Source organism: Klebsiella sp. M5al (assembly GCF_002090195.1).
Classification (GTDB): domain Bacteria; phylum Pseudomonadota; class Gammaproteobacteria; order Enterobacterales; family Enterobacteriaceae; genus Klebsiella; species Klebsiella grimontii.
In genome coordinates this window covers 1728843-1786513 of sequence record NZ_CP020657.1, presented here as the reverse complement: position 1 = coordinate 1786513, position 57671 = coordinate 1728843, and the positions used below count along the sequence as shown (strand labels likewise).

Annotated in this window: 50 protein-coding genes (1 of these 50 only partly in view); 24 read left to right on the top strand and 26 right to left on the bottom strand. The window is 56.2% G+C overall.

The genetic code is table 11. The features are described 5' to 3' along the window. Positions 1-163: 163 nt before the first annotated feature. From BWI76_RS08435 to sdhC, 9 genes are all read right to left on the bottom strand, one after another. On the bottom strand, positions 164-856 hold the full coding sequence (locus tag BWI76_RS08435; protein ID WP_004133433.1) for a helix-turn-helix transcriptional regulator: 693 nt from the start codon (positions 854-856) through the stop codon (positions 164-166). A 252-nt stretch (positions 857-1108) separates the two neighbouring features. After that, complete coding sequence (gene sucD / locus BWI76_RS08430) at positions 1109-1978, bottom strand: succinate--CoA ligase subunit alpha (protein ID WP_004100288.1); 870 nt, start codon at positions 1976-1978, stop codon at positions 1109-1111. Then, complete coding sequence (gene sucC, locus BWI76_RS08425) at positions 1978-3144, bottom strand: ADP-forming succinate--CoA ligase subunit beta (RefSeq protein ID WP_004130532.1); 1167 nt, start codon at positions 3142-3144, stop codon at positions 1978-1980. The genes sucD and sucC overlap by 1 nt, the downstream gene beginning before the upstream one ends. Positions 3145-3243: 99 nt before the next feature. Continuing rightward, positions 3244-4467, bottom strand: a complete 1224-nt coding sequence (gene odhB, locus BWI76_RS08420) for a 2-oxoglutarate dehydrogenase complex dihydrolipoyllysine-residue succinyltransferase (RefSeq protein ID WP_004130530.1) — start codon at positions 4465-4467, stop codon at positions 3244-3246. 14 nt (positions 4468-4481) lie between these two features. Beyond that, positions 4482-7289 (bottom strand): 2-oxoglutarate dehydrogenase E1 component, encoded by a 2808-nt coding sequence (gene sucA / locus BWI76_RS08415; protein ID WP_004130528.1) that lies wholly within the window; start codon positions 7287-7289, stop codon positions 4482-4484. 380 nt (positions 7290-7669) lie between these two features. After that, positions 7670-8386: a succinate dehydrogenase iron-sulfur subunit SdhB gene (sdhB, locus tag BWI76_RS08410; protein ID WP_004130526.1), complete on the bottom strand. Its 717-nt coding sequence runs from the start codon at positions 8384-8386 to the stop codon at positions 7670-7672. 15 nt (positions 8387-8401) lie between these two features. Then, complete coding sequence (gene sdhA / locus BWI76_RS08405; protein ID WP_009651647.1) at positions 8402-10168, bottom strand: succinate dehydrogenase flavoprotein subunit; 1767 nt, start codon at positions 10166-10168, stop codon at positions 8402-8404. Further along, positions 10168-10515 (bottom strand): succinate dehydrogenase membrane anchor subunit, encoded by a 348-nt coding sequence (gene sdhD, locus BWI76_RS08400; RefSeq protein ID WP_004100278.1) that lies wholly within the window; start codon positions 10513-10515, stop codon positions 10168-10170. The genes sdhA and sdhD overlap by 1 nt, the downstream gene beginning before the upstream one ends. After that, the gene (gene sdhC, locus BWI76_RS08395; RefSeq protein WP_004130523.1) at positions 10509-10913 is read right to left on the bottom strand and encodes a succinate dehydrogenase cytochrome b556 subunit; all 405 of its coding nucleotides are present in this window, start codon (positions 10911-10913) and stop codon (positions 10509-10511) included. Before sdhC ends, sdhD begins: the two co-directional genes overlap by 7 nt. Before the next feature lie 639 nt (positions 10914-11552). Here sdhC and gltA point away from each other — a divergent pair. Next, on the top strand, positions 11553-12836 hold the full coding sequence (gene gltA / locus BWI76_RS08385; RefSeq protein WP_004100276.1) for a citrate synthase: 1284 nt from the start codon (positions 11553-11555) through the stop codon (positions 12834-12836). 45 nt (positions 12837-12881) lie between these two features. Here the strand turns inward: gltA and nei are convergent, their stop codons facing one another. From nei to BWI76_RS08345, 8 genes are all read right to left on the bottom strand, one after another. Further along, a complete protein-coding gene (nei, locus tag BWI76_RS08380; RefSeq protein ID WP_004133438.1) occupies positions 12882-13673 on the bottom strand; it encodes an endonuclease VIII in 792 nt (263 codons plus the stop codon). A 15-nt stretch (positions 13674-13688) separates the two neighbouring features. Beyond that, positions 13689-14333: a pyroglutamyl-peptidase I gene (gene pcp / locus BWI76_RS08375; RefSeq protein WP_024358784.1), complete on the bottom strand. Its 645-nt coding sequence runs from the start codon at positions 14331-14333 to the stop codon at positions 13689-13691. A 9-nt stretch (positions 14334-14342) separates the two neighbouring features. Next, positions 14343-15338, bottom strand: a complete 996-nt coding sequence (locus BWI76_RS08370; RefSeq protein ID WP_049086579.1) for a DUF979 domain-containing protein — start codon at positions 15336-15338, stop codon at positions 14343-14345. Then, the gene (locus BWI76_RS08365; RefSeq protein ID WP_024358785.1) at positions 15335-16060 is read right to left on the bottom strand and encodes a DUF969 domain-containing protein; all 726 of its coding nucleotides are present in this window, start codon (positions 16058-16060) and stop codon (positions 15335-15337) included. The genes BWI76_RS08370 and BWI76_RS08365 overlap by 4 nt, the downstream gene beginning before the upstream one ends. Before the next feature lie 62 nt (positions 16061-16122). After that, entirely contained in the window at positions 16123-16869 is a 747-nt protein-coding gene (pxpA, locus tag BWI76_RS08360; RefSeq protein WP_004132170.1) for a 5-oxoprolinase subunit PxpA, read from the bottom strand. Then, positions 16859-17791: a 5-oxoprolinase subunit PxpC gene (gene pxpC, locus BWI76_RS08355; RefSeq protein ID WP_024358786.1), complete on the bottom strand. Its 933-nt coding sequence runs from the start codon at positions 17789-17791 to the stop codon at positions 16859-16861. Before pxpC ends, pxpA begins: the two co-directional genes overlap by 11 nt. Next, positions 17785-18441: a 5-oxoprolinase subunit PxpB gene (pxpB, locus tag BWI76_RS08350; RefSeq protein ID WP_004132173.1), complete on the bottom strand. Its 657-nt coding sequence runs from the start codon at positions 18439-18441 to the stop codon at positions 17785-17787. The genes pxpC and pxpB overlap by 7 nt, the downstream gene beginning before the upstream one ends. Positions 18442-18456: 15 nt before the next feature. After that, positions 18457-19200: a type 2 GTP cyclohydrolase I gene (locus BWI76_RS08345; protein WP_064371444.1), complete on the bottom strand. Its 744-nt coding sequence runs from the start codon at positions 19198-19200 to the stop codon at positions 18457-18459. A 270-nt stretch (positions 19201-19470) separates the two neighbouring features. On the opposite strand from BWI76_RS08345, the gene dtpD reads away from it, so the two are divergent. Further along, the gene (gene dtpD, locus BWI76_RS08340; protein ID WP_004132624.1) at positions 19471-20952 is read left to right on the top strand and encodes a dipeptide permease DtpD; all 1482 of its coding nucleotides are present in this window, start codon (positions 19471-19473) and stop codon (positions 20950-20952) included. Here the strand turns inward: dtpD and phrB are convergent. Further along, entirely contained in the window at positions 20921-22363 is a 1443-nt protein-coding gene (phrB, locus tag BWI76_RS08335) for a deoxyribodipyrimidine photo-lyase (protein WP_049088757.1), read from the bottom strand. The two genes, dtpD and phrB, sit on opposite strands and share 32 nt — an antisense overlap. Before the next feature lie 202 nt (positions 22364-22565). Further along, on the bottom strand, positions 22566-22775 hold the full coding sequence (locus BWI76_RS08330) for a YbfA family protein (RefSeq protein ID WP_162626030.1): 210 nt from the start codon (positions 22773-22775) through the stop codon (positions 22566-22568). Between the two features lie 306 nt (positions 22776-23081). Between BWI76_RS08330 and kdpF the strand changes: the two genes are divergently transcribed. From kdpF to kdpE, 6 genes are read left to right on the top strand one after another with little or no spacing between them, the layout of a single operon-like run. Then, complete coding sequence (gene kdpF / locus BWI76_RS08325; RefSeq protein ID WP_049250631.1) at positions 23082-23171, top strand: K(+)-transporting ATPase subunit F; 90 nt, start codon at positions 23082-23084, stop codon at positions 23169-23171. After that, entirely contained in the window at positions 23171-24850 is a 1680-nt protein-coding gene (gene kdpA, locus BWI76_RS08320) for a potassium-transporting ATPase subunit KdpA (RefSeq protein WP_024358789.1), read from the top strand. The genes kdpF and kdpA overlap by 1 nt, the downstream gene beginning before the upstream one ends. A gap of 21 nt (positions 24851-24871) precedes the next feature. Next, positions 24872-26920, top strand: coding sequence for a potassium-transporting ATPase subunit KdpB (gene kdpB, locus BWI76_RS08315; protein ID WP_024358790.1), 2049 nt, complete (start codon positions 24872-24874; stop codon positions 26918-26920). 10 nt (positions 26921-26930) lie between these two features. Beyond that, on the top strand, positions 26931-27506 hold the full coding sequence (gene kdpC / locus BWI76_RS08310; protein WP_004132632.1) for a potassium-transporting ATPase subunit KdpC: 576 nt from the start codon (positions 26931-26933) through the stop codon (positions 27504-27506). A 1-nt stretch (position 27507) separates the two neighbouring features. Beyond that, entirely contained in the window at positions 27508-30195 is a 2688-nt protein-coding gene (gene kdpD, locus BWI76_RS08305) for a two-component system sensor histidine kinase KdpD (RefSeq protein ID WP_004132634.1), read from the top strand. Next, positions 30192-30869 (top strand): two-component system response regulator KdpE, encoded by a 678-nt coding sequence (gene kdpE / locus BWI76_RS08300; protein WP_004132635.1) that lies wholly within the window; start codon positions 30192-30194, stop codon positions 30867-30869. Before kdpD ends, kdpE begins: the two co-directional genes overlap by 4 nt. Before the next feature lie 3 nt (positions 30870-30872). On the opposite strand, the gene BWI76_RS08295 is transcribed toward kdpE, so the two are convergent. Genes BWI76_RS08295 through seqA form a run of 3 tightly spaced genes read right to left on the bottom strand, consistent with a single transcriptional unit; the run spans position 30873 to position 33570 of the window. After that, the gene (locus BWI76_RS08295; RefSeq protein ID WP_004132637.1) at positions 30873-31292 is read right to left on the bottom strand and encodes a hypothetical protein; all 420 of its coding nucleotides are present in this window, start codon (positions 31290-31292) and stop codon (positions 30873-30875) included. 56 nt (positions 31293-31348) lie between these two features. Then, entirely contained in the window at positions 31349-32989 is a 1641-nt protein-coding gene (pgm, locus tag BWI76_RS08290) for a phosphoglucomutase (alpha-D-glucose-1,6-bisphosphate-dependent) (protein ID WP_049088753.1), read from the bottom strand. 32 nt (positions 32990-33021) lie between these two features. After that, the gene (gene seqA / locus BWI76_RS08285; protein WP_004132642.1) at positions 33022-33570 is read right to left on the bottom strand and encodes a replication initiation negative regulator SeqA; all 549 of its coding nucleotides are present in this window, start codon (positions 33568-33570) and stop codon (positions 33022-33024) included. 184 nt (positions 33571-33754) lie between these two features. On the opposite strand from seqA, the gene ybfF reads away from it, so the two are divergent. The 8 genes from ybfF to BWI76_RS08245 all read left to right on the top strand — a co-directional run bounded on the left by ybfF (position 33755) and on the right by BWI76_RS08245 (position 41410). After that, positions 33755-34528, top strand: coding sequence for an esterase (gene ybfF, locus BWI76_RS08280; protein ID WP_064371445.1), 774 nt, complete (start codon positions 33755-33757; stop codon positions 34526-34528). Between the two features lie 133 nt (positions 34529-34661). Next, positions 34662-34955 carry a LexA regulated protein gene (gene ybfE / locus BWI76_RS08275; RefSeq protein ID WP_004130480.1) on the top strand — a complete coding sequence of 98 codons (294 nt, stop codon included), beginning with the start codon at positions 34662-34664 and terminating at the stop codon, positions 34953-34955. Positions 34956-35104: 149 nt separating this feature from the next. After that, positions 35105-35635, top strand: a complete 531-nt coding sequence (gene fldA, locus BWI76_RS08270) for a flavodoxin FldA (RefSeq protein ID WP_004130478.1) — start codon at positions 35105-35107, stop codon at positions 35633-35635. 291 nt (positions 35636-35926) lie between these two features. After that, positions 35927-36379, top strand: coding sequence for a ferric iron uptake transcriptional regulator (gene fur / locus BWI76_RS08265; RefSeq protein ID WP_004130476.1), 453 nt, complete (start codon positions 35927-35929; stop codon positions 36377-36379). A gap of 129 nt (positions 36380-36508) precedes the next feature. Then, complete coding sequence (gene tcuR, locus BWI76_RS08260; RefSeq protein ID WP_004134132.1) at positions 36509-37435, top strand: tricarballylate utilization LysR family transcriptional regulator TcuR; 927 nt, start codon at positions 36509-36511, stop codon at positions 37433-37435. A 97-nt stretch (positions 37436-37532) separates the two neighbouring features. Continuing rightward, positions 37533-38936, top strand: a complete 1404-nt coding sequence (gene tcuA, locus BWI76_RS08255; protein ID WP_004134134.1) for an FAD-dependent tricarballylate dehydrogenase TcuA — start codon at positions 37533-37535, stop codon at positions 38934-38936. Continuing rightward, positions 38923-40062: a tricarballylate utilization 4Fe-4S protein TcuB gene (gene tcuB, locus BWI76_RS08250; protein WP_004134136.1), complete on the top strand. Its 1140-nt coding sequence runs from the start codon at positions 38923-38925 to the stop codon at positions 40060-40062. The genes tcuA and tcuB overlap by 14 nt, the downstream gene beginning before the upstream one ends. A gap of 52 nt (positions 40063-40114) precedes the next feature. Continuing rightward, on the top strand, positions 40115-41410 hold the full coding sequence (locus BWI76_RS08245) for an MFS transporter (protein WP_049086765.1): 1296 nt from the start codon (positions 40115-40117) through the stop codon (positions 41408-41410). A gap of 52 nt (positions 41411-41462) precedes the next feature. On the opposite strand, the gene chiQ is transcribed toward BWI76_RS08245, so the two are convergent. From chiQ to nagE, 4 genes are all read right to left on the bottom strand, one after another. Further along, complete coding sequence (chiQ, locus tag BWI76_RS08240) at positions 41463-41795, bottom strand: ChiQ/YbfN family lipoprotein (RefSeq protein ID WP_004134140.1); 333 nt, start codon at positions 41793-41795, stop codon at positions 41463-41465. A 46-nt stretch (positions 41796-41841) separates the two neighbouring features. Next, complete coding sequence (chiP, locus tag BWI76_RS08235) at positions 41842-43245, bottom strand: chitoporin ChiP (protein WP_024358798.1); 1404 nt, start codon at positions 43243-43245, stop codon at positions 41842-41844. 436 nt (positions 43246-43681) lie between these two features. Continuing rightward, positions 43682-45349 (bottom strand): glutamine--tRNA ligase, encoded by a 1668-nt coding sequence (gene glnS / locus BWI76_RS08225; RefSeq protein WP_004134144.1) that lies wholly within the window; start codon positions 45347-45349, stop codon positions 43682-43684. Between the two features lie 178 nt (positions 45350-45527). Continuing rightward, the gene (gene nagE, locus BWI76_RS08220) at positions 45528-47480 is read right to left on the bottom strand and encodes a PTS N-acetyl glucosamine transporter subunit IIABC (RefSeq protein WP_004134146.1); all 1953 of its coding nucleotides are present in this window, start codon (positions 47478-47480) and stop codon (positions 45528-45530) included. Between the two features lie 312 nt (positions 47481-47792). On the opposite strand from nagE, the gene nagB reads away from it, so the two are divergent. The 8 genes from nagB to asnB all read left to right on the top strand — a co-directional run. Beyond that, positions 47793-48593: a glucosamine-6-phosphate deaminase gene (gene nagB, locus BWI76_RS08215; protein WP_004130458.1), complete on the top strand. Its 801-nt coding sequence runs from the start codon at positions 47793-47795 to the stop codon at positions 48591-48593. A 60-nt stretch (positions 48594-48653) separates the two neighbouring features. Beyond that, entirely contained in the window at positions 48654-49802 is a 1149-nt protein-coding gene (gene nagA, locus BWI76_RS08210) for an N-acetylglucosamine-6-phosphate deacetylase (protein WP_004134149.1), read from the top strand. A gap of 8 nt (positions 49803-49810) precedes the next feature. Beyond that, positions 49811-51031: a DNA-binding transcriptional regulator NagC gene (gene nagC / locus BWI76_RS08205; RefSeq protein ID WP_004134151.1), complete on the top strand. Its 1221-nt coding sequence runs from the start codon at positions 49811-49813 to the stop codon at positions 51029-51031. 45 nt (positions 51032-51076) lie between these two features. Next, the gene (locus tag BWI76_RS08200; protein ID WP_004100215.1) at positions 51077-51829 is read left to right on the top strand and encodes an HAD-IIA family hydrolase; all 753 of its coding nucleotides are present in this window, start codon (positions 51077-51079) and stop codon (positions 51827-51829) included. Between the two features lie 301 nt (positions 51830-52130). Beyond that, a complete protein-coding gene (locus BWI76_RS08195) occupies positions 52131-54134 on the top strand; it encodes an alpha-glucuronidase (RefSeq protein ID WP_077265768.1) in 2004 nt (667 codons plus the stop codon). 87 nt (positions 54135-54221) lie between these two features. Further along, positions 54222-55697 (top strand): MFS transporter, encoded by a 1476-nt coding sequence (locus BWI76_RS08190; RefSeq protein WP_004134155.1) that lies wholly within the window; start codon positions 54222-54224, stop codon positions 55695-55697. Between the two features lie 66 nt (positions 55698-55763). Further along, positions 55764-56468 carry an oligogalacturonate-specific porin KdgM family protein gene (locus BWI76_RS08185; RefSeq protein WP_049088747.1) on the top strand — a complete coding sequence of 235 codons (705 nt, stop codon included), beginning with the start codon at positions 55764-55766 and terminating at the stop codon, positions 56466-56468. A 328-nt stretch (positions 56469-56796) separates the two neighbouring features. Beyond that, positions 56797-57671, top strand: the 5' portion of a protein-coding gene (asnB, locus tag BWI76_RS08180; protein WP_004130452.1) for an asparagine synthase B. 787 nt of this gene lie beyond the right edge of the window; only the first 875 of its 1662 coding nucleotides appear in the window; it begins with the start codon at positions 56797-56799; its stop codon lies off the right edge, out of view.

Here is a 57671-nt window from a genome sequence, read left to right as displayed (position 1 = left end):
AGAAGTTGTCAATATTTTTTCATATTAACTTGTTTATTCGCGAAGTCAGTCGATGGGCGGTGAAATTTAATTATACGCTGATGAACATAAATGGAAAATTTTCCGCGATCGGTCACACATAATGGACGCTCCAGGAAAAATCTGTATTAAGGTTAAACGGCGGCTAATCGGCCTGCGGAGAAGCCGCCGAGAGACGCCGATCGCGGAACAGTTGCGGGCTGGTGCGGTGAGCCGCGCGAAACACCCGGCAAAAATAGCTGGTTTGCGCGAACTGAAGCTTACGCGCTACGCTATCTATCGAATACCTCGGATCGGCGAGCAGTTCCCCGGCCCGCTGCATTTTTCGCTGATTAACCCAAACTTTAAAATTCACTCCCTGGCGTTTTTTAAAAAACCGGCTAAAATAATTCGCACTCAGACAAACGTGGGAGGCAACAGACTCCAGAGACAACTCGCCATATAAATTCTCATCAATATAGCGTAGCGCCGATATTAATTTTATTTCATGCGGAGATTTTTGCGAATAATAAAACCCCCTTTTCTCCAGCGATGTTTTCGAGCCCTCTTCTTTTTCCTCTGCAACCGCAGAAATATTATTAATGATAAAATTAAGTAATCTTATTGCCGCCGCCCGATGATGATTATCGGTCGATTTATGATGGTCGCATATAATATAGCCGAATAACTTATCGCCCTGAATCAGCGGTAAGACCAGGAAATTGACGCTACCATAGCAATCAGGCAATCGATTGTCTTTCACATCAATCACCGTTGCCACCAGCCCTGTTGCCCGAGAAAAAACCTCTGCCAGCGCCCTGAAATAATCCAATACTGCATCTTTGCTCTTTTGCGCCACGTTATTCTCCACAACTTTTGCAAACGCTTAATATGCAAAATAGTGCGGATAAAAAGGATGATGCCGGACGCAAAAAATAATCTCATTTGCGCAGGTGAAAATGATTAAATTGCATGAACGTGCGGCCGGAAGCCGAGTGATACCGGATAGCTCATCGCCAGGCAAAAAAAAAGGCCATCATCAGATGGCCAACCATGTCGAAATTGGACCAGCCCTTAACCATGCAGAAAGTCAGGGCTGTTTTTTTACTTATTACTTAATCACGGTTTTCAGCGCTTCGCCGATATCGGCCAGGCTGCGAACGGTTTTCACGCCTGCTGCTTCCAGCGCCGCGAATTTCTCGTCCGCAGTGCCTTTGCCGCCCGCGATGATGGCGCCCGCGTGACCCATACGTTTGCCTTTCGGCGCGGTCACGCCGGCAATGTAGCCGACAACCGGTTTGGTCACGTGATCTTTGATGTAAGCAGCCGCTTCTTCTTCCGCGCTACCGCCGATCTCGCCGATCATGACGATCGCTTCGGTCTGCGGGTCTTCCTGGAACAGCTTCAGGATATCGATGAAGTTAGATCCCGGGATCGGGTCGCCGCCGATGCCCACGCAGGTGGACTGGCCGAAGCCGTAGTCGGTGGTCTGCTTAACCGCTTCATAGGTCAGGGTACCGGAGCGGGAAACGATGCCCACTTTGCCCGGCTGGTGAATGTGGCCCGGCATGATGCCGATTTTGCATTCGCCTGGGGTGATCACACCCGGGCAGTTCGGCCCGATCATGCGCACGCCCGCTTCGTCCAGCTTCACCTTCACGGTCAGCATATCCAGCGTCGGGATACCTTCGGTGATGGTGATAATCAGTTTAATGCCCGCATCGATAGCTTCCAGGATGGAGTCTTTGCAGAACGGCGCCGGAACGTAGATAACGGATGCGGTTGCACCGGTCGCTTCTACCGCTTCGCGCACGGTGTTGAACACCGGCAGGCCCAGATGGGTGGTGCCGCCTTTGCCCGGCGTTACGCCGCCAACCATTTGCGTACCGTAAGCAATGGCTTGTTCAGAGTGGAATGTACCCTGGCTACCGGTGAAGCCCTGGCAGATAACCTTGGTATCTTTATTAATTAAAACGGACATTATTTCCCCTCCACTGCGGCAACAACCTGCTGAGCTGCATCCGTCAGACTTTTCGCTGCAATAATATTCAGGCCGCTGTCAGCCAGTTTCTTCGCGCCCAGTTCGGCGTTGTTACCTTCCAGACGAACCACTACCGGGACGTTAACGCCCACTTCGGCTACCGCGCCGATGATGCCGTCGGCAATCAGGTCGCAGCGTACGATACCGCCGAAGATGTTAACCAGAACCGCTTTAACGTTGTCATCAGAGAGGATAATTTTGAACGCTTCGGTGACGCGCTCTTTGGTTGCGCCGCCGCCAACGTCAAGGAAGTTAGCCGGTTCGCCGCCGTGCAGCTTAACGATGTCCATGGTACCCATCGCCAGGCCCGCGCCGTTCACCATGCAACCGATGTTGCCGTCCAGCGCGACGTAGTTCAGTTCCCACTGCGCCGCCTGAGCTTCACGCGGATCTTCCTGAGACTGGTCGCGCATTTCGCGCAGATCCGGCTGGCGGAACAGCGCGTTGCCGTCAGCGCCCAGTTTACCGTCGAGGCAGATCAGGTCGCCCTGCCTGGTGATCACCAGCGGGTTGATTTCGATCAGCGCCAGGTCGCGCTCAAGGAAAATGGTCGCCAGACCCATAAAGATTTTGGTGAACTGCTGAACCTGTTTTCCTTCCAGACCCAGTTTGAACGCCAGCTCACGGCCCTGGTAAGGCATCGGACCCGCCAGCGGATCGATGGCGATTTTGTGAATCAGGTGCGGGGTCTCTTCCGCCACTTTTTCGATTTCCACGCCGCCTTCGGTAGAGGCCATGAAGACCACGCGACGGGAGCTACGGTCAACGACCGCGCCGAGGTACAGCTCTTTATCGATATCGGTCGCCGCTTCCACCAGGATCTGGTTAACCGGCTGGCCGTTTGCATCTGTCTGGTAGGTCACCAGGCGTTTGCCCAGCCAGTGTTCAGCAAATGCGCGAATGTCTTCTTTGCTCTTAACTACTTTCACACCGCCCGCTTTGCCGCGGCCACCAGCGTGAACCTGACATTTCACTACCCACGGACCCGCGCCGATTTTTGAAGCGGCTTCTTCTGCTTCACGCGGAGTAGTACAGGCATAACCCACCGGCGCCGGTAAGCCATAGCGGGCAAAGAGTTGTTTTGCCTGATATTCATGTAAGTTCATGTGTTCAGTCCATCCTTCAGGGAATAATTATAAACCTGTAGGCCTGATAACGGCGCTAGCGCATGTTAGCTGGCCTACGGTAGGTAATACTCTTGCTGACTACACGTCCAGCAGCAGACGAGTCGGGTCTTCCAGCAGCTCTTTAATCGCAACCAGGTAGCCTACCGATTCACGTCCGTCTATCAGACGATGGTCGTAGGAGAGCGCCAGGTACATCATCGGCAGAATTTCGACCTTACCATTCACTGCCATCGGACGATCTTTAATGGCATGCATACCCAGAATCGCGCTCTGAGGCGGGTTGATGATCGGCGTGGACATCAGAGAACCGAATACGCCGCCGTTGGTAATGGTGAAGTTACCGCCGGTCAGGTCATCTACGGTCAGCTTGCCGTCGCGGCCTTTTACTGCCAGCTCTTTAATTTTCTTCTCGATATCCGCCATGCCCAGCAGGTCGACATCGCGCAGAACCGGGGTAACCAGGCCGCGCGGCGTGGAGACCGCCATGCTGACGTCGAAATAGTTGTGGTATACCACGTCATCGCCATCGATAGAGGCGTTCACTTCCGGATAGCGTTTCAGCGCTTCAACCACCGCCTTCACGTAGAAGGACATGAAGCCCAGACGGATACCGTGACGTTTTTCAAACGCGTCACCATACTGCTTACGCAGATCCATAATCGGCTTCATGTTGACTTCGTTGAAGGTGGTCAGCATGGCGGTAGAGTTTTTCGCTTCCAGCAGACGCTCGGCAACGCGTTTGCGCAGACGAGTCATCGGCACGCGTTTTTCAGAGCGGTGGCCCAGCTGCGGAGCCGGAGCAGCTGCAGCGGGCGCAGCCGCCGGGGCTGGAGCTTTAGCCGGAGCGTTCGCCAGATGTTTCTCTACGTCTTCGCGGGTCAGGCGGCCGCCAACGCCGGTGCCTTTAATGGCCGCCGCGTCGAGGCTATGTTCCGCGAGCAGACGGCGAATCGCCGGGCTCAGCGCATCGTTGTTTTGTTCTTCCAGAGAAGCCTGCTGGCGCTGGGCCGGCGTCGATTCTTTGGCATCGGCTTTCGCGCCGGACTCTTTGCCCGCGCTGTTGCCTTCACGCAGGCGGCCGAGGATCTGACGAGAGAGCACGGTAGCGCCCTCGTCTTCAATGACCGCGTCCAGAATGCCATCCGCTGAAGCCGGTACTTCCAGTACCACTTTGTCAGTTTCGATTTCTACCAGCACTTCGTCACGAACAACCGCATCGCCCGGTTTTTTATGCCAGGTGGCAACCGTTGCGTCAGCTACGGACTCAGGCAGGTCGGGAACCAGAATATCTACGCTACTCATTATGTATCCTTTAATTAATCGACGTTCAGCGCGTCATTGACCAGATCTTGTTGCTGTTTCTGGTGAACGGACAGGTATCCTACCGCCGGAGAGGCGGAGGCCGGGCGGCCTGCATAACGCAGAGAGGCCCCAAACGGAATCACTTCACGGAAGTGATGCTGGCTGCAGTACCACGCGCCCTGGTTGAGCGGTTCTTCCTGGCACCAGACAAAATCATGCACGTGCGCATAGGGTTTCAGCGCTTCCTGTACCGCCTGGTGCGGGAACGGGTAGAGCTGCTCTATGCGAACGATAGCGACATCTTTTTGCTCTTTCTTGCGGCGCTGTTCCAGCAGGTCGTAGTAAACCTTACCAGAGCACAGCACAACACGCTTCACGGCTTTCGGGTCGAGATCGTCGATTTCACCGATTGCCGGCTGGAAGGTGCCGTTCGCCAGTTCGTCCATGCTCGACACCGCCAGCGGGTGACGCAGCAGCGATTTCGGCGACATCACGATCAGCGGGCGACGCATACCGCGCAGCGCCTGACGACGCAGCATATGGTAAACCTGCGCCGGCGTGGACGGTACGCAAACCTGCATGTTCTGCTCGGCGCAGAGCTGCAGATAGCGTTCCAGACGCGCGGAGGAGTGCTCCGGTCCCTGGCCTTCGTAGCCGTGCGGCAGCAGCATCACCAGACCGCACATACGGCCCCACTTCTGCTCGCCGGAGCTGATGAACTGGTCGATAACCACCTGCGCGCCGTTAGCGAAGTCGCCGAACTGCGCTTCCCAGATGGTCAGGGTGCGCGGCTCCGCGGTAGCGTAGCCATATTCAAACGCCAGTACCGCTTCTTCCGACAGTACGGAGTCCCAGACTTTGAAATGGCCCTGGCCGTTGTGGACGTGCTGCAGCGGCGTATAGGTTGAACCATTTTTCTGGTTGTGGATCACCGCGTGGCGGTGGAAGAAGGTCCCGCGCCCGGAGTCTTCGCCGGACAGACGCACCGAAATGCCTTCATCGACCAGCGTAGCGTAGGCGAGGTTTTCCGCGCCGCCCCAGTCGAACAGCTTCTCACCGGCGGCCATTGCCTGACGGTCGCCGTAGATTTTTGCGACGCGCGACTGCATCTCAACGGCTTCCGGCACCGTACTGATGCGTTTCGCCAGCTCCTGCAGACGCTTAGGTTCAACTTTATCCGGGTAGCTCTCATCCCACTCGTGGTTGAGGTACGGGGACCAGGTAAAGGAGTGCATGTTCATCGGACGCCACTCCTGCACCACGCATTCGCCGGCATCCAGCGCGTCGCGGTAGAGGTTCACCTGCTCGGTAGCGTCTTCCAGCGTCGCGACCTTATCGGCTTCCAGCTTGTCAGCGTAGATTTTGCGCGGGGTCGGATGCTTTTTGATTTTCTGGTACATCAGCGGCTGGGTCGCGCTCGGCTCGTCGGCTTCGTTGTGGCCATGACGGCGGTAGCACACCAGGTCGATGAAGACATCGCGTTTGAAGGTATTACGGAAATCCAGCGCCAGGCGGGTCACGAAAGCCACGGCTTCCGGGTCATCGGCATTAACGTGGAAAATCGGCGACTGCACCATCTTACCGATGTCGGTGCAGTACGGGGTAGAACGCGCATCCAGCGGGTTGGAGGTGGTGAAGCCAACCTGGTTGTTGATAACGATGCGTACGGTACCGCCCACTTCGTAACCGCGCGCTTTGGACATGTTCAGGGTTTCCTGAACCACGCCCTGGCCGGTAACCGCGGCGTCGCCGTGAATAGTGATCGGCAGAACTTTGTTGCTGCTCGGTTCGTCGAGACGATCGAGACGCGCGCGTACGGAGCCGATAACCACCGGGCTGACGATTTCCAGGTGCGACGGGTTAAACGCCAGCGCCAGGTGCACCAGACCGCCTTCGGTTTCCATATCGGACGAGAAGCCCATGTGGTACTTCACGTCACCGGTACCAAGGTGCTCTTTATGTTTACCGGCGAATTCGTCGAACAGGTCCTGCGGTTTTTTACCCAGCACGTTGACCAGTACGTTCAGACGACCGCGGTGCGCCATGCCCAGCACCACTTCGCGGGTGCCGCTCTTACCCGCGTGGCGGATAATCTCTTTGAGCATCGGGATCAGCGCATCGCCGCCTTCCAGCGAGAAGCGTTTAGCGCCCGGGAATTTTGCGCCGAGGTAGCGCTCCAGGCCTTCCGCCGCGGTCAGCTCGCTGAGGAAGCGCTTTTTCTCTTCGGCGCTAAAGCTCGCTTTGCCCGCTACCGACTCAATACGCTGCTGGATCCAGCGTTTTTCTTCGGTAGAGGTAATGTGCATATATTCCGCGCCGATGGAGCCGCAATAGGTCTGCTTCAGGGCGGAGATCAGATCGCCCAGCTTCATCGTGTCTTTACCGATGGCAAAAGAGCCTACGTTATAGATCTCCTGGAAATCGGCCTCGGTCAGATCGTGGTAAGCCGGATCGAGATCCGCCACTCTCTCTTGCTGCCACAGGCCCAGCGGATCGAGATTCGCATGCTGGTGACCACGGAAGCGGTATGCGTTGATGAGCTGCAGGACTTTAACCTGCTTCACATTGGTGTCAGGGTCGGAAATCGAAGAAGTGTAACGCGAGGCATCCTTCGCCAGGCGGCGGAAATAATCACGCGTTTTGGAATGAAATTGATCCGGTTTGACTCCGGTGCCAGGTAACTGCTGGAACATAGAACGCCAGTTGGCGTCAACAGAGTCAGGATCGGTTAAGAAGTCTTCATAGAGCTGTTCTATCCAGCTCTGGTTCGAACCAGAGAGGTAAGAAGAGTCCAGCCAGGCTTTCATTGCGCCGTTCTGCATCGTGATCCCTTAAGCATTTATATGCTTATTTCGCCGTAGAAACTACCACGCACAGAAGTTGTACGTGCCGGGGTTCACTTTTTGCGGAGGAGTTGTGGTTTCGTCCGCTAAGGAACCTTTAAAAACTGTCTAATAATCTTCTTTGTTCAGGCTGCGACTGTGTTGCGACCCTCACTCACTCCGGTCACATCGTTCACTATGCTCCCGGAGATTCGTTCTGCTCGCGCCTTGTCTCGCGCTGAACATCTCGATTATTACTATTAATGTGGCAGTTTTTAGAGGTTTCCTGCTATATCCCCCGGCGGCGCGAACGCTTGCCGGGGCAACTGCTTCGGGTAGCCCGGATAAGCGATAGCGCCATCCGGGACAGACCGGGTTGCTTACGCACTGCGCTGCAGCAGCATCGACTTAATATGGCCGATGGCGCGCGTCGGGTTCAGCCCCTTAGGACACACACTGACGCAGTTCATAATGCTATGACAGCGGAATACGCTGAAAGCATCGCTCAGCCCTTCGAGGCGCTCGCTGGTTTCGGTATCGCGGCTGTCGATCAGGAAGCGATACGCGGCCAGCAGGCCAGCCGGGCCGATAAACTTGTCCGGGTTCCACCAGAACGACGGGCAAGAGGTTGAACAACATGCGCAGAGAATACACTCGTACAGACCATCGAGTTTCTCACGCTGCTCTGGCGACTGCAGATGCTCGCGAGCAGGAGGATTTTGCCCATTATTCAACAAGTAAGGCTTAATCTTCTCATATTGTGCATAGAATTGCCCCATGTCTACCACCAAATCACGGATAACCGGTAATCCTGGCAGCGGACGGATAACAATTTTCTTGCCCGGCTGATTCAGCGCCGAGATCGGCGTGATGCACGCCAGACCATTTTTCCCGTTCATGTTCAGACCGTCGGAGCCACATACCCCTTCACGGCAGGAGCGGCGGAACGACAGCGACGGATCTTTCTCTTTCAGCTGGATTAACGCATCCAGCAGCATCATGTCACGACCTTCTTCCGCTTCGAGGGTGTAGTCCTGCATGCGCGGAGCATCGTCTACGTCCGGGTTATAACGATAAACTGAAAACTCGAGTTTCATATTCCTGTCTCCGCATTAATAAGTACGAATCTTCGGCGGGAATGCCGGACGCAGCTTCGGTTCCATATTGACGCTACGACGCGTCATGGATTCCGACTCTGGCAGATACAGGGAATGGCACAGCCAGTTTTCATCATCACGATCCGGGAAGTCGAAGCGGCTATGCGCACCGCGGCTTTCGGTACGGTAGTTCGCAGACATTGCGGTGGCGTAAGCGGTTTCCATCAGGTTATCCAGCTCCAGACACTCAACGCGCTGGGTGTTGAACTCGCTGGAAGTATCATCCAGGCGGGCGTTTTTCAGACGCTCGCGGATCGCTTTCAGCTGCTCAAGGCCCTTCGCCATTGCGTCCCCTTCGCGGAATACCGAGAAGTTATGCTGCATACACTCTTGCAGCGCTTTGCGGATTTCGACCGGGTCTTCACCATTGCGGTTGCCGTTCCAGCGGTTCAGACGTTCCAGCGAAGCATCGATCTCGTCATCCGTCGCATCGCGCAGTACGCCCTGTTCGGCGATAGACTCCTGCAGATGCAGGCCCACCGCGCGGCCAAAGACCACCAGGTCAAGCAGCGAGTTGCCGCCCAGACGGTTCGCGCCGTGTACCGATACGCAGGCGATTTCGCCTACCGCGAACAGCCCCGGAATCACCACGTCTTCGCCCTGCTCGTTAACGGTCAGCGCCTGCCCGCTCACTTTGGTCGGAATACCGCCCATCATATAGTGGCAGGTTGGGATAACCGGAATCGGCTCTTTCACCGGGTCGACGTGAGCAAAGGTACGAGAGAGTTCCAGAATACCCGGCAGACGGGATTCGAGAACCTCTTTACCGAGATGGTCAAGCTTCAGCTTGGCGTGCGGGCCCCAAGGACCGTCGCAGCCGCGACCTTCACGGATTTCGATCATGATGGAACGCGCCACCACGTCACGACCCGCCAGGTCTTTCGCGTTCGGCGCATAACGCTCCATAAAGCGCTCGCCGTGTTTATTCAGCAGATAGCCGCCTTCACCGCGGCAGCCTTCGGTCACCAGAACGCCCGCACCGGCGATACCGGTCGGGTGGAACTGCCACATTTCCATATCCTGCACCGGAACGCCGGCGCGGATCGCCATACCCACGCCGTCGCCGGTATTGATATGAGCGTTGGTGGTGGACTGGTAAATACGGCCTGCGCCGCCGGTCGCCAGCACGGTGGCGCGAGCTTTAAAGTAAACCACTTCACCCGTTTCGATGCACAGGGCGGTACAGCCGACCACCGCGCCATCGGCGTTTTTCACCAGATCCAGCGCGTACCACTCGGAGAAAATAGTGGTGTGGTTTTTCAGGTTCTGCTGATAGAGGGTGTGCAGCAGGGCGTGACCGGTACGGTCAGCCGCCGCAGCGGTACGTGCCGCCTGCTCGCCGCCGAAGTTTTTCGACTGGCCGCCGAACGGACGCTGATAAATAGTGCCATTTTCGAGACGCGAGAACGGCAGACCCATATGGTCCAGCTCCAGAATCGCTTCCGGGCCGGTTTTACACATATATTCGATGGCGTCCTGATCGCCAATGTAGTCCGACCCCTTGACGGTGTCGTACATATGCCATTCCCAGTTATCTTCATGGGTATTACCGAGCGCGACGGTGATGCCGCCCTGCGCGGAAACGGTATGGGAACGGGTCGGGAAGACTTTGGAGAGCAGCGCACAGGTCTGGCCGCTTTGGGAAATCTGCAGCGCCGCGCGCATACCTGCGCCGCCGGCACCGATCACAACTGCATCAAATTCTCTGACTGGCAATTTCATTACACACCCCACACCACAACAAATCCATAAAGAACGTAAGCCACCAGCGCAACAACGATCAGCAGTTGCAGAATTAAGCGCACGGCCAGTGGTTTAACGTAGTCCGTTAACACCTGCCACATCCCGATCCAGGCGTGGATCAGAATGGAAACGAGAGCCAGCAGGGTGAAGACTTTAGTGAACGCGGAGGAGAAAAAGCCCGTCCAGACTTCCCATGAAATTTCACCGGTAGTGGCAAAAAAGCCCACCATATAGATGATGTAGAGGGTCAGAACGATAGCGGTAGCACGGACCAGAATAAAGTCATGTACGCCGTTGCGTCCTAGTGCTGAGGCGTTGCTTACCATACGAGGACTCCTGCGAGAAGTGAAAGCACGACAGTAATAACAAAAGAAATTTTGGCGGAGCGTGTCCCTACTTCGAGGGTTTCTTCAAGGTAGCCAAAATCCATCAGCAGGTGGCGAATACCGACCACCGCGTGATACGCCAGCGCGGTCAGGATGCCCCACATGATGAACTTCACAAAGAAGCTATCCATAATGGATGCCGCAGTGAGAAAACCTTCGGGAGAGGAAAGGCTGGTGCCCAGCAGCCAAAGCAGAATCCCGACCGCCACGAAGGTGATCACTCCGGATACGCGATGGAGAATGGACGCTATCGCCGTGATTGGGAACCGGATCGTTTGCAGATCCAGATTGACAGGTCTTTGTTTTTTCACATTTCTTACCATGAATAACGCCCACATGCTGTTCTTATTGTTTCCTTCCTCCGGTCTGCTTGCGGGTCAGACAGCGTCCTTATCTATAACTAAAAGTCATGTTAAAACGCCTTTTCAGGAGTTAAAGCGTGACAAAATAACGCTGGGTGGCTCGGGATTGCAGGGTGTTCCGGAGACCTGGCGGCAGTATAGGCCGTTCACAAAATCATTACAATTAACCTACATATAGTTTGTCGGGTTTTCTCCCGAACAGTGATCAATGTCACGATAACAACATATTTTTAATTTTTAATCATCTGATTTGACAAATATTAAACATTATTGTTACAACCATTACCAGATAAATGCAATAATACGCAAAAGTTATGGGGTCACTCTTTTACCTGAGAATAAGTTATGCAACAGTGAGAGAGTATTGACCGATGTAATCAGGACAGTTATTAGTGGTATATAGTTTTAAAATATTCGGGCTGCTAAAACGCTGATTTGCTGTTGTTTCATCGTAGGCTGAAGTCGTACCATCAAGCGCCCTTGCTCTGTACCCTGCCCCTTTCGCGACGCAGAGCGATGTGCAACATAACAAACTGGTAACGTCATCTGCTACGGGCCGAATGCAAATCCACCACCCGGCAGTCTTAAGCAATAAAGGCGCTAAGGAGACCATAAATGTCTGATGCTAAAGCAAAAATCACCCTGGGTGGTGATACTGCTATCGAACTGGATGTGCTAAAGGGCACTCTCGGTCAGGATGTTATTGATATTCGTAGTCTTGGTTCAAAAGGCGTATTTACTTTTGACCCTGGTTTCACCTCAACCGCATCCTGCGAATCTAAAATCACCTTTATCGACGGTGATGAAGGTATCCTGCTGCACCGCGGTTTTCCGATCGATCAGTTAGCAACCGACTCCAACTATCTGGAAGTATGCTACATCCTGCTGAACGGTGAGAAGCCAACCCAGGCCCAGTACGACGAATTCAAAACTATCGTTACTCGCCACACGATGATTCACGAACAGATTACCCGTCTGTTCCACGCGTTCCGCCGCGATTCACATCCGATGGCCGTTATGTGCGGTATCACCGGCGCGCTGGCCGCCTTCTATCACGATTCGCTGGATGTGAATAACCCACGCCACCGCGATATCGCCGCATTCCGCCTGCTCTCCAAGATGCCGACTATGGCGGCAATGTGTTACAAATATTCTATCGGCCAGCCTTTCGTTTATCCGCGCAACGACCTCTCCTACGCGGGTAACTTCCTGAATATGATGTTCTCCACGCCGTGTGAAAAATATGAAGTGAACCCGATTCTGGAACGCGCCATGGACCGTATCCTGATCCTGCACGCCGACCATGAACAAAACGCTTCGACTTCCACCGTGCGTACCGCCGGCTCTTCCGGCGCCAACCCGTTTGCCTGCATCGCTGCGGGTATTGCCTCCCTGTGGGGACCGGCGCACGGCGGCGCCAACGAAGCGGCGCTGAAGATGCTCGAAGAGATCAGCTCCGTTGAGCACATTCCGGAATTCGTCCGTCGCGCGAAAGACAAAAACGACTCTTTCCGCCTGATGGGCTTTGGCCACCGGGTGTACAAAAACTACGACCCGCGCGCCACCGTTATGCGTGAAACCTGCCATGAAGTGCTGAAAGAGCTGGGCACCAAAGACGATCTGCTGGAAGTGGCCATGGAGCTTGAGCACATCGCGCTCAACGACCCGTACTTCATCGAGAAGAAACTTTACCCGAACGTCGATTTCTACTCCGGTATCATCCTCAAAGCGATGGGCATCCCATCCTCCATGTTTACCGTTATCTTTGCGATGGCGCGTACCGTGGGCTGGATTGCGCACTGGAACGAAATGCACAGCGACGGCATGAAAATCGCCCGTCCACGTCAGCTGTATACCGGCTATGAAAAGCGCGATTTCAAAAACGATATCGCCCGCTAAGTCGGCTATCGCTACGACAAAAAACGCGCCTTCTGGCGCGTTTTTTTATTGCTGGCATCCCGGGCACCAGTAAAACGGCCGCGACGACAGCATGGTCCTCTCGATAATCCCGCCGCAGCGCTCGCAGGCCTCCCCTTCGCGATGAAAAACCTTAAAGCGAAACAGCGCGCCGTGGTGCTTATTCTCATCGGCCAGACCGCGGGTGTTGTAGGACAATCGCGGGATCTCCAGCAGCGCATGCGCCAGCGCATCGAGCTGTTTTTCATCCAGTTCTGAGGCTTTATGCCGCCCGGTCAGCCCCACCTGCCAGAGGATCTCCACGCGCAGATAGTTGCCTAATCCGGCAAGAAACGCCTGATCCAGCAGCAGACCGGAGAACTGGCGGTTGCGAAATTTCGCCGACAGCAGCCGCGCTTTAACCTGTTCAACGCTAAGGCGCATATCGAGCACATCCGGCCCGACCCGCAGCAAAAATGGATGGCGGGCGAGCTGCTCGGGCGTCAGCATTTCAATATCGGAGGCGCTGTAGAGCAAAATCGCCCTGCGCGCGGTCTGCAGCCGGACGCGCAGAACGCGCGTCGTTTCAGGCTGCTCCCCCGCGTCCACCACTCGCCAGACGCCGTACAGCTGATTGTGGCTATACAGCGTTAGCCCGCCGGAGAAGTGGGTCAGCAGCGCCTTGCCGCGAGTTTCAATGTGCGTCACTCGCTGGCCGACCAGCTGAGATTGGTATTGTTGTAACTGCGGGAAGGCGAACCACGCCCCGGTCAGGGGTTCGCCTTTAATCGCCGCTTCCAGGCTATCCGCCGCGCGGCGAATTTCCGGACCTTCCGGCATAATCTTATCCTTGTGTTAATGCGTTGCGCCGCCGCCGACTTTCACGTCCCCGTCCTGCTGCAGGGCAACGGCGATAGCCGTTTCCAGCGCCGCACGCACCGTGTCTACCGCCATACTCGCTTCGCCGGGGTGAGCCGCGGCCTGCTCCGGCAAATACGGTATATGGATAAACCCGCCCTTCGCGCCGCTGCGATGACGCAGGCTATGCAGCAGGCCATACATCACGTGATTACAGACAAACGTCCCCGCCGTCTGCGACACCGACGCCGGAATGCCTTTGCTCCGCAGGGCGGTCACGATCGCTTTGATCGGCAGCGTGCTGAAGTACGCCGCCGGGCCTCCGGCTACGATCGGCACGTCGATCGGCTGCAGGCCTTTATTGTCCGGGATCCGCGCATCATCGACGTTGATCGCCACCCGTTCAACGGTGATGTCGACGCGACCGCCCGCCTGGCCAATCGCCAGCGTTAAGACAGGTTTCAGCTCATCCAGCGCGGCGTTCAGCGCCGTCAGGGCGTCGCCAAAGACGCACGGCAGCTGCCGCGCCACCACCGGCTGCCCGGCGATGATAGCGCCGTCCAGCCGCTTTACCACTTCCCACGAAGGGTTAACCGCTTCGCCGCCAAACGGTTCAAAACCGGTAATCAGTACGCCAGCCATGATCCCTCCTTACAGGAACATCAGGAAATAGAGCAAAAATACGTTCACGATAAGCAGCATAACGCCGGTCGGCACCTGGGCTTTGATCACCGCGTTTTTATCCGGCAGCTCCAGCAGCGCGGCCGGGACGATATTGAAGTTCGCCGCCATTGGGGTCATCAGGGTCCCGCAGTAGCCGGAGAACATGCCAATTGCCGCCATCACCGCCGGGTTACCGCCGTGCTGCAGCACCAGAATCGGGATCCCGACGCCCGCCGTCACGATGGGAAACGCGGCGAAAGCGTTGCCCATCACCATCGTCAGCAGCGCCATACCCAAGGTATAGACGGCCACGGCGATAAACCGGCTGTCTACCGCCAGATAGTGCTGCGTCAGCCAGGAGATGCTATTGCCGACGCCCGCTGCGGTAAACAGCAGCCCGAGCACCGCGAGGATCTGCGGCAAAATAAACGCCCAGCCCACGGAATCCAGCAGGCGACGAGCTTCCTGCAACGGCTGCGCCGCCGTTTCATGGGTCATGCGGATAGCCATCACCAGGCCGAGCAGCGTACCTGCGGTCATTGAAAACAGCGTGATCAGCGTGGCGTGATTGCCCGGCCCAAAGATAGCGACCTGTAGCGAGGGGAGATTATTAAACAGCAGCACGCCGATCACCGTCACCACCGGTATCGCCAGCGCCGGGAAAAACAGCCGGTTGCCAAGACGCGCTGCGCTGGCGGTACGTTCTTCCTGCGAGCGCTGATGATAGCGACCGAGGCGCACGCCGCCAAAACCGGCGATCAGCGCCAGTACCACCACCACCACGCCAACGCCGATATTGACGGTGCGCTTGTCGCCGACCAGCTCATAGGTCCAGTCGCCAAACAGAAACACCAGGCCGTACAGCCCCCAGAACAGGCCGGTTGTCAGCCTGCGCGGGTTGGCCTTATCGCGCCATGACATCACCGCTACCACCAGCAGAACGACGCCCGCCAGCCAGTAAAGCCAGGTTTGCTGAAAATTCATACGGCACCGCCTTTCGCCTGGCCGGCGTTAACCTTGTCCAGCTCGCGCTGGAGATGGCGGTCGAGGCGCCACAGGCGGGCGGAGTGGATCAGGAAAGCGCAGACCGCCGTGGGGATCCCCCACAGGGCGATGTGCAGCGGCTCGGTCTGAATGCCGCCCGACTCCAGCATAAAGTTATGCATAAAGATAATCGCGCCGAAGGCGACGAAAATATCTTCCCCGAAGAACAGGCCGACGTTATCGGTCGCCGCCGACATCGCGCGCAGGCGATAGCGGACCTCGCCAGGCAAGGCGCCAAAGTTTTTCTCCGCCGCCCCTTCCGCCATCGGCGCCAGCAGCGGGCGCACCATCTGCGGATGTCCGCCCAGGCTGGTGAGGCCCATCGCCGCGGTCACTTCACGCACGAACAGATAGACGATAAGCAGACGACCGGCGGTGGCGCTGCGGATCTTCGCGATCCACATCTGCGCGCGCTCTTTCAGCCCGTGCCGCTCCAGCAGGCCAATCACCGCCAGCGGCAGCAGCAGAATAAACGGCAGGTTGCGGGTATTGAGAAACCCTTCACCCAGCTTTTCCAGAATGGTCGCGATCGGCATATGCGCCGTCAGACCGGTGATGATCCCGGACACAATAACCACCAGCACCGGGTTAAAACGCAGAACAAATCCGACCACGATCGCCGCAATGCCGATCAGTGGCCAGAGAGATAATGACTCTCCCATAGTAACATCCTGTATGTTGTTGTGAGTTGTTGTCTAATTTTAAGAAATTGATTTTATTGTTTTTATTCTTGCACTTCCGCACTGACCTGTATATTGCGCCCGGCAAACGCCGCGCGCAAGCGGCGCGCAAAATCCAGCGCGTGCTCGCCGTCACCGTGCAGGCAGACGGTTTCCGCCACCACGTGCGCCCATTCGCCAGTGATACTGCGCACCCGGCTGTGCTGCACCATTTCCAGGGTTTGCGCCAGCGACTGTTCTTCGCTTTCGATCAGCGCGCCGGGCTGGGTACGCGGCACCAGGCTGCCGTCCGCCAGATAGCCGCGGTCGGCGAAGACCTCCTGGCGAGTGGTCAGCTGATAACGCTGCCCGGCGCGAATCAGCTCGCTGCCCGCCAGGCCCACCAGCACCAGACCCGCGTCAACGTCATATACCGCTTTGGCGATAGCGTCAGCTAGCTGCGGATCTTTTGCCGCCTGGTTATAGAGCATACCGTGCGGCTTGACGTGCCGCAGCTCGCCGCCCTGAGCGCGCACCAGCGCCGCCAGCGCGCCAACCTGATACAGCGTTTGCGCATAAACCGTTTCCGGCGGCAGCTGCATCGCCGTACGGCCAAAATTTTCCCGGTCGGGAAAGCTGGGATGCGCGCCCACCGCGACGCCATATTTCAGCGCTTCGCGGACGCACTGCAGCATCATTAGCGCATCGCCCGCATGGAAACCGCAGGCGATATTGGCGGAAGAGACCAGCTGCAGCAGCGCGCTATCGTTGGCGCAGCCTTCGCCGAGATCGGCGTTTAAATCAATCTTCATCGTTAAGTCTCCATGCCAGTTGTTCAAAGTAACGTTGCCTGTCGGCGCGCGCTTTCAGCGCTTCCTCCAGGGAGCAGGGAACAAAGTGGATCGGTTGTCCCAGCGGGATCTGCGCCAGCTGGTACATGTCGGCTTCGATAATGGTCGCAATCCGCGGATAGCCGCCGGTGGTCTGCGCGTCGTTCATCAGTACGATGGGCTGGCCGTTATGCGGAACCTGCACCACCCCAGGCAGCAGGCCGTGGGACAGCATCTCGCGATCGGTCATTCGCTTCAGCGGTTGCCCCTGCAGGCGGTAGCCCATGCGATTGCTCTGCGGGCTAAGCCGCCACGGCGAACGCCAGAAGGCGTCCTGCGACACGCTATCGAACTCCTGGTACTCCGGCCCGGGCAGCGCGCGGATGCGGTTGCCGATGGGCAGCTGCTTCACGCCGCGCGGTCCGCGGAACTGCTTATCCGATTTCCCCAGCTTCAGCCGGTCGCCGTCCTGCAAGCGTCGCCCTTCAAGGCCGCCAATTCCCACTTTCAGGTCAGTGCTGCGCGAACCCAGCACCTTCGGCACCGCAATTCCCCCCGCCACCGCCAGATAGCTGCGCACGCCGTGCTGGGGATTCTTGAGCACCAGATGCTGCCCGGCCTTGACCGCCGTTCGCCAGCCCACCCATACCGGCTCGCCATCGAGCTTCGCCTCGCAGGCGGCGCCGGTCAGCGCAAACCAGCCGCTACGCTCAAACTGAATATCCACCTGGCCCAGGGTTATCTCCAGCGCCGCGGCGTTGGCGCCGTTACCCACCAGCAGATTGGCGGTGACCAGCGCCGGCTTATCCATCGCGCCGCAGCGGCTGATGCCCAGCTGACGCAGCCCTTCACGCCCGCCGTCCTGCACCGAGGTATACATTCCGGCGCGGATAATTTTTAACATACGCCCTCCTTTTGCGGCACGAAACGCACTCTGTCGCCGGAACGCAGCAGCACCGGTTCCTTGCGCTTCGGATCAAATAGCGCCAGCGGCGTACGCCCCAGCAGCTGCCACCCCCCCGGCGTCGCCAGCGGATAGATCCCGGTTTGCGCGCCGCCAATACCGACGGACCCGGCGGGCACCAGCAGGCGCGGCTCCGCCCGTCGCGGCATCGCCAGCTTTTCTGGCAGGCCGCCGAAATACGGGAAACCCGGCTGAAAGCCGAGGAACCACACCACGTACTCCACCGACGAATGCAGCTCAACCACCTGCTTCTCGCTCAGGCCGCTGTGGCGGGCAATTTCCCCCAGATCCGGTCCGTATTCGCCGCCGTAAACCACCGGAACCGACACCTGCCGCGATTCCGGTTCGAGCGTATCGCACTCCTCCCACCAGAGCTGCAGGCGCTCAATCGCATCCCACGCCGTCTGCTGCGGATTACGCAATATCACGGTAATGTTGTTCATACCCGGGATGGCTTCCACCACCTCGGTATGGCCAACCAGCCGCTGGGCTAACCGCCAGATCCGCTTCTGGCTTTCCAGGGTTACCGGCGGCTCAAGCTCCAGTACCACTGCCGTTTCACCTAACAAATAACAACGCGCTCGCTGCACTTTTGCCTCCGTTCATCAAGCCGGGTTGGGGATATCAATAAACGTGACGTCCAGTTCGGTATTTTCCGTTAGCCATTCGCTTAACGCGCGAATTCCGCCGCGCTCGGTGGCATGGTGCCCGGCGGCGTAAAAATGCAGCCCCTGCTCGCGCGCCGAGTGGATGGTTTGCTCTGAAACCTCACCGGTAATAAACGCGTCGACGCCAAAGCGGGCGGCGCTGTCGATAAAGCTCTGGCCGCCGCCGGTGCACCACGCCACGCGAGCGACTTTGTCCGGCCCGGTGTCGCCGCACCACAGCGGTTTGCGTCCCAGCCGCGCTTCAATCCACGAAGCCAGTTCCAGACCCGATACCGCCATCGACAGTTCGCCCCACGGCACCAGCGGCTCGATTTCGCCCATCACGTTGATGCCGAGCAGCGACGCCAGCTGGGCGTTATTGCCCAGTTCCGGGTGGGCATCAAGCGGCAGGTGCCAGCCGTAGAGGTTAATGTCGTTAGCCAACAGCGTTTTGAGGCGGTTGCGCTTCATGCCGCGAATCACCGGCGATTCACCTTTCCAGAAGTAGCCGTGATGGACGATCACCGCATCGGCCTCCAGGCGCACGGCTTCATCCAGCAGCGCCTGGCTGGCGGTTACGCCGGTGACGATTTTTTGTATCGTCTCGCGCCCTTCCACCTGAAGCCCACTGGGGGCGTAATCACTGATGGCCGCGCTATTCAGCTTTTCATTAATCAGTTGTTCCAGTTCACTATTTTTCATTGCCGCTCCACCAGGTCATCATTCTATGCAGAGGGATAACATAACGGTATCCGCCCGGTCAGTCGATAGTTCTGCCGCTTCGCCGTCCATTTTGACTTTTCGCGAAATCCCGCAATTTGTCTACTCCCTCCTGCGCGCATTCGTGTATATTTATGCACTATTACAGCATATTAAATAACCAGAAAGCCTATAACGCCATGAATATCGCTAGTTAATAGCTATTCATGCAGAAAGATCGACTTTCTTTTTTATGGCAGGACGAAGCATTACATGAACACACAATCCTCACAGCCGCGGGCGATTTATTACGTCGTCGCGCTGCAAATCTGGGAATACTTCAGCTTTTACGGCATGCGCGCGCTGCTGATTCTTTATCTCACCAATCAGCTCAAGTATGACGATAATCACGCTTATGCGCTGTTCAGCGCCTACTGTTCTTTAGTTTACGTCACGCCGATTCTCGGCGGCTTCCTGGCCGATAAGCTGCTGGGCAACCGCATGGCGGTGATGCTCGGCGCGCTGTTGATGGCCATCGGCCATCTGGTGCTCGGCGCCAGCGAAATCGCCCCCACCTTCCTCTATCTGTCGCTGGCGATTATTGTCTGCGGCTACGGGCTGTTTAAATCCAACGTCAGCTGCCTGCTCGGCGAACTGTATGAACCCACCGACCCGCGCCGCGACGGCGGTTTTTCGCTGATGTACGCGGCGGGCAACGTCGGGTCTATCATTGCGCCAATCGCCTGCGGCTACGTGCAGGAGGAGTACAGCTGGGCGATGGGCTTTGCGCTGGCGGCGGTAGGCATGATCGCCGGGCTGGTCATTTTCCTCAGCGGCAACCGCCATTTCCGCCATACCCGGGGCGTCAATCGCGAAGCGCTGCGGGCGCGGAGCTTTGTTTTACCAAACTGGGGCTGGCTGCTGGTGCTGCTGATCGCCGCTCCGCTGCTAATCACCGTGCTGTTTTGGCAGGAGTGGTCGGTCTATGCGCTGATTGTGGCGACGGTTATCGGCCTGGCGGTACTGACGCGGATCTACCTGCGCGCGGAGACCGCCGGGCAGCGTAAAGATCTGCGGCTGATTATGGTGCTCACCTGCTTCAGCCTGCTGTTCTGGGCCTTTGCGCAGCAGGGCGGCAGTTCCATCAGCCTGTATATCGACCGTTTCGTTAACCGCCATTTTATGGGCTATGAAATACCGACCGCGATGTTCCAGTCGGTCAACGCCTTTGCGGTGATGCTCTGCGGAGTGGTGCTGGCGTGGCTGGTGAAAGAGAATATCAACGGCAACCGTACCGTGCGCATCTGGGGCAAGTTTGCGTTGGGCCTCGGCCTGATGAGCGCCGGGTTCTGCATCCTGACCCTCAGCGCCCGCTGGTCAGCCGCCTATGGCCACTCCTCGATGCCGCTAATGGTATTGGGTCTGGCGGTGATGGGCTTTGCCGAGCTGTTTATCGACCCGGTTGCGATGTCGCAAATCACCCGCATTCAGATCCCCGGCGTGACCGGCGTGCTGACCGGCATTTATATGCTGCTCTCCGGCGCAATCGCCAACTATCTGGCGGGGGTGATTGCCGACCAGACCTCGCAGGGGTCGTTCGACGCCGCCGGGGCCATCAACTACTCGATTAACGCCTACATTGAGGTGTTCAGCCAGATAACCTGGGGCGCGCTGGCCTGCGTCGGCCTGGTGCTGGCGATCTGGCTGTATCACTCCGTTAAGATCAGGGCTCGTCGCCTGGCGATGGAGTCTTAAGTTCTCTGGCGGCTTCCCAGGCCGCCAGCGTCTCCAGCCGCGCCTGCTTGTGGTCAACAATCGGGCGCGGATAATCCAGCTTTACGCCCTGCTTTTCCGCCCACAGCCACGGTTGATGCACTGCTTTCTCTGGCACTCCGGCCAGCTCCGGCAGCCAGTGACGAATAAACCGCCCCGCTTTATCGAAGCGTTCTCCCTGGGTCGTCGGGTTAAAAATACGAAAATAGGGCGCGGCATCGGTACCCGTGGAGGCCGCCCACTGCCAGCCGCCGTTATTCGCCGCCAGATCGCCATCAATAAGCTGTTCGATAAAGTAGCGCTCGCCCAGCCGCCAGTCGATTCGCAGGTCTTTCACCAGGAAGCTGGCGACAATCATCCGCAGGCGGTTATGCATCCACCCAGTGGTATTAAGCTGACGCATGGCGGCATCGACAATCGGGAAACCGGTTTGCCCGCGCTGCCAGGCCTGAAGCGCGGATTTATCATCCAGCCACGCCACGTTATCGGTCCAGCCGATAAAAGGGCGACCTTTACACAAGTTTGGGTAGTAAACCATCAGATGACGGTAAAACTCGCGCCAGATAAGCTCGTTGAGCCATACCGCCCCGGCTTCGCCATCCAGCGCCCGCGGCTGCTCAACCAGCAAACGGTGCAGGCACTGGCGCGGCGAGAGCGCGCCCACCGCCAGGCACGGCGACAGCCGGCTGGTTCCTTCGACGGCGGGAAGATCGCGCTGCTGTTCATAATCGGCGGCTTTTTGCTGGCAGAAACCGCGGAGCCGGGCGATAGCGCTTTTTTCATCCGCGGCGAACAGCTCGCTATCAAAGGGCGTCTGCGGATAGTCTATTTCCACATTAGAGGCGGCAGCGATGGGGCCACTCGCGCGGACTTTCGGCGCGGCGACGCACTCGGGCAGCGCTTCCTGTAAACGGCGAAGAAAGGCATTTTTAAACGGCGTAAACACCTTATACATTTCGCGATTGCCGGTCAGCACGCTGCCCGGCGGCAGCAGGACGCTGTCATCAAAACCCTGACAAGTCACTCCGGCCAGGGTATTTTCCACCGCGGCATCGCGCTGGCGTTCGTTAATTTCGTACTGATAGTTGTAAAACAGATGTGTGACCTGCTGCTGCCCGCAGAAGCTGGCGAGCCGTTTTACGCTGGCGGCAAAATCTTCCGCCTGTTCAACGTGCAGCGGGATCCCCTTTTCCGCCAGCGCCGCTTGCAGGCTGTGAAGATGGCTAACGATAAATGCAGCCTGACGCGCCGCCATCCCGTGCTGGCGCCATTGCCCTGGCGTGGCGATAAATAACCCCAGCACCTCGGCATGGGGATCGCGGCAGGCGGCAGCAAGCGCCAGATTATCGTGCATGCGCAAATCCGCGCGAAACCAGACCAGATGGGTGGCCATAACATTCCTTTCATCATTAAAATGGATACATACGACGTCTAAAACAGCTATCCCCCGGGCTTAGCCTGCGGGAAGTTAATAAGTGTAAGCCACTCCAGGCAAAAAAAAACCGCCGGATAAACCGGCGGCGTGATTGATAACAAAATTCTTAGGCGCAGCGCCTGCGCTTCAGCAGGCTTAGCCGTTCGGCCATCTGCAAAGGTTAATAAAAATCTGCGGAGGCCTTTTCCGCCTGCGCCATCCATACCGGCTGTTCGCTGGTTTTTGCCCACACGCGGTGCAGCCAGCTGTAGAAACGCGCGCGGTCTTTCCAGAACAGCATTACCGGCAGCGCCAGCACGCCAGCCGTCACGGCGAAAGCGCGACGCGCAAAGATGATATGAGCAGGATAAGTTTTGTACAACGCCATAATTTCTCTCCCCTTTGTCAGGCCGGCAAGCAAGGCCGGAAAAGTTACAATGTTTCTCTGCTTAAAATAGTACCGCTTTGGCTGTAATTTTACTACTCATCCGACCACTAAAAAGCGCCTATTTAGCTTTTATTTACATTCATCCGGTAACTTAGTTACAAAAAAGTTAAATTAATACTAATCATTAGTTAAATTGTGGGCTTGGTGATTTTTATATTTTTTTTACACCCCCGTCGCTGATTTTTGCGAAATCTTTGCGCCCGACTGCCTATTCTCCTCGTAAATCGAAAATACACCCGGAGGTGGATTGTGACTGCAGGCGTAATCGCTGGCGTAGCGCTGGTGTTCCTGTTGCTGGTTTATCTGGTTTATGCCCTGATACACGCGGAGGCATTCTGATGGCCGCTCAAGGATTTTTGCTCATTGCGAGCTTTATTCTGCTACTGATGATCCTGGCGCGTCCGCTGGGCGCGGCGCTGGCGACCATGATCAATGATGCCCCGCTACCGGGCCTGGCCGGTATCGAACGCGGTTTATGGCGGGCGGCGGGCATTCGTTCGCAGGAGATGAACTGGTATCAATATTTATTCGCTATCCTGCTGTTTAACGCGCTGGGACTGGCGGCGCTGTTCGCGCTGCTGACGTTCCAGGGCTCGCTGCCGCTCAACCCGCAGCATCTGCCCGGCCTGTCGTGGGACCTGGCGCTGAATACGGCGGTGAGCTTTGTCAGCAACACCAACTGGCAGGCCTATGCCGGTGAAACCACCATGAGTAGTCTTAGCCAGATGGCCGGGCTGGCGGTGCAAAACTTCCTCTCCGCCGCCACCGGCATCGCGGTGATCTTTGCCCTCACCCGCGCCTATGCCCGACAGAAAGTCAGCACCCTGGGCAACGCCTGGGTCGACCTGACCCGCATCACCCTCTGGCTGCTGCTGCCGATTTCGCTGCTCATCGCGCTGTTCTTTATTCAGCAGGGCGTACCGCAGAGCTTTTCCCCCAATCAGGGATTTACCTCGCTTGAAGGGGTACGCCAGATGCTGCCGATGGGGCCGGTGGCCTCGCAGGAAGCGATAAAAATGCTGGGGACCAACGGCGGCGGCTTCTTTAACGCCAACTCGGCGCATCCGTTTGAAAACCCCACCGCGCTGACCAACCTGGTGCAGATGCTGGCTATCTTTCTCATCCCGGCGGCGCTGTGCTTCGCCTTCGGCGAGGTGGTGGGCGACCGCCGTCAGGGACGCGCGATTCTGTGGGCGATGACGCTGATCTTCATCGTCTGCGTGGCGGTAGTGATGTGGGCGGAGACCCGCGGCAACCCGCATCTGCTGAGCCTTGGCGCCGATAGTAGCCTGAATATGGAAGGCAAAGAGAGCCGGTTCGGCATTCTCGCCAGCAGCCTGTTCGCCGTGGTCACCACCGCCGCGTCATGCGGCGCGGTCAACGCCATGCATGACTCCTTTACCGCGCTGGGCGGGATGGTGCCGATGTGGCTGATGCAGATAGGCGAAGTGGTCTTCGGCGGCGTGGGCTCTGGCCTGTACGGCATGCTGCTGTTCGTCATGCTGGCGGTCTTCATCGCCGGGCTGATGATTGGCCGCACACCGGAATACCTCGGCAAAAAGATCGACGTGCGCGAAATGAAAATGATCGCGCTGGCGATCCTCGTGACCCCAACGCTGGTGCTGCTCGGTACGGCGCTGGCAATGATGACCGAGGCCGGGCGCGCGGGCATGTTCAACCCCGGACCGCACGGCTTCAGCGAAGTGCTGTACGCCGTCACCTCCGCGGCCAACAACAACGGCAGCGCCTTTGGCGGCCTGAGCGCGGCGACGCCGTTCTGGAACCTGCTGCTGGCGTTCTGCATGCTGGTTGGCCGCTTCGCGGTGATTATCCCGGTGATGGCCATTGCCGGTTCGCTGGTGACCAAGAAAATTCAGCCCGCCGGCAGCGGCACGCTCGCCACCCACGACGCGCTGTTTATCGGCCTGCTGATCGGCACCGTACTGCTGGTGGGCGCCCTGACCTTTATTCCCGCGCTGGCGCTCGGCCCGCTGGCGGAACACTTTTCCTTACTTTAAGCGATTGCGGAGCAACCTGTTATGAGTCGCAAATCATTAGCCCTGCTGGAGCCGACGCTGGTGCGCCAGGCGCTGCTGGACGCCGTGAAAAAACTGAGCCCTGCCGTACAGTGGCGTAACCCAGTGATGTTTATCGTCTGGATCGGCAGCCTGCTGACCACCCTGCTCGCTATCGCCATGGCCAGCGGGCATATCGCCGGCAGCGCCGGTTTTACCGCCGCCATTAGTCTCTGGCTGTGGTTCACCGTCCTGTTCGCCAATTTCGCCGAAGCGATGGCCGAAGGCCGCAGTAAAGCGCAGGCCAACAGCTTGAAGGGGGTCAAAAAGACCGCCTTTGCCCGTAAGCTGCGCGCGCCGCAGCACGATGCGCAAATTGACCACGTACCCGCTGAAGATCTGCGTAAAGGCGACGTGGTGCTGGTCGAAGCGGGAGATATTATCCCCTGCGACGGCGAGGTTATCGAAGGCGGCGCGTCCGTGGATGAAAGCGCCATTACCGGTGAATCCGCGCCGGTTATCCGCGAATCCGGCGGCGACTTCGCCTCGGTGACCGGCGGGACGCGTATCCTCTCCGACTGGCTGGTGATCCGCTGCAGCGTCAATCCCGGCGAAACCTTCCTCGACCGGATGATCGCTATGGTTGAAGGCGCCCAGCGGCGCAAGACGCCGAACGAAATCGCCCTGACGATCCTGCTTATCGCCCTGACCCTGGTGTTCCTGCTGGCCACCGCCACCATCTGGCCCTTCTCCGCCTGGAGCGGTAACGCGGTCAGCGTGACGGTGCTGGTGGCGCTGCTGGTGTGCCTGATCCCCACCACTATCGGCGGCCTGCTGTCGGCTATCGGCGTCGCCGGGATGAGCCGCATGCTCGGCGCGAACGTGATTGCCACCAGCGGACGCGCGGTTGAAGCGGCGGGCGATGTCGACGTTCTACTGCTGGATAAAACCGGCACCATTACCCTCGGCAACCGCCAGGCTTCAGCGTTCCTGCCCGCGCAGGGCGTGGAAGAGAAAACCCTTGCCGATGCCGCCCAGCTCTCTTCGCTGGCCGACGAAACGCCGGAAGGCCGCAGCATCGTGGTGCTGGCAAAGCAGCGCTTTAATCTGCGCGAGCGCGATCTGCAATCGCTGCACGCCACCTTCGTGCCATTTACCGCCCAGACCCGGATGAGCGGGATTAACATCGACCAGCGGATGATCCGTAAAGGTTCCGTGGATGCCATTCGCCGCCACGTTGAGGCTAACGGCGGCCACTTCCCGGCCGATGTCGATAAACAGGTTGAAGACGTGGCGCGTCTTGGCGCCACGCCGCTGGTGGTCGCCGAAGGCGAGCGGGTGCTGGGGATTATTTCGCTGAAAGATATCGTCAAAGGCGGCATCAAAGAGCGTTTTGCCCAGCTGCGTAAAATGGGGATTAAAACGGTGATGATCACCGGCGATAACCGCCTGACCGCCGCCGCTATCGCCGCGGAAGCGGGCGTGGACGACTTTCTCGCCGAAGCGACGCCGGAAGCCAAGCTGGCGTTAATCCGCCAGTATCAGTCGGAAGGACGGCTGGTGGCGATGACCGGCGACGGTACCAACGACGCCCCGGCGCTGGCGCAGGCCGACGTCGCGGTGGCGATGAACTCCGGTACCCAGGCGGCGAAAGAGGCGGGTAACATGGTGGACCTCGACTCCAACCCCACCAAACTGATCGAGGTCGTGCACATCGGTAAACAGATGCTGATGACCCGCGGTTCATTAACCACCTTCAGTATCGCCAATGACGTGGCGAAGTACTTTGCCATCATTCCGGCCGCCTTTGCCGCGGTCTATCCGCCGCTGGCGATGCTTAACGTGATGCATCTGCACTCGCCCTCTTCGGCGATCCTGAGCGCGGTGATTTTTAATGCGCTGATTATCATCTTCCTGATCCCGCTGGCGCTGAAGGGGGTGAGCTATAAGCCGCTGACGGCCTCGGCGATGCTGCGCCGCAACCTGTGGGTCTATGGCCTGGGCGGACTGCTGGTGCCGTTTATCGGTATCAAAGCGATCGACCTGTTACTGACCCTGACCGGGCTGATGTGAGGAAAAAACCATGTCATTGATTCGTCCTGCTGTTGTGCTGTTTATTCTGTTAACGCTGCTCACCGGCGGCGTCTATCCGCTATTAACCACCGCGCTAGGACAGTGGTGGTTCCCGCAGCAGGCCAACGGCTCGCTGCTGAGGATTGACGGCGAAGTGCGCGGTTCCAGCCTTATCGGGCAGAACTTTACCGCGCCGGGCTATTTCCAGGGTCGCCCATCCGCCACGGCGGAGATGCCGGATAATCCGCTGGCATCCGGCGGCAGCAACCTCGCCGCCAGCAATCCGGCGCTGGATAAAGCCATCAGCGAACGAGTGCAGACCCTGCGCGTCGCCAACCCGGACGCCACGTCCAGGGTTCCGGTGGAGCTGGTCACCGCTTCGGCGAGCGGACTGGATTACAGCCTGACCCCGGCCGCCGCCCTGTGGCAGGCGCCGCGCGTCGCCAAAGCCCGGCAGCTGAGCGTGGAGCAGGTCACGCAGCTGGTCAACGAGGCAACGCAAAAACCGTTGCTCAGCTTTCTCGGCCAACCTGTGGTAAATATACTGCAGCTGAATATGTCGCTGGATGCCCTGAAGGATAAGTGAAATGAGTGACGAGCCGCTGCGTCCGGACCCCGATCGCCTGCTGCAACACACCGCCGCCCCGCATCGCGGTAAGTTAAAGGTTTTTTTCGGCGCCTGCGCGGGGGTGGGGAAAACCTGGGCGATGCTGGCGGAAGCGCAGCGGCTGCGCGCCCAGGGGCTGGATATTCTGATTGGCGTGGCGGAAACCCACGGGCGTAAAGAGACGGCGGCGATGCTTGAGGGGCTCTGCACCCTGCCCCAGCGCCGCCTCTCCCACCGCGGGCGCTACGTTAAAGAGTTTGACCTTGACGGCGCCCTGGCCCGCCGCCCGGCGCTGATCCTCGTCGATGAGCTGGCGCACAGCAACGCGCCCGGCTCCCGTCATCCTAAACGCTGGCAGGACGTCGAAGAGCTGTTGGAAGCCGGTATCGACGTGTTTACCACCGTTAACGTCCAGCACCTCGAGAGCCTGAACGACGTCGTCAGCGGCATCACCGGCGTGCAGGTCCGTGAAACCGTCCCCGATCCGTTCTTCGACGCCGCCGACGATGTGGTACTGGTCGACCTGCCTCCCGACGATCTCCGCCAGCGGCTCAATGAAGGGAAAGTCTATATCGGCGGCCAGGCCGAGCGGGCTATTGAGAACTTCTTTCGCAAGGGCAACCTGATCGCCCTGCGCGAGCTGGCGCTGCGCCGTACCGCCGATCGGGTCGATGAGCAAATGCGCGCCTGGCGCGATCGTCAGGGACAGGAAAAAGTCTGGCACACCCGCGACGCCATTTTGCTCTGCATCGGCCACAACACCGGCAGCGAAAAGCTGGTTCGCGCCGCCGCCCGCCTCGCGGCCAGGCTGGGGAGCGTCTGGCATGCGGTGTATGTGGAAACCCCCTCTCTGCATCGCCTGCCGGAAGCGAAACGGCGGGCGATCCTCGCCGCGCTCAGGCTGGCTCAGGAACTGGGGGCGGAAACCGCGACCCTCGCCGATCCTTCTGAAGAGCGGGCCGTTCTGCACTACGCCCGCGAGCATAACCTCGGCAAGATAGTGATTGGCCGCCAGCAAAAAAGGCGCTGGTGGGACCGCAGCGGCTTCGCCGATCGTCTGGCCCGCCACGCGCCGGACCTCGATCTGGTCGTGATCGCGCTGGATGAAAAGGCCGCCCCCCTGCCCGCTCGCGCCAGCGATGGCCGGACCGCAATGGAAAAATGGCGTTTGCAGCTCCAGGGATGCGTCGTTGCCATCGCCCTGTGCGCGGTGATAACCGTCGTCGCCATGCAGTGGCTGATGGCCTTTGAAGCCGCCAACCTGGTGATGCTGTATCTGCTGGGCGTGGTAATTATCGCCCTGTTGTATGGACGCTGGCCGTCGGTGCTGGCGACGGTGATTAACGTGGTCAGCTTTGACCTGTTTTTTGTCGCGCCGCGCGGTACGCTGGCGGTTTCCGATGTGCAGTATCTGCTGACCTTTAGCGTGATGCTCACCGTCGGGCTGCTTATCGGCAACCTCACCGCCGGCGTACGCTATCAGGCGCGGGTGGCGCGCTATCGCGAACAGCGCACCCGGCATCTGTACGAAATGTCAAAAGCGCTGGCGGTGGGCCGCAGCCGTGAGGATGTCGCCGCCACCAGCGAGCGCTTTATCGCCTCGACGTTTCAGGCGCGCAGCCAGCTGCTGCTGCCCGATGAAACGAACCGGCTCTCTCCGCTGACTCCGCAAACGGCGGCCATCACCTGGGATGACGCCATTGCCCGCTGGAGCTTCGATAAAGGGCAGCCCGCCGGGGCGGGTACCGATACGCTACCCGGCGTGCCGTACCAAATCCTGCCGCTGAAAAGCGCCGCCCGCACCTGGGGGCTGCTGGTCGTGGAACCCGCCAACCTCCGCCAGCTGATGATCCCCGAACAGCAGCGCCTGCTGGAAACCTTCACCCTGCTGGTCGCTAGCGCGCTGGAGAGACTGACGCTTACCGCCAGCGAAGAGCAGGCGCGGCTGAACAGCGAACGGGAAAGCCTGCGTAACTCGCTGCTGGCAGCGCTGTCCCACGATCTGCGGACGCCGTTAACGGTGCTGTTCGGCCAGGCTGAAATCCTGACGCTCGATCTCGCCAGCGAAGGGTCGAAACACGCGCCGCAGGCCAATGAGATTCGTCAGCACGTGTTGAACACCACCCGGCTGGTAAATAATCTCCTCGATATGGCGCGGATCCAGTCCGGCGGCTTTAATTTGCATAAAGAGTGGCTAACTCTGGAAGAGGTGGTCGGTAGCGCGCTGCGTATGCTGGAGCCGGGGCTCGGCGGCCGGCATATTCAGCTCGCGCTGCCGGACCCGCTGCTGCTGGTTCACGTCGACGGGCCGCTATTTGAACGGGTACTGATTAATCTGCTGGAAAATGCGGTGAAGTACGCGGGAACAGAGGCGCACATCGGCATTACCGCGCACGTCGACCCGCACAATTTACTGCTTGAGGTTTGGGATAACGGACCGGGTATTCCTGCCGGCCAGGAACAGGCTATCTTTGATAAATTCGCCCGCGGGAATAAAGAGTCGGCGATCCCCGGCGTCGGTCTGGGCCTGGCGATTTGCCAGGCGATCGTTGAGGTGCACGGCGGAACGATTAGCGCCGCGACGCGCCCGCAAGGCGGCGCCTGTTTCCGTGTTACACTGCCGAGAGAAGCGCCCCCTGAACTGGAAGATTTAGCCGAGGAAATGTGATTAACGTTTTGATCATCGAAGATGAGCATGCTATCCGCCGCTTTCTGCGCACCGCGCTGGAAGCCGACGGCATGCGCGTATTTGAAGCGGAAACGCTGCAGCGCGGGCTGATCGAAGCCGCGACCCGCAAGCCGGATTTAACCATTCTCGATCTTGGCCTGCCCGATGGTGACGGCAACGCGTTTATCCGTGAGGTTCGCCAGTGGAGCCAGATGCCGATTATCGTCCTCTCTGCGCGCACCGAGGAGCAGGACAAAATCGCCGCGCTTGACGCCGGCGCCGATGATTATCTCAGCAAACCCTTTGGTATCGGTGAACTGCAGGCGCGGCTGAGGGTGGCAATGCGCCGCCATGCCGGCGCCCAGGCCGATGAGCCGCTGGTGCGTTTTGCCGATGTCGAAGTCGATATCCCCGCCCGCCGCATCGTGCGCGGCGACGAAGAGATCCACCTGACGCCCATTGAATTTCGCCTGCTGGTGGTACTGCTGAATAATCCCGGCAAAGTGCTGACCCAGCGGCAGCTGCTCAACCAGGTCTGGGGGCCGAACGCGGTGGAACACAGCCACTATCTGCGGATCTATATGGGACATCTGCGACAGAAGCTGGAGGCCGACCCGGCGCGCCCGCAGCATCTGCTGACCGAAACCGGGATCGGCTATCGGTTTATGCCCTAGCAGTCAGGCCCTGCGACATCGCCAAAGGGTGACGACTTTTGCCGCCTCTGAAACCAGCAGGAACCCAATATAAAACGCGCTCCCCTTAAACTCCATCTCGCGCAGCATCCAGAACACCAGCGAAAGCGAAGGTAGCATGAAGATCAGACGCAACGGCGTCTGCGCATACGCCAGCCACAGCGCATAGCGACTGTGTCGCCAGAAGAGAATCATCGAGACGGGAATAGTGATAATCAATATGGCATTAAGCGGATATAGCCAGGCTGCCGCGGAACCGTAGCTTTGCACAAGCTGTAGATAAGCGAGGATATCGCTGTAGAAAGGCACTCGCTGATGGTAGACATTCCAGACAATAAACTGGAGGAGATAGAACAGATCCATCCCACCCCAGAACCAAAAAACGTTTTTTCGTTCCAGTTTCATCGCTATCCCTGCGAAAAAATCAGGCCCTGAAAAGGGCCTGATTATCATGATGTCAATTACGCGTTTTTCAGCACTTCGCTGACAATCTCCACCGCTTCTTTCTCAATCTGCTGACGATGTTCAGCGCCGAGGAAGCTTTCGCAGTAGATTTTATAGGCGTCTTCGGTTCCTGACGGACGCGCGGCGAACCAGCCGTTGTCGGTCATCACCTTCAGGCCGCCAATCGCCGCCCCGTTACCCGGCGCCGCGGTCAGACGCGCGGTAATCGGGTCGCCCGCCAGGGTGCTGGCGCTGACCATTTCCGGAGAGAGCTTAGACAGCGCCGCTTTCTGGGCAGAGGTCGCGGAAGCCTGCAGACGGTTGTAGCTCGGCGCGCCGAAGCGCTCTGCCAGCTCGTCGTAGTGCTGCTGCGGGTTTTTCCCGGTGACCGCGGTGATTTCCGCCGCCAGCAGGCACATGATGATGCCGTCTTTGTCGGTAGACCACGGGGTGCCGTCAAAGCGCAGGAACGAAGCCCCCGCGCTCTCTTCACCGCCGAAGCCGAAGCTGCCGTCAAACAGACCATCAACAAACCACTTAAAGCCGACCGGCACTTCCACCAGCTTACGGCCGAGGTCGTTAACCACACGGTCAATCATCGCCGAGGAGACCAGGGTTTTACCCACAGCGACATCTTTGCCCCACTGCGGGCGATGCTGGAACAGGTAGTTAATCGCCACCGCCAGATAGTGGTTCGGGTTCATCAACCCGGCCGGCGTGACGATACCGTGACGGTCGTAATCCGGGTCATTCGCGAAGGCCAGGTCAAATTTGTCGCGCAGCGCCAGCAGGCCCGCCATCGCGCACTCGGAGGAACAGTCCATACGGATTGCGCCGTCTTTATCGAGATGCATAAAGCGGAAGGTCTGATCGACGTGGTCGTTGACGATGGTCAGATTGAGGTTGTAATGCTCAGCGATACGCTTCCAGTATTCGATACCGGAGCCGCCCAGCGGGTCGACGCCGAGGGTCAATCCGGCTTTCTGGATCGCCGCCATATCGACGATATCCGCCAGCCCTTCAATAAACGGCTGCACCAGATCCTGTTCTTTAACGTGGCCGGAGGCCAGCGCCGCGTCAAGAGAAATACGCTTGACGCCCTGCAGACCGGCAGCCAGCAGTTCATTGGCGCGATTTTCGACAACCTTGGTCACGTTGGTATCAGCCGGGCCGCCGTTTGGCGGATTGTACTTGATACCACCGTCTTCCGGCGGGTTGTGGGACGGCGTGATCACAATACCGTCAGCCAGCGGACCGTCCTTTTTGTTATGCACCAGAATCGCATTAGAAATCGCCGGCGTCGGGGTGAAACCGTTGTTTTCCTGAACGATGACGTCAACGCCGTTCGCCGCCAGCACTTCCAGTACGGAAATGAAGGCCGGTTCGGAGAGTGCATGAGTGTCCTTCCCGACGTAGCATGGGCCGGCGATCCCGTTCTTCGCGCGGTCTTCCGCAATTGCCTGAGCAATCGCCAGAATATGCTGCTCGTTGAAGTTGTGGCGCGCCGCGCTGCCGCGGTGACCGGAGGTGCCAAACTTCACCGCATGTTCCGCGTTGCCGACTTCCGGCTTCAGCACATAGTACTGGGCAGTCAGCTGGGCGACGTTAATCAAATCACTCTGTTGCGCAGGTTGACCCGCGCGCTTATCGATTGCCATTGCCTGATCCTTCTGGTGCAAAAGTTAATTAACTAGATCGTACCGCAAACCTTTTCGATCAATTCCGCAGGGAACTGCATAGACTGCATGATATGTTCGATCATGCTGCATTTGCGACCGGTATTGGTATTTGTAATGACCCACCACGGCGTGCCCGGAACCTGCTTAGGTTTCGTCTGATTACCGTTTTTCTGCAGCGTGCGCTCATCCTCAGCGAAATAAACGCGAGTGCGGCCGTGGAGGGACTCGGTCGCCTCCGCGAACGCTTTGCTGTCTAAGGAGTAGAGGGTAGTCAGAACCAGCATGAAACGGTTTACCGCGCGCTTTTGATCAGCGTACTCATCAGATAACAGCAGCTCACGCATCGCGCGGACTTTATCCTTCAGAGGATTAGCGGGCTTCACTTCAGCGACAGGCGTTGGCGCAGGGGCCGGAGCGGCTTTCGCTACCGGTGCGACAGGCTGGGAAACGGCGGAAAACTTCAACATACGCCGTAAAATGTCGGATGCGCTCTCGCCAATATGCTTGGTGTGGCTGGCAATATAGCTATAGAGTTCATCATCAACTTCAATTGTTTTCATCTTAATCCAGTGCGATATCTTTTTCTGAATACAAGTTGTCGGGATTATAGGGTCAAATCCCAACCGCGGATAGCGTCAAACCAGGATGGCGGTAAAACTCGGAAATCTTCCGGGTCTTGCAGCCGGATGGCAGAATGTCCAACATAATACCCTAACCCGACGGAGCGAAAAAAAGAACTTTGCCATGAAATTAAATAGCCGAGCGCAATCTGCACAGAATCCGCACAATAATCCCCCTATCGTCCTGGTCCACGGCCTTTTTGGCAGCCTGGATAACCTTGGGATCCTCGCCCGCGATCTGGTTCACGATCGCGATATTTTACAGGTCGACATGCGAAACCACGGTCTTTCGCCGCGCTCGCCGGAAATGACCTATTCCGCGATGGCCCAGGATCTGCTTGATACTCTCAATGAATCACAGATTGAAAAAGCTACCTTTATTGGTCACTCAATGGGCGGAAAGGCGGTGATGGCGCTGAGCGCGCTGGCGCCGGAGCGCATCGCGGGCCTGGTCGCCGTTGATATCGCCCCGGTGGATTATCACGTTCGCCGTCATGATGAAATCTTCGCCGCCATCAACGCCGTCACCGACGCGGGCGCCGCAACGCGTCAACAGGCGGCGGCAGTCATGCGCCAGCACCTTAACGAAGAGGGCGTGATTCAGTTTCTGCTGAAGTCTTTCGTGGACGGCCAGTGGCGGTTTAACGTACCGGTGCTGTGGGAGCAGTACGATAATATCGTCGGCTGGCAAGCCGTCCCGGCCTGGCCGCATCCGGCGCTGTTTATCCCCGGCGGTAACTCCCCCTACGTCACCGACGCATACCGTGATGCACTATTGGCTCAGTTTCCCCAGGCGCGCGCGCACGTTATCGCCGGCGCCGGTCACTGGGTGCATGCCGAAAAACCGGAGGCCGTGATCCGCGCAATTCGCCGTTATTTAACCTCGATCGCCGCCTGACTGGCTAAAATCTGCCCGACCGCGCGGCTTAATGCCCGCGGTCGTTGGCGCAGCCCGTCGCCTGATGTATTATGGCGCGCTGTCTGCGTCGGCTATGCCCGATAGCTTGTTTCCCCCGAAGTCACTCTGAATCATGGCAAAAGAACAAACGGACCGTACGACATTAGATTTGTTCGCAACCGAGCGTCGGCCGGGTAGACCGAAAACCAATCCGCTTTCGCGCGATGAACAGCTGCGCATCAACAAACGCAATCAGCTTAAACGCGATAAGAGTCGCGGTCTTAAGCGCGTGGAGCTAAAGCTGAATGCCGATGCGGTCGATGCGCTTAATGAGCTGGCGGAAGCCCGTAATATGAACCGCAGCGATCTTATCGAAGAGATGCTGATGAGCCAGCTGGCGGCCCTGCGCGGCCAGGATAAAGCCTAAAACCCGCAAAAAATAAGCTTTCATGTAGCAGAGTGTGCAGTTGGGCGTGATTGCTGTTTCCGCGCCCTTCTCTGTTCTGCTATCATTGCCCCTATCTGCGGGCATTACGCCACTACCACATCATTAAGTTTCAAGAGGTTATTTTACTCATGGCAATCATCGGCATCTTTTTTGGCAGCGACACCGGCAACACCGAAAATATTGCAAAAATGATCCAAAAGCAGCTTGGTAAAGATGTTGCTGATGTTCACGACATTGCCAAAAGCAGCAAAGAGGATCTGGAAGGTCACGATATCCTGCTGCTCGGCATTCCGACCTGGTACTACGGCGAAGCCCAGTGCGACTGGGACGATTTCTTCCCGACGCTGGAAGAGATCGATTTCAACGGCAAACTGGTCGCGCTGTTTGGCTGTGGCGATCAGGAAGACTATGCTGAATACTTCTGCGATGCGCTGGGTACCATCCGCGACATCATCGAACCGCGCGGCGCAACTATCGTTGGCCACTGGCCGACCGCGGGCTACCATTTTGAAGCGTCTAAAGGCCTGGCCGATGACGATCACTTTGTTGGCCTGGCCATTGACGAAGACCGTCAGCCAGAATTGACTAACGAACGCGTGGAAAAATGGGTAAAACAGATTTCTGAAGAGCTGCACCTTGAAGAAATCAAGAATGCCTGAGTCTAAACGGCGAAATCATCAGATTTCGCCGAATTGATAGATAAAAGCAATCAAAGTTATAGCTACAAGTTTTTAACTTTTAATCACATATCTGTACAATGTCCTCTGATTTAACGGGGTCGCGTGAAGCACTTTGTAGCGAGTGCCTCGTTTTTGACAGCATACAAGGCCCGATGCTTGCAGTTTTCATTTCACCATGGCAGTTCTATAATGAGACGCATTACATCGGGTGATTCTCTGTATTACTTCCGCTGATGGAAGTAGATCGTTTAGCAACAGGACAGATTCCGCATGACTGACAACAATACCGCATTAAAGAAAGCTGGCCTGAAAGTGACGCTTCCGAGATTAAAAATCCTGGAAGTGCTGCAAGGACCGGATAACCATCATGTCAGTGCGGAAGACTTATACAAACGCCTGATTGATATGGGTGAAGAGATTGGCCTGGCCACCGTCTACCGCGTACTGAACCAGTTCGACGACGCCGGTATCGTCACCCGTCATAATTTTGAAGGCGGTAAATCCGTTTTTGAACTGACGCAGCAGCATCATCACGATCACCTGATTTGCCTCGACTGCGGCAAAGTGATCGAATTTAGCGATGATTCCATCGAAGCGCGCCAGCGTGAAATTGCCGCAAGGCACGGTATTCGTCTGACCAACCACAGCCTGTACCTGTACGGACACTGTGCGGAAGGCGACTGCCGCGAAGATGAACATGCCCACGACGCGGCAGAGAAATAATCACTGCATCGTATACCGCCAAAAGCCAACCTGAAGGTTGGCTTTTTTTTGCCCGGAATTTGCCGCCTCTTTCTCTCGCGCTGCAATACGTTTACTGTCAGTGCATCCTGAGGTGTACGGAGAGTCGACATGGAGCTTCGCCAGCTACGCTATTATGTGCGCATTATTGAAACCGGCAGTATGGGCCGCGCCGCGCTTGACCTGAATATCGGCGTCTCCGCGCTGAGCCAACAGATGGCGCGCCTGGAGAACGAACTCGCCATCCGTCTGCTGCAGCGGACATCGCGCGGCGTAATGCCGACCAGCGCTGGTCTCGCCTTCTACTCCCAGGCGCAGCTGGCGCTGCGCCACGCCGACGATGCGGTTCTCGCCGCGCGCGAGGCGCGCCTTTCCGGCCACGTCAGCGTCGGTATGGCCCCCAGCACCGCCTCTGTACTGGGGGTACCTTTTATTCACGCGATGCGCGAAAGCTATGCCGACGTCCGCCTGCATTTGGTCGAGAGCCTCTCCGGTAATCTGGAACGCATGATCAACACCCGCCAGCTTGATTTAGCTATCGTGTTCCAGAAGGAGAAGCTTGCGCGCTGGAGCGCCAGGCCGATTCTCGAAGAGCGTCTGTTTCTGATTGGCACCCATGACGTGCTGGCCCCCCTTCCCGAAGCGAGCATCTCGCCTGGCCAACTGGCCGCTATCCCGCTGATAATGCCAAGCCTGGGGCATGGCCTGCGCGGCAGGCTGGAGGCGATCTGCCAGGAGCACGCCCTGAGCGTCGATGTGGTGGCTGAAATCGACGGTCTGGCCCTGCTGATGCGCGCCGTCCGCGACGGACTGGGCGCCACGCTGCAGCCGGGGGCGGCGATTTCCCATCTCGACGGCGAGTCCCTGAGAGTGATCGGCGTCGAGAATCCGATACTCAGTCGGCCAAACTTTCTCGTCAGCCTTTCCGATGATGAACTGACCCCAGCGGGCCTTGCCGCGCGGGTGATACTGGCGAAAGTCATGCGTCAGCTCGTGGAGTCAGGCCGCTGGCCCGGCGCCAGCCTTTACGCGCACTAAACCCCCCTTTAGCAATACGCCATAGCGTCCTTACGGCCAAAACGAATACATTTCCATTACAAATTTAACAATCAAGCAAAGCGTAATGGAGCCAAAAATGGTGGATGTACTGGTGATTGGCGGCGGCAATGCCGCGCTATGCGCCGCATTAACCGCCCGGGAAGCCGGCGCGTCCGTGCTGCTGCTGGAGGCTGCGCCGCGGGAATGGCGAGGCGGAAACTCTCAGCACACGCGGAATCTTCGCTGTATGCACGATGCTCCGCAGGATGTTTTAATCGACAGCTATCCGGAAGAAGAGTACTGGCAGGACCTGCTGCGCGTCACCGAGGGCAACACCAACGAAGCGCTGGCGCGGCTGGTGATCCGCACTTCAGCGCAATGCCGGGACTGGATGCGCCAGCACGGGGTTAACTTTCAGCCGCCGCTCTCCGGCGCCCTGCACGTTGCCCGCACCAACGCCTTTTTTATGGGCGGCGGTAAAGCCCTGGTCAACGCCTATTACCGCAGCGCGGAGCAGATGGGCGTTAAGATCCGCTACAACACGCCGGTACAGGCGCTCGAATTAGATAACGGCGAATTCGTCGCCGCGCTGGCGGGCGAAGAAAGGATCGTCGCCAAAACCTGCGTCCTCGCCGCCGGCGGGTTTGAATCTAACCGCGAGTGGCTGCGTGAAGCATGGGGACAGAACGATCGTGGTGAATGGCCAGCCGATAACTTTCTCATCCGCGGCACCCGCTTCAACCAGGGCGTGCTGCTCAAGTTTATGATTGACGCCGGGGCTGACATCATCGGCGATCCTTCACAATCCCACTGCGTCGCCATTGACGCCAGGGCGCCGCTCTACGATGGCGGGATCTGTACGCGCGTGGACTGCGTGTCGCTGGGGGTGGTCGTCAACCGTGACGCCAGGCGCTTTTATGACGAAGGGGAAGATTTCTGGCCCAAACGTTATGCCATCTGGGGCAGACTGGTCGCCCACCAGCCGGGGCAAATCGGCTACTCAATTATCGACAGCAAAGCGATCGGCCACTTTATGCCGCCCGTTTTCCCCGGCGCCCAGGCCAATACCATTGAAGAGCTGGCTCGCCAGCTGGGATTGGACGCAGAAAGCCTGGCGCAAACCATCGCCCGCTACAACGCCGCCTGCGCGCCCGGCCAGTTCGATCATACCCGCCTTGATAACTGCGCGACATCCGGCCTGACGCCGCCGAAAACCCACTGGGCGCGGCCCATCGATACGCCGCCCTACTACGGCTATGCCCTACGACCGGGGATCACCTTCACCTACCTCGGGCTGTACGTCAATGAACACGCCGCCGTCCATTTTGCGGGCAAGCCCAGCCGAAGCCTGTTCGTTGCCGGTGAAATGATGGCCGGCAACGTGCTGGGCAAAGGCTATACCGCCGGCGTGGGCATGTCGATCGGGACGACATTCGGCCGCATTGCCGGCCAACAAGCCGCCAGGGCGGCACTGCAGGAGAGACACCATGAAGTCGCTTGAAAAGCTAATCATTGACGCGCAAATCATCACCCAGCCCGAAGCGGAGGTCGAACGGGTGATGCAGGTCTGTAACGCCTGCCGCTATTGCGAAGGGTTTTGCGCCGTGTTTCCGGCCATGACCCAACGCCTGGCTTTTGGTAAAGCGGATATAAACTACCTGGCCAACCTGTGCCATAACTGCGGTGCCTGCCTGCATGCCTGCCAGTACGCGCCGCCGCATGAGTTTGCCATTAATGTCCCGAAGGCGATGGCGGAAGTGCGGCTGGAAACCTATCAACATTATGCCCAGCCCGCGGCTTTCGGCAGCCTGTATCGTCGGGCCGGCGTGACCACGGCGCTGGCGCTGGTCGGTGGGTTGATCCTCTTTCTGCTGCTGGCGATGGGGCTCAAAGGCTCCCTGCTACATCCGCCGCTGGCCGGCGATTTCTACCAGATTTTTCCCCATAACCTGCTGGCGTGGATGTTTGGTTCGGTCTTCGTACTGGCCATGGGCTTACTGATGGCCGGCGTGATCCGTTTCTGGCGCGAGATCTCCCCGGGGCATCCCCACGCCGTTGATATCGCCAAAGCCTCGCATAACGCGCTGACCTTAAAATATCTCGACGGCGGCCACGGTAAGGGCTGCAACGAGGCTGATGACGCGTTTACCCTGATGCGCCGTCGTTTCCATCATCTTACCTTTTATGGTTTTCTGCTCTGTTTCGCTGCCACCCTGGTGGCCACGGGCTATCACTATTTTGCCGGATGGGAAGCTCCCTACCCGTTCTTCAGCGCACCGGTTCTGCTGGGCACGCTTGGCGGAATCGGCCTGCTGGTGGGCCCGGCAGGCCTGCTATGGCTGAACCTTCGTCGTTCGCCGCTGCACGGCGACCCGCGGCAAAAACCGATGGATCGCGCCTTTATCCTGCTGCTGCTGCTGACCAACTTCACCGGCCTCGCCCTGCTGGCGGGACGGGACACCTCGTGGATGGGCATTCTGCTTGCCATTCATCTCGGCGTGGTGATGGCGCTGTTTTTAACCCTTCCTTACGGAAAATTCGCCCACGGATTTTATCGCTGTGCGGCGTTACTCAAGTGGGCGATTGAGAAACGGCGCGGAAAACAGGCGGCAGTCGCAGGCGACTAGCCCCCCTCTTACCTCTATAAAAACAAGATAAAGACAATGGAGAGCAAACCCTATGACGCAACCCTCATCGCGCGCCGGTACCATTGGCGCCATCCTCCGCGTGACCAGCGGTAATTTTCTCGAACAGTTCGACTTTTTTCTGTTTGGTTTTTACGCCACCTACATCGCCAGAACGTTCTTTCCGGCGGAAAGCGAGTTTGCGGCGTTAATGCTCACCTTCGCCGTCTTTGGTTCGGGCTTCCTGATGCGCCCTATCGGCGCGATAGTGTTGGGGGCCTATATCGACAGAATCGGCCGCCGTAAAGGGCTGATGGTGACGCTGGCGATTATGGGCTGCGGGACGCTTCTGATAGCGCTGGTGCCCGGCTATCAGACTATCGGCATTCTCGCCCCCATCCTGGTGGTTGTCGGGCGGCTGTTGCAGGGTTTCTCGGCGGGCGTCGAGCTCGGCGGCGTGTCGGTCTATTTATCGGAAATCGCCACGCCGGGGAACAAGGGATTCTATACCAGCTGGCAATCCGCCAGCCAGCAGGTGGCTATCGTTGTGGCGGCGCTGATTGGCTACGCGCTGAATGAAACGCTCGGCCACGATCAGATCGCCGAATGGGGCTGGCGCATTCCCTTCTTTATTGGCTGTATGATTATTCCGCTGATTTTTGTGCTGCGGCGTTCGTTACAGGAAACCGAAGCCTTCCTGCAGCGTAAACATCGTCCTGATACCCGGGAGATCCTGAGCACAATTGTCAAAAACTGGCGCATCATCTCGGCGGGCACCTTGCTGGTGGCAATGACCACGACAACGTTTTACTTCATTACCGTCTATACCCCGACCTACGGCAGAGCCGTGCTGCACCTGAGCGCCCGCGACAGTCTGCTGGTGACCATGCTAGTCGGCATCTCCAACTTTATCTGGTTACCGATCGGCGGGGCAATTTCTGACAAAATAGGCCGTCGACCGGTGCTGATGGGCATTACCCTGCTGGCGCTGCTCACTACCTGGCCGGTAATGCACTGGCTCACCGCCGCGCCGGATTTCACCCGCATGACGCTGGTCCTGCTCTGGTTCTCGTTCTTCTTTGGTATGTATAACGGCGCGATGGTGGCCGCGCTGACGGAAGTGATGCCGGTCTACGTCCGCACCGTCGGCTTTTCACTGGCCTTTAGCCTCGCCACCGCGATCTTCGGCGGCCTGACGCCGGCAATTTCCACCGCGCTGGTAGAGATAACGGGCGATAAAAGCTCGCCGGGCTGGTGGCTGATGTGCGCCGCGCTATGCGGATTCGCCGCTACCGCAATGCTCTTCGTACGCCTGAGCCGCGGCTACCGGCCGGCAGAAATACCCCGCTAAAATAGCAACGGGCGGAGTTTTCGCTCCGCCCGTTTGCTTGCCGCCGTCTGGCTTAACGCGGTGTATTATTGCTGCGGATCTCTTTCCAGATCTGGTCGCAGCGCGCCTCTACAGCCTGATCGTTCCCGGTTTTGCGCGCCTGGATGCACTGCTGATAATCCAGAACCCGCACGCTTTCCTGGGTCGCGAACTGCTGATGCTGTTTCTCCTGTTTCAGCACGTTCAGTACGCTCTGACAGGCTTCCACTTTATCCGGATTGCCCTCAGCGCTATTGATGCAGGCGCTGTAGGCATCTTTTAACTTTGAGTCTTCCTTAGGCGCTGGCGACTGGGTACAGGCAACCAGACCTGCTGCCATAATGGCGACAAGCATTAACTTTTTCATCATGAACCTCGGGAAATTGCGGCGGGTTTTCCCCGCCGCAGTGGCATCAGAAAATGGTGAACGGAGCGATAACCATGAACTTCACGTCGCGCTCATCCTGGAAGATGTTGCCGTAACCGCCGCTCCAGCTTGGGATATCGGAGTGGTTGTCGTATTGCGTAAAGTGGAGTTTGAACAGCGTGCCCTTCGCGCGTCCTTCCTGAACGGTGTACATGGCATCCAGGCTATAAGCGGACTCTTCCAGACGTTTATCCGGGTTGTAGTACGCATCAGGTGAGGACATTCTCCCCGGCTTCGCATCCCAGGCATAAACGTAGGATGCGCCGAAGGCCCAGCCCGGCATGTTCCAGTTCTTCATGTCATACATCGCGCCGAAGAACACCGCTTTTTCACCGTTGGCGTTGAAGTCCGAACGGTTATCCCACCAGATATCCAGTCGCCCGTTAGACGATGCATAGGTAGGCGTCATACGCTGCAGGAAGTAGCCCTGCTGGCCATCAGCTTTAACCCAGGTGCCTTCCAGACGCAGATCCAGAACGTCGGCAACCTTATAGCCAAAGGTCAAGGCCTGCAGCCACGCGGTGCCGTCATAGATATCGTTAGCCCCGCCGTTGCTGACTTTATCGCGGGTGCCGTAGAACTGATAGCTGGTGGTTAACGGCGTGCCGGCGACATCAAACTTATAGCTGGCCTTGGCAAAATACTGGTCGATGTAACCCTGTGCCTGGCCAAACGCCGCTTCCAGTACAAGGTCGTTTTTAAAATCATATTTAGCGCCGAGAGAGTGGAGATAATCCACCTTGGTTTTCTTGTCGTTCTGATAGAACTCATCCATCTCAATGTGCCACGGCGCTTTATATTCGTTTGTCCACATATAGGAGAAACTCAGCGCGCCCGCATCACCATAGTCAAAGTTCGCGCCAGCTTCCGCGCCCTGGTAAGTACCGGGCATAAAGCTCCAGTGCGGCGCCAGCAGCGTTTGGCCGGTTGGCTGAATATAGCCCGCGCGCGCCCATGCCGGACCAAATTTAAATTTCGCGGCTGCTTTATACAGGCTGATCCCGCTCTTATCGCCGGAATAGTCTTCATCGTAGCCTTTATTACGCGAGGAGAAAGCGATTTCGTTCGGGTGACCGCTCTCGCTGCTTTCACCCATTTCGATGGCGGTAAAGGCAGCGACGTCAATACCGAACATGTCGGCGGCATAGCCGGACTGGAAGTCGAGGTTGGCGTTCCAGGTGGAGTGTGACAGGTTAGTTTTATATTTATCGCCGTCGGTCACATCTTTACGGTCGCGTTCACGCTGCCAGTAATAGATGCCGCCGGTTAACGTTGAATCATCAATGAACCCTTCTGCTTTTGCATCCGGCACCATTGCAAATCCTGACAGGGCTGTGACACCGGCAATAGCCAGCGCCAGCGTACTACGTTTGCCACTAAACGTACGCATATGCATATCCTCTTTGACGTTTTAAAGTGCGGTCGCCAAAGGGCAACACGCAAAAAATAAAATAAAACTGCTAAAAAAGTGGTGCGCTAAAAATTCGCATAACCACTGGGTATAGACTATTTTTCGTGACGCGAATTATCAATCTCTTTCGCCGACCAAAGATGAAGATTATGACAAAGCGCACATAATTTATGTCTTTATGTTTCAGTCTTAGACATCACACATTTAGCGTGGAAGTGCTTGCAAAAACAGAGAAAATCAATAGAAATGAAAGTGATCACCTAATTTCAGGTGATATGCCGGAAGGATTAAAAATAACGCTTATTACAATCTGTAAACAAGATTAATTCGCATCGCGAAAATATGGTAATTTAATTCGCTGATTCTGAATAAAAAAAACGCCGCAGTTAGCGGCGTTCTTAATGATGGCGAATAGCTACGCGCCGACTTTCGTCCAGGTATCGCGCAGGCCGACGGTGCGGTTAAACACCAGATGGCTTGCGGTGGCATAGCGGCTATCCAGGCAGAAATAACCTTCACGCTCGAACTGGTAGGCTTTTTCCGCCTGCGCCTGCGCCAGGCTCGGCTCAGCGAATCCCTGTTTAATCACCAGCGATTCCGGGTTCATCACCGCGAGGAAATCTTCCGCCGCGCCCGGGTTCGGTACGCTGAACAGGCGATCGTAGAGGCGGATTTCTACCGGCAGCGCGTGCGCCGCGCTCACCCAGTGAATTACGCCCTTCACCTTGCGACCGTCGGCCGGGTCTTTGCTCAGGGTGTCGGCATCGTAGGTGCAGAAGATAGTCGTGATGTTGCCTTCCGCATCTTTCTCCACGCGCTCCGCTTTAATCACGTAAGCGTTACGCAGACGAACTTCTTTACCCAGCACCAGACGCTTGTACTGCTTGTTCGCTTCCTCACGGAAGTCGGCGCGATCGATCCAGATTTCGCCGCTGAACGGCACCTCGCGGCTGCCCATCTCCGGCTTGTTCGGATGGTTCGGCATGGCCACCATTTCACTTTCGCCCTGCGGATAGTTTTCGATAACCAGCTTAACCGGGTCGATAACCGCCATCGCGCGCGGGGCGTTTTCGTTCAGATCTTCACGAATGCAGGATTCCAGCGACGCCATCTCGATAGTGTTGTCCTGCTTGGTCACGCCGATACGTTTGCAGAACTCGCGGATAGATTCAGCGGTATAGCCGCGGCGGCGCAGACCGGAGATGGTCGGCATACGCGGGTCATCCCAGCCTTCAACGTGCTTCTCGGTCACCAGTTGATTCAGCTTACGCTTGGACATCACGGTGTATTCGAGATTCAGGCGCGAGAATTCGTACTGGCGCGGATGCACGGGAATGCTGATGTTATCCAGCACCCAATCGTACAGGCGGCGGTTATCCTGGAACTCAAGGGTACATAGAGAGTGGGTAATCCCTTCCAGCGCATCGCTGATGCAGTGGGTGAAGTCGTACATCGGGTAGATGCACCACTTGCTTCCGGTCTGGTGGTGATCGGCAAACTTAATGCGGTACAGCACCGGATCGCGCATGACGATAAACGGAGAGGCCATATCGATTTTTGCGCGCAGGCAGGCTTTACCTTCAGCAAATCCGCCGCTACGCATTTTTTCAAACAGCGCCAGATTCTCTTCCACGCTGCGATCGCGGTACGGGCTATTTTTACCCGGCTCTTTCAGCGTGCCGCGGTACTCACGGATCTCCTCCGCTGACAGTTCGTCAACGTAGGCCAGACCTTTATTGATCAGCTCAACCGCATACTGGTGCAGCTGATCGAAATAATCAGACGAGTAGCAAACATCCCCGGACCAGTGGAAACCTAACCACTGCACGTCGTTTTTAATCGACTCAACGTATTCGATATCTTCCTTCACCGGGTTGGTGTCATCGAAACGCAGGTTGCATTGGCCCTGGTAATCCTGGGCGATGCCAAAGTTCAGGCAAATAGACTTCGCGTGGCCAATGTGCAGATAGCCGTTCGGTTCCGGTGGGAAACGGGTATGAACGGTGGTGTGCTTACCAGTAGCCAGATCTTCATCAATGATCTGACGAATAAAGTTAGTCGGGCGGGCTTCTGCCTCACTCATCGTGGGTTCCTCAAAGCGTAAACAACGTATAACGGCACATGATCTTACAAGCAGGGCGTAGAGACAACTATTAGTTACGCAAAATAGCGATTAGAAGGAGATTATGGGGGTGTTTGCGGTAAAAAAAAGCGGCGCAGCTTTCGCTGCGCCGCTGAGGCACAAACGCCACTCAGGAGTCTTACTTGCCTTTAATTTCGTACAGCGGCGTCTGGCCCGCAACAACCTTACCGGTTGCCTGGATAACCAGCGCGCTATAGTCGTCGCTGTTGCTGCAGACGACCGGGCTAATCATCGAACGCGCGTTAGCGTTGAGGAACTCAAGATCCAGTTCCAGAATCGGCTCACCCGCTTTCACTTCCGCGCCCTCTTCCACCAGGCGTTTAAAGCCCTGGCCGTTAAGCGCAACGGTATCGATGCCCATATGGACGACGATTTCCGCACCGTTTTCGGTTTCCAGACAGAAAGCATGGTTGGTGTTGAAAATCTTCACCACGGTGCCCGCCGCCGGCGCAACCACAATCTTATCGGTCGGTTTTACCGCCACGCCGTCGCCGACGGCTTTGCTGGCGAAGGCTTCATCCGGAACCTGCTCCAGCGCCACAATGTCGCCGGTAATCGGCGAAACCAGCGCTTCGACAGTCTTCGCGTTAGCAACAGCCTGTGGTTTAACTGCCTGAGCGGCTACGGGTGCGCTATGAGACGCTGCAGCCGCTGCGGCAACCGGGCCACGGGCAACCACTTTCTTCATTTCATCGCCCACGGATTCCGCTTTCGCGCCCACGATAACCTGGATGGTCTGCTTGTTCAGTTTAACCACGCCGGAAGCGCCGAGGCGCTTACAGGCCGCGTCGTTAACCAGCGCAGAGTCCGCCACGGTCAGACGCAGACGGGTAATACAGGCATCAATCGCTTTCAGGTTATCCGTACCGCCGACCGCCGCGATGTAGTTGGTCGCCAGCTGAGTTAAGCCTTCTTCGGTGTTGCTGTTGGCCTCTTCAGTGACCACGTCATCCACTTTATCTTCACGACCCGGCGTTTTCAGATTGAACATGCGGATAACCGCGCTGAACAGCAGGAAGTAGATAACGAAGAACACGACGCCCATCACGATCAGCATCCAGACGTTTTTACTGGCTGCCGGCAGGCTGTACATCAGAACATAGTCGATGGCGCCTGCGGAGAAGGAGAAGCCCGCGTGGATACCCAGCGCCGTCGCAACGAACAGGCTGATACCGGTTAGGATGGCGTGCAGGAGGTACAGCAGCGGCGCCAGGAACATGAACAGGAATTCCAGCGGTTCGGTCACACCGGTCAGGAACGCGGTGATGGCCACCGACAGCAGCATACCGCCGACCATCGGACGACGCTCTTTCGGGGCTGCGAAATACATCGCCAGCGCCGCACCCGGCAAACCGAACATCATGATCGGGAAGAAACCGGACATGAACATCCCCGCGGTGCCGTCACCCGCATAGAAGCGGTTGATGTCGCCGTGGAACACCGCGCCAGCAGCGTTGGTGAATTCACCAATCTGGAACCAGGCGATGGTGTTCAGCACCTGATGCAGACCCGTCGGGATCAGCAGGCGGTTGATGAAACCAAAGATACCGGAGCCGAGCGCGCCCGCGCCGACAATCCATTCACCGCCGGCATGAATGGCGTTCTGCACCGGCGGCCAGACGTAGCCGAAGATGGCTGCCAGCACCAGACAGAAGAAGCCGGTGGCGATGGGCACAAAGCGTTTGCCGCCGAAGAAGCTCAGGAAGTCAGGCAGTTTGATGCCCGACCAGCGGTTATACACGGCGCCGCCGACCAGACCGGTAATGATACCCGCCAGCACGCCCATGTTGATGGCCGGGTTGATGGTGACCATCGCTTTGGTCAAAACGAAGTAACCTACCGCCCCCGCCAGCGCCGCGGCGCCGGCGCTGTCTTTCGACCAGCTGGATGCGACACCGATAGCGAAAATCAGCGCCAGGTTGTCAAAGATTGCCCCGCCCGCCTGGGCGATAAACGAAATGTTAAGCAGATCCGGTTGACCGAATCGCAGCAGCAGCGCCGCGACCGGCAGCACTGCGATAGGGAGCTGTAACGCCCTACCGAGACGCTGAAAAAAACCTAAAATATTCATCTTATTCCCCCTATGAGACCCCGATGAGGCTCACTAAAGCCACTTTATTATTGTGTAACCTGGTTAATTTTTTAACTTACCTGCAAAGTGTCTGAAAAATTAATTCGTCTCGCAAATTAAATGGGTATTTTTTGTGACAATAGTCACCAAATATCGTATTCACCTCCGCCTTTGACTGGCTAACAACGAAAACTTATTTTATCATTCAAAAAATCAACACGGATTGACCCCGGTCGGCGCAGTTACTGCGATACTCTTAATAGTATGCTGGCGCCAATCCGCCAGGTTCTAATTTAACTATAGAGGTGAACAATGAGACTGATCCCCCTGGTAACAGCTGAACAAGTCGGTAAATGGGCTGCCCGGCATATCGTTAACCGTATCAATGCGTTCAAACCGACAGCGGACCGCCCGTTTGTCCTCGGTCTGCCTACCGGCGGCACGCCTCTGACCGCTTATAAAGCCCTGGTTGAGATGCACAAAGCAGGCCAGGTTAGCTTTAAGCATGTCGTCACCTTCAACATGGATGAGTACGTAGGCCTGCCGAAAGAGCACCCGGAAAGCTATCATAGCTTTATGCATCGCAACTTCTTTGATCACGTTGATATCCCGGCGGAAAATATTAACCTGCTGAATGGTAACGCGCCGGATATTGATGCAGAATGCCGTCGCTATGAAGAAAAAATTCGTTCTTACGGTAAAATCCACCTGTTTATGGGCGGCGTGGGTAACGATGGCCACATCGCTTTTAACGAACCAGCCTCTTCTTTGGCTTCACGCACACGCATCAAAACCCTGACCCACGATACTCGCGTAGCGAATTCCCGTTTCTTCGACGGTGACGTTGACCAGGTGCCTAAATACGCGCTGACCGTTGGCGTGGGCACGCTGCTCGACGCGGAAGAAGTGATGATTCTGGTGCTGGGTCATCAGAAAGCGCTGGCGCTGCAGGCGGCGGTGGAAGGCAACGTAAACCATATGTGGACCATCACCTGTCTGCAGCTGCACCCGAAAGCGGTTGTCGTCTGCGATGAGCCGTCCACTATGGAACTGAAAGTTAAGACACTGAAATATTTCAACGAATTAGAAGCCGAAAATATCAAAGGTCTGTAATGTAGTTTCGTCCCGCAGCAGACCCTGCGGGACAACCATTTTTGACAACCGGGGGTCGTAATGTATGCATTAACCCAAGGCCGGATTTATACCGGTCATGAAATTCTGGATGACCATGCGATTGTTATCGCCAATGGCCTTATCGAACGTATCTGTCCGCAGACTGAGCTGCCCACCGGGATCGAACAGCGCTCGGTTAATGGTGCGATCCTTGCCCCCGGTTTTATCGACGTCCAGCTTAACGGCTGCGGCGGCGTGCAGTTCAACGACACGGCGGATGCGGTCACCGTTGAAACGCTGGAAATTATGCAGAAGGCGAATGAACGCTCCGGCTGCACCAGCTATCTGCCCACGCTCATTACCGCCAGCGATGACCTGATGAAACAGGGTGTCCGCGTGATGCGCGAGTATTTGCAAAAGCATCCCAACCAGGCGCTGGGCCTGCATCTTGAAGGCCCATGGCTGAATATTGTCAAAAAAGGCACCCATAACCCGGATTACGTCCGTAAACCGGACGCCGCGCTGGTCGATTTCCTGTGCGAAAACGCGGATGTAATAACCAAAATCACCCTCGCGCCGGAACGCGTTGAACCAGATGTTATCCGCAAACTGGTGGCCGCAGGTATCATCGTCTCCGCCGGTCATTCCAACGCGACGCTAAAAGAAGCGAAAATCGGTTTCCGCGCCGGGATTACGTTTGCCACCCACCTGTTTAACGCTATGCCGTATATTACCGGCCGCGAACCGGGTCTGGCCGGGGCGATTTTCGACGAACCGGATGTCTACTGCGGTATCATCGTCGATGGCATGCACGTCGATTACGCTAACGTCCGCCTCGCTAAACGCTTGAAAGGCGACAAGCTGTGCCTCGTCACCGACGCAACGGCGCCAGCGGGTGCCAATATTGAGCAGTTCATTTTTGCTGGTAAAACAATATACTACCGGAACGGCCTGTGCGTAGATGAGAACGGCACCCTCAGCGGCTCTTCATTGACCATGATTGAAGGGGTGCGTAACCTCGTTGAGCATTGCGGCATTGCGCTGGATGAAGTGTTGCGTATGGCGACGCTCTACCCTTCCCGCGCCATTGGCGTAGACAAACAGTTAGGCAGCATTGCCCCGGGGATGGTCGCTAACCTGACCGCATTCACCCGCGATTATAAAATCACCAAGACCATCGTTAATGGTAACGAGGTCGTCACTGAGTAAGTAAAAGTATGACAGCAGGCGGACAGGCTCAAATTGGTAACGTCGATCTCGTAAAACAGCTGAACAGCGCGGCCGTTTACCGGCTCATCGATCAGCACGGCCCCATCTCGCGTATCCAGATTGCGGAACAAAGCCAGCTTGCCCCTGCCAGCGTAACCAAAATTACGCGTCAGCTTATTGAACGCGGACTGATCAAAGAAGTCGATCAGCAGGCCTCCACCGGGGGCCGCCGCGCCATCTCGATTGTTGCCGAAACCCGCAGCTTTCACGCCATCGGCGTACGTCTTGGCCGCTATGACGCCACCCTGACGCTCTATGATTTAAGCAGTAAGACCCTCGAAGAAGAGCACTACCCGCTGCCGGAAAGAACCCAGGAAACGCTGGAGCACGCCCTGCTCAACATCATCGCCGCCTTTATGGAGAGCTGTCAGCGCAAAATCCGCGAGCTAATCGCCATTTCGGTGATCCTGCCGGGACTGGTCGATCCGGAAAGCGGCGTTATTCGCTATATGCCGCATATTCAGGTGGAGAACTGGGGGCTGGTTGAAGCGCTGGAAAAACGCTTTAAAGTCACCTGCTATGTCGGCCACGATATTCGTAGCCTGGCGCTGGCGGAGCACTACTTTGGTGCGAGCCACGACTGTGAAGACTCCATTCTGGTGCGCGTACACCGCGGGACCGGCGCAGGGATCATCTCCAACGGGCGGATTTTTATTGGCCGTAACGGTAACGTCGGGGAAATCGGCCATATCCAGGTCGACCCGCTGGGCGAGCGCTGCCACTGCGGCAACTTCGGCTGTCTGGAAACCGTCGCCGCCAACGCCGCCATTGAACATCGCGTTCGTCATCTGCTGGAGCAGGGTTATCAGAGCAAAATATCCCTCGATGACTGCACGATAAAAACGATCTGCAAAGCCGCAAATAAAGGCGATGCGCTGGCCTGCGAGGTGATCGAGCACGTTGGCCGTCATCTGGGTAAAACTATCGCCATCGCCATTAACCTGTTTAATCCGCAAAAAGTGGTGATTGCCGGGGAGATCGTGGAAGCGGAGAAAGTTCTCCTGCCGGCCATTGAAGCCTGTATCAATACCCAGGCGCTGAAGGCATTTCGCAAAAACCTGCCGGTAGTGCGATCCACGCTCGATCATCGTTCAGCCATCGGGGCTTTTGCCTTGGTCAAGCGCGCGATGCTCAACGGGACTCTGCTCCAGCGTTTGCTGGAAAGCTAAAGCCGCTTTATAGTTTCGCCTTTCTCCAACGATGTCGGACAGTTCATGACCATTCAAAACGTAATTTGTGATATTGACGGCGTGCTGATGCACGACAATGTGGCCGTGCCGGGCGCCGCTGAATTCATCAAGCGCATTCTCGAAAAAGAGATGCCGCTGGTGATGCTGACCAACTACCCTTCGCAAACCGGGCAGGACCTGGCAAACCGCTTTGCGACGGCGGGAATCGATGTCCCTGATACCGCCTTTTATACCTCGGCGATGGCCACTGCCGATTTTCTGCGTCGCCAGGAAGGCAAAAAAGCCTATGTGGTTGGCGAAGGCGCGCTGATTCACGAACTGTACAAAGCCGGCTTTACCATCACCGACGTCAATCCGGATTTTGTTATCGTCGGTGAGACGCGCTCCTTTAACTGGGAGATGATGCATAAGGCCGCTTTTTTTGTCGCTAACGGCGCGCGTTTTATCGCCACTAACCCCGATACCCACGGTCGCGGCTATTACCCGGCCTGCGGCGCGCTGTGCGCGGGTATTGAAAAAATCTCCGGCCGTAAACCGTTCTACGTGGGGAAACCGAGCCCGTGGATTATCCGCTCCGCGCTCAACAAAATGCAGGCGCATTCAGAGCAGACGGTTATCGTCGGCGATAACCTGCGCACGGATATTCTGGCCGGCTTCCAGGCGGGTCTGGAAACCATTCTGGTGCTTTCCGGGGTTGCCACGCTCGACGATATCGACAGCATGCCGTTCCGCCCTTCCTGGATTTATCCCTCCGTTGCGGAAATTGATATTTTCTGACATCCCTCTTCAGGTCAGCCACTAGCCATCCGCTAAAAATAAATCGGTGTTCTTCAGGAGAACATCGATTTTATGCTAATCCTACGATTCATTCATAAAATCAATTTATTAAACACCCATTTCTACTCGTATCTATTTACATAACACTATTATCGTTATTTTCCCTGCTCAATATAAAAAAATGTGATCCAGCAGGTGAAAAGGAATTCTCATAATTCAGTTGCCAGTTTTAACAATAGATTTATTTTTTATGATAATTACTCTATATGAAATACTTGTATGGTAAGTGAGAGATAATTTAATGCAACCAATAATTAACGATAATTTACCCCGTAATTACCAAAAATGCTGGCTACCTTCATCAACTGATATTCCCTGGCTAATACGTTATCTTGACAACGTTTATCTGCCCGAAGGAGAAGATATTATAAAAAGCACGTTAATAAATGAAATTACTGCTTTAAATCATAACATTAAGAACTCAAAATCTCTGCAAGAAGCCTCTCTTTCATTTGTTTTAGATGAGAATAATATGGTGTCAGAACAATATTCTATTGATTATCAAAATGACACTATTCGTATAGTATCCGGAGGATGGCAAGGGTTCCTGTACGCCTGGTTCGATCTTCTGAGAAAGGCATCTTCAGTGCTGAATTCCCCTTGGCAGTCAACACAAAAACCGGCGTTTCCTGTGCGTATGATTAACCATTGGGATAATTTGGATGGCACTGTCGAGCGTGGTTACGCCGGCAATTCTCTATTTTTTCATAATAACCAAATTCACTACGATGAAATACGCCTGCATCACTATGCACGCCTGCTTGCCAGCGTTGGTATTAACGCGATCGCTATCAATAACGTGAATGTACACCATCATGAAACGGCCCTGATTGACGATAGCCTTCTCCCCAGCGTTGCCCAAATTGCCGCTTTTTTCCGCCAGTACGCGATTCGGCTTTTCCTGAGCGTTAATTTTGCCGCGCCGATCGAAACCGGAGAGCTTTCTGTCGCAGACCCGTTAGACCCACAGGTTATCGACTGGTGGCAAACGCGCGCAGAGAAGATCTACCAGCAGATAGCCGATTTTGGCGGCTATATCGTGAAGGCAGACTCTGAACACCGACCCGGCCCATTTACTTACCAGCGAACGCATGCCGATGGCGCCAATATGCTAGCCCGTACGCTTGCACCTTACGATGGATTATTATACTGGCGCTGTTTTGTCTACAACTGCCAACAACAGTGGTATGACCGAACAACCGATCGGGCAAAAGCGGCATGGGATAATTTCGCACCGCTAGACGGACAATTCCTCGACAACGTTATCTTACAGATAAAAAATGGTCCGATGGATTTTCAGGTTCGTGAACCGGTGTCCCCTTTACTCGGCAGTATGCCGAATACCAATAAAGTGATGGAACTGCAAATTACACAGGAATATACCGGCCAACAGATCGATCTTTGCTGGCTGGTACCGCAATGGAAAACCATCCTGAACTTTGATACCCGGCCGGGCGAACGCGACGCCACGATTCTTGACATTCTGGCAGGTCATTCTCAACACCATATGCAGCACAGCGGAATTACAGCCGTTGTGAATACTGGTGACAGCGTCTTCTGGACGGGGCATCCCCTGGCTCAGGCAAATCTTTATGGCTATGGGCGACTGCTATGGGATCCGCTCATTGACGAAAAATCGCTCGCGGAAGAGTGGTGTAAACTGTCGCTATCAACCGCGCCTAAAGCCGTGGAGACAATTCGCCAAATGCTGCTAAGCAGTTGGCTGACCTATGAAAATTACACTTCCCCGCTCGGCGTCGGCTGGATGGTTCAGCCACATCATCATTACGGTCCCTCGATCGATGGTTATGAATATGATAGCTGGGGGACTTATCACTATGCCGATCGTTATGGTCTTGGCGTAGACCGTACCTCAGATAGCGGTACTGGATATGTAAAGCAATACCATCCTCTTAATTGCCAAATGTACAACAATCCGGGTCGCTGCCCGCAGGAATTATTACTGTTCTTCCATCACCTGCAATATCGCCACGTACTACCTTCCGGGAAAACACTTATTCAGCATATTTATGACAGCCATTTCAGCGGCGTCAATCAAGTTGAACTGTATATCCAACAATGGAAGACGCTGGAGGGGGACATTACCGAAGATATTTATTCTGAAGTATTGCAACGTCTGGTTAAACAACTTGCTAATGCTCAGGCATGGCGCGATCAGATAAACACTTACTTTTATCGAAAGTCAGGAATCAAGGACTCTCGCAACCGCAATATTTATCCATAACAAATTTAACTCAAAGCATCTGGCGGTAATTTACCCGCCAGATAATTTCCTCATAAATAATACTCGAACATTTTCGGGAGATATTCCATGAGCAACCCTGTAGCTATCAAGCTAAAAACATATATCGGTTATGGCATGACCGATTTATTCTCCAGCGGTGCATTTGCAATTATAGCCGCTTGGTTAATGTATTTTTTTACCAACTTTTCTGGTTTAACCCCGATTCAGGCGGGTTCGATTTTATTTATTGCGAAGATAATTGATACCGTTGTCAGCCCATGTGTCGGATATCTGACCGATAACATTGGCAACACTCGTTTAGGAAAGCGATTCGGTCGCCGAAGAATATTTCTTTTGCTGGGCGCGGTGCTGGTGTATGTCTATTCATTACTTTGGATCCCTGGCATGCCCTACTTTTATTACATGGTTGTTTATGTTTCCGTTGAAATTATTGCCGCCCTGGTCATTATTCCATGGGAAACGCTAGCTTCTGAAATGACCGATGATTATAAGCAGCGCAGTATTCTTTCCGCAATGCGACTATTTTATGGTGGTTTTAGCACCTGGCTGGCGACCTTTTTACCCGGAAGATTATTTGCGCATTTCGGTACATCAGATAGTCGTGTCTTCTTTATTAACGGCGTTATTTTCTCAATCATCTTCATGATTGCCCTGTTAATGACCTGGTCAACAACGTGGGAACGAAAACAAGAAACCAGCGACCAGGTTGAAAGCCCCCGTCGATTCAGTCTGAAGGACGTATTTGCCGGGATGGCATCGACACTGCGGATTCGCTGTTTTCGCCAGCATCTGACTATGTATGTCCTTTCTTTCACTTCATTAGATCTTTTTTATACGGTATTTATTTATTTTATTATCTATTCACTAAGCGGCACGGCAATTCTTGCTTCAAATCTGTTGGCCGTAGGCATCTTCCTGACTGGCTGGAGTAACGCACTGCTTGCATGGGCCGTAATTCGCTACGGTCAGACGCTATGCCTGAAGGTATGCCTCATTGTCAGCCTGATGTGTTTCTTCGTCTTTGGCGGGTTCTATCTGTGGAAACCGCTGCTAATGCTGCCCATGATGTACGCAACCTCACTGGTCTATCAATTTTTCAAAGGCGGCTACGTCTATATCATCTGGAATATTTATCCCTTTATTCCTGATATCGACGAATTAGTCACGCGTAAGCGCCGCGAGGGGGTTTTTGCCGGGATTATGACGTTGGCAAGAAAAAGCACTTCCGCACTGGCCGGCATGTTAATCGGTATCGTACTGCAACTTGTTCATTTTGATGCTTCAAGCACGACTCAATCACTCACGACTGTTCACGGTATTACCGGTCTGTTCTTTTTGGGTAATGTATTACTACTGCTAGTCAGCACGCTTATCGCGTTTCGCTTCAAATTATCAAAAGAAAACCATCAAATTGTTAAAGATGAAATCTCACGACTCAAAAATGGAGGTCAACTAGCTGATACCGATCCACAAGTCAAATCCGTGTTGTTCTCTTTAACCGGAATTGAGCACGAAAAACTTTGGCCAGCAAAGAATACTTAAAAACACTCGCATCCGAATTCGGTCGTATCGGAGATGAAATCTTACATTAGTCATGGATAAAATCTAATGAATAAAATCTCTTTTTTATGCACAGCAGTCGGCTTGGCGTTTGTGAGCAGTAGTGCGTCGGCAATGAAAATCACTGACTCATGGGTTAACTTCCGCGAAGCCTATATGTCTGGTAGCGAGCAATTCCAGACTAAAATTGAATACGGCATGAAAGTGGATGACAACCTTTACTTCAGCATTCAAAATACTTCTGGCCAGGGAAAACACCTCGATGAATTTAATAACCGATATAACGAAACCGAAGTGAATTATAAAATACCGTTGGCTTCACGCCTCTTTTTCTGGCCGGGTTTTGTTTTTAATTGGGGTTCTAATGGCAGCGCATTTGATCCCTATATTAAACTTGGCGTTCAGGTCACCGATAACTTCATGCTGATTGGTGGCTATCGTTATAATCAGAATAATTATCAAAGCTATGACAATTACGGGAATTATACTGAAGATTCCAATCAGGAGATAAACCTGTGGGCCGATCTGAACGTCACAGACAGGATCTGGATGGAGTACAACTTTACCTATCATAAGCGCGATAAGGATTTCCGCTATGGTAACGGCACGACGGAGAGTTACGAGCATACTCTGGCGTTAAGTTACAAGATTGATGATCGCTTTACTCCCTATATAGATGTCTCGCAGCTGGACAAAGCCAGTAACGGTGATGATGAAAACCGAGTGCGTATCGGTTTGTACTACCATTTTTAACGCGCTATGAAGCTTAGCCCGGTGGCGTCGTTCCGCCGGGTTTCCTTTATATGTCGCGATTTATGTCAAAGCAGTTCATCAAACAGATCTACTAAAAAAACAGATCAAATCAAAAAAAAGACCGTAAAAATGAATTTTCATCAAAAATAGAGCGCATAACATGCGTTATTTTTAGCATTCCGTAGTAGTGATTGAATTTTTTCTTCTTAAGACTGTAAACCCCTTGCGCCCTTCGCCCCTTTGCGGCATTTTCTAAAGCATGCACTGAGGCTTCGCGATTAGACGAAGCCTGCACAACATCAAACAAGACAGGGTAACGGAGAAGGCTATGTGTTCGATTTTTGGCGTACTGGATATTAAAACTGACGCGGGTGAGCTGCGTAAAAAGGCACTGGAGCTTTCCCGCCTGATGCGCCACCGCGGTCCGGACTGGTCAGGCGTCTATGCCTGTGATAAAGCCATCCTGGCGCATGAACGCCTGTCAATCGTCGACGTGAACGCCGGCGCGCAGCCGCTGTACAACGCTGCAAAAACTCACGCCCTCGCCGTTAACGGTGAAATCTACAACCACCAGGCGCTGCGCGCGGAATACGGCGACCGCTATGCGTTCCAGACCGGTTCCGACTGCGAAGTTATCCTCGCGCTGTATCAGGAAAAAGGTCCGGACTTCCTCGACGATCTGCAGGGGATGTTTGCTTTCGCTCTCTACGACAGCGAAAAAGACGCGTATCTGATTGGTCGCGACCACATCGGCATCATCCCGCTGTATATGGGTCACGACGAACACGGCAACTTCTACGTTGCCTCAGAAATGAAAGCGCTGGTTCCGGTATGCCGCACGATTAAAGAGTTCCCGGCAGGCAGCTACCTGTGGAGCAAAGATGGCGAAATCCGCGAGTACTATCAGCGCGACTGGTTCGACTATGACGCGGTCAAAGACAACGTCACGGACAAAAACGAACTGCGTCAGGCGCTGGAAGAGTCGGTGAAAAGCCACCTGATGTCCGATGTCCCTTACGGCGTCCTGCTCTCCGGCGGCCTGGATTCATCGGTGATTTCCGCCATCACCAAAAAATATGCCGCGCGCCGCGTCGAAGATCAGGAAAAATCAGAAGCCTGGTGGCCGCAGCTGCACTCCTTCGCCGTCGGTCTGGAAGGCGCGCCCGATCTGAAAGCCGCGCAGGAAGTGGCTAATCATCTGGG

What these genes read in the sequence shown, in the direction of transcription:
- sucD (WP_004100288.1), bottom strand. Translation starts at nt 1,978, where the DNA reads ATGTCCGTTTTAATTAATAAAGATACCAAGGTTATCTGCCAGGGCTTC.
- sucC (WP_004130532.1), bottom strand. Translation starts at nt 3,144, where the DNA reads ATGAACTTACATGAATATCAGGCAAAACAACTCTTTGCCCGCTATGGC.
- odhB (WP_004130530.1), bottom strand. Translation starts at nt 4,467, where the DNA reads ATGAGTAGCGTAGATATTCTGGTTCCCGACCTGCCTGAGTCCGTAGCT.
- sucA (WP_004130528.1), bottom strand. Translation starts at nt 7,289, where the DNA reads ATGCAGAACGGCGCAATGAAAGCCTGGCTGGACTCTTCTTACCTCTCT.
- sdhB (WP_004130526.1), bottom strand. Translation starts at nt 8,386, where the DNA reads ATGAAACTCGAGTTTTCAGTTTATCGTTATAACCCGGACGTAGACGAT.
- sdhA (WP_009651647.1), bottom strand. Translation starts at nt 10,168, where the DNA reads ATGAAATTGCCAGTCAGAGAATTTGATGCAGTTGTGATCGGTGCCGGC.
- sdhD (WP_004100278.1), bottom strand. Translation starts at nt 10,515, where the DNA reads ATGGTAAGCAACGCCTCAGCACTAGGACGCAACGGCGTACATGACTTT.
- sdhC (WP_004130523.1), bottom strand. Translation starts at nt 10,913, where the DNA reads ATGTGGGCGTTATTCATGGTAAGAAATGTGAAAAAACAAAGACCTGTC.
- gltA (WP_004100276.1), top strand. Translation starts at nt 11,553, where the DNA reads ATGTCTGATGCTAAAGCAAAAATCACCCTGGGTGGTGATACTGCTATC.
- nei (WP_004133438.1), bottom strand. Translation starts at nt 13,673, where the DNA reads ATGCCGGAAGGTCCGGAAATTCGCCGCGCGGCGGATAGCCTGGAAGCG.
- pcp (WP_024358784.1), bottom strand. Translation starts at nt 14,333, where the DNA reads ATGGCTGGCGTACTGATTACCGGTTTTGAACCGTTTGGCGGCGAAGCG.
- BWI76_RS08370 (WP_049086579.1), bottom strand. Translation starts at nt 15,338, where the DNA reads ATGAATTTTCAGCAAACCTGGCTTTACTGGCTGGCGGGCGTCGTTCTG.
- BWI76_RS08365 (WP_024358785.1), bottom strand. Translation starts at nt 16,060, where the DNA reads ATGGGAGAGTCATTATCTCTCTGGCCACTGATCGGCATTGCGGCGATC.
- pxpA (WP_004132170.1), bottom strand. Translation starts at nt 16,869, where the DNA reads ATGAAGATTGATTTAAACGCCGATCTCGGCGAAGGCTGCGCCAACGAT.
- pxpC (WP_024358786.1), bottom strand. Translation starts at nt 17,791, where the DNA reads ATGTTAAAAATTATCCGCGCCGGAATGTATACCTCGGTGCAGGACGGC.
- BWI76_RS08345 (WP_064371444.1), bottom strand. Translation starts at nt 19,200, where the DNA reads ATGAAAAATAGTGAACTGGAACAACTGATTAATGAAAAGCTGAATAGC.
- dtpD (WP_004132624.1), top strand. Translation starts at nt 19,471, where the DNA reads ATGAACACACAATCCTCACAGCCGCGGGCGATTTATTACGTCGTCGCG.
- phrB (WP_049088757.1), bottom strand. Translation starts at nt 22,363, where the DNA reads ATGGCCACCCATCTGGTCTGGTTTCGCGCGGATTTGCGCATGCACGAT.
- kdpA (WP_024358789.1), top strand. Translation starts at nt 23,171, where the DNA reads ATGGCCGCTCAAGGATTTTTGCTCATTGCGAGCTTTATTCTGCTACTG.
- kdpB (WP_024358790.1), top strand. Translation starts at nt 24,872, where the DNA reads ATGAGTCGCAAATCATTAGCCCTGCTGGAGCCGACGCTGGTGCGCCAG.
- kdpC (WP_004132632.1), top strand. Translation starts at nt 26,931, where the DNA reads ATGTCATTGATTCGTCCTGCTGTTGTGCTGTTTATTCTGTTAACGCTG.
- kdpD (WP_004132634.1), top strand. Translation starts at nt 27,508, where the DNA reads ATGAGTGACGAGCCGCTGCGTCCGGACCCCGATCGCCTGCTGCAACAC.
- BWI76_RS08295 (WP_004132637.1), bottom strand. Translation starts at nt 31,292, where the DNA reads ATGAAACTGGAACGAAAAAACGTTTTTTGGTTCTGGGGTGGGATGGAT.
- pgm (WP_049088753.1), bottom strand. Translation starts at nt 32,989, where the DNA reads ATGGCAATCGATAAGCGCGCGGGTCAACCTGCGCAACAGAGTGATTTG.
- seqA (WP_004132642.1), bottom strand. Translation starts at nt 33,570, where the DNA reads ATGAAAACAATTGAAGTTGATGATGAACTCTATAGCTATATTGCCAGC.
- ybfF (WP_064371445.1), top strand. Translation starts at nt 33,755, where the DNA reads ATGAAATTAAATAGCCGAGCGCAATCTGCACAGAATCCGCACAATAAT.
- ybfE (WP_004130480.1), top strand. Translation starts at nt 34,662, where the DNA reads ATGGCAAAAGAACAAACGGACCGTACGACATTAGATTTGTTCGCAACC.
- fldA (WP_004130478.1), top strand. Translation starts at nt 35,105, where the DNA reads ATGGCAATCATCGGCATCTTTTTTGGCAGCGACACCGGCAACACCGAA.
- fur (WP_004130476.1), top strand. Translation starts at nt 35,927, where the DNA reads ATGACTGACAACAATACCGCATTAAAGAAAGCTGGCCTGAAAGTGACG.
- tcuR (WP_004134132.1), top strand. Translation starts at nt 36,509, where the DNA reads ATGGAGCTTCGCCAGCTACGCTATTATGTGCGCATTATTGAAACCGGC.
- tcuA (WP_004134134.1), top strand. Translation starts at nt 37,533, where the DNA reads ATGGTGGATGTACTGGTGATTGGCGGCGGCAATGCCGCGCTATGCGCC.
- tcuB (WP_004134136.1), top strand. Translation starts at nt 38,923, where the DNA reads ATGAAGTCGCTTGAAAAGCTAATCATTGACGCGCAAATCATCACCCAG.
- BWI76_RS08245 (WP_049086765.1), top strand. Translation starts at nt 40,115, where the DNA reads ATGACGCAACCCTCATCGCGCGCCGGTACCATTGGCGCCATCCTCCGC.
- chiQ (WP_004134140.1), bottom strand. Translation starts at nt 41,795, where the DNA reads ATGAAAAAGTTAATGCTTGTCGCCATTATGGCAGCAGGTCTGGTTGCC.
- chiP (WP_024358798.1), bottom strand. Translation starts at nt 43,245, where the DNA reads ATGCGTACGTTTAGTGGCAAACGTAGTACGCTGGCGCTGGCTATTGCC.
- glnS (WP_004134144.1), bottom strand. Translation starts at nt 45,349, where the DNA reads ATGAGTGAGGCAGAAGCCCGCCCGACTAACTTTATTCGTCAGATCATT.
- nagE (WP_004134146.1), bottom strand. Translation starts at nt 47,480, where the DNA reads ATGAATATTTTAGGTTTTTTTCAGCGTCTCGGTAGGGCGTTACAGCTC.
- nagB (WP_004130458.1), top strand. Translation starts at nt 47,793, where the DNA reads ATGAGACTGATCCCCCTGGTAACAGCTGAACAAGTCGGTAAATGGGCT.
- nagA (WP_004134149.1), top strand. Translation starts at nt 48,654, where the DNA reads ATGTATGCATTAACCCAAGGCCGGATTTATACCGGTCATGAAATTCTG.
- nagC (WP_004134151.1), top strand. Translation starts at nt 49,811, where the DNA reads ATGACAGCAGGCGGACAGGCTCAAATTGGTAACGTCGATCTCGTAAAA.
- BWI76_RS08200 (WP_004100215.1), top strand. Translation starts at nt 51,077, where the DNA reads ATGACCATTCAAAACGTAATTTGTGATATTGACGGCGTGCTGATGCAC.
- BWI76_RS08195 (WP_077265768.1), top strand. Translation starts at nt 52,131, where the DNA reads ATGCAACCAATAATTAACGATAATTTACCCCGTAATTACCAAAAATGC.
- BWI76_RS08190 (WP_004134155.1), top strand. Translation starts at nt 54,222, where the DNA reads ATGAGCAACCCTGTAGCTATCAAGCTAAAAACATATATCGGTTATGGC.
- BWI76_RS08185 (WP_049088747.1), top strand. Translation starts at nt 55,764, where the DNA reads ATGAATAAAATCTCTTTTTTATGCACAGCAGTCGGCTTGGCGTTTGTG.